Below are 47,693 nucleotides of genomic sequence, written 5' to 3' on the forward strand. Positions count from 1 at the left end.
TTCGCGTCGGTCTATTAGCGTTGCCCCTGTGCGGGGCGGCAGTCACTTTCTTTGCTGCTGCAAAGAAAGTAACCAAAGAAAGCAGCTTCTCACCGCCCGCGGTCACACGCACGTTGGCCATGCTTGCCAGCCCCCGGTGGCACTCGCCTAAGTGTCGCCCTCAAAGGCCCAATCGGACTTGGCTCGCGCACGGTCTGCCACATCGCACCACATAGCGAACGGGTTCAGCACGAAATAGCTCCAGCCCGCTTCGCGGCCGATGGGCCAATCGGGGGCTGCGTGCGCTTCTTGCTCGTCGGTTTCCCTCGCAGACCCAACGGCAGCGCGCAGCGCTGTGCCGAAGCTCTTTCGTGCTGAACCAGCACGCGATGATTACTAGCTAGTCAGACCGTGCGCGAGCCAAACCCGGTGATTGTTGTGAGGGCACTCTTTAGGCGAGTGCCATATTGGAGGAGAAAATTGGCCAAGTTGCGTGTGACAGCGGGCCTGAAAAAGCTGCTTTCTTTGGTTACTTTCTTTGCAGCAGCAAAGAAAGTGACTGCCGCCCCGCACAGGGGCAACACTAATAAACCAAAACCAAAACGGGATCCGGCGAAAAAGCCCGATGTACCTTCCTTCAGCAGCAGCAAAAAAACCTGCCGCCCCGCACAAGGGGCAACGCCAATAGACCAATAACAAACCGCGATCCGGCGAAGTCCAAAAGCCTTCACCCTCTCCGCTTCCCCTCGATCATCACCGCGTCCAGCTCGAACGAGCAATCCTCCTTAACCCCAAAGTACTGGCGCACTTCATCGGGTGCGCTCGTCCACATCGATCGGATCGCCGTCACGCGCTCGGCCGGCGTGCGCATGCGCGTCACCCACGACTCGAATTCCAGCGGAATGCGCCAGCGCTCCGTCACCTGCGCGTCGAAGCCGGCGGCGTCGAGCATCGCGATCCATTCATCGGCGCGATAGTCGCGGATATGCGACGCATCGCGCAAAAGTTCGATCGCCTGAATATGCGTGTCGTAAAGCGGATCGTCGATGCCCGCGATATCGATGAACTTGAGCCTGCCGCCCGGTTTCAGCACGCGATGCGCTTCCGCGAGCGCGGCCGGCACGTCGCGCCAATGATGCGCGCTCATGCGGCTCACGGCCCAGTCGAACGAAGCATCGGCGAACGGCAGCGTTTCAGCCGCGCCCTGCCGCGTGCGGATGGTCGAGAGACCACGCTCCTTCGCGGCGGCCTCGACGGTCGCGAGCATCTGCGGGGCGATGTCGTACGCCATCACCTCTTTCACATGCGGCGCAACCGCAAAGCTCGCGTGCCCGGCGCCGCAGCCCATGTCGAGCACCGTCGCGTTGCCGCACGTGGCGGCGAACGTCTCGGAAAGATTGCGCAAGTCGGCGCCGCTCGCGTGGACGGCGCTCGTGAGATAGGCGGCGGCAGTGCTGCCGAATGCGTCTGCGACCTGGTCGTGGTGTTTCATCGCGGTCTCCGGTTCGATGTGGGGAAGGTCTGCCCGTTACAATAGAGCCCGTCTTGTACCAGTACAAGTTGTGCAGATATTCTGGTATCGAAACCACCAGCCGATGCCGCGCCTCCCGAAGTCCCGATGAATCACGCCGACAAAAACGAACCCCTCGCCGAAACGCCCGCGCACGCGCTCGGCGAGTTCATCCGCGCGCATCGCGAACGGCTGTCGCCGCAGGCCGTCGGTCTCGCGGCCGGCCCGCGCCGCCGCACGCCCGGCCTGCGACGCGAAGAAGTCGCGCAACTGTGCGGCGTGAGCCCGACCTGGTACACGTGGATCGAGCAAGGGCGTCCCGTGTCGGCTTCCGCCGATGCGCTCGCGCGCATCGCCGTCGCGTTGCAGTTGTCGCGCGCCGAACGCGCGTATCTGTTCGAGCTCGCCGCCCAGCGCGATCCCGCCGAGCCCGATCCGGCGTCGCTCGACGCGCCCGCCGCGCTCTTGCAAACAGTCGGTTTGATCGAAGCGCCCGCCTACGTGCTCGACCGCCAGTGGAACGCGTTGCGCTGGAACCCGCATGCGTCGGCGTTGTTCGTCGGCTGGCTGGACGGCGATCATGACCGCAATCTGCTGACCTACACGTTCACGTCGCCGGCGGCGCGCGCGTTGATCGTCGATTGGGAAACGCGCGCGCGACGCCTCGCCGCCGAGTTCCGCGCCGATTCGATCCGCCATCTGAACGATGCGCCGACCCGCGCGCTCATCGACGATCTGAGCGCCGCGAGCGCCGCCTTCGCGCGCTTCTGGGCGTCGCAGGACGTGTTCGAGCGCGAGGGCGGCGAGCGCGCGTTCGATCATCCGTCGCGCGGGCGCGTCGTGTTCAATCAGATCACGTTCAAGCCGGCGCATCGGGAGGATTTGAAGCTCGTGATCCTCGTCGGGTCCGAATAGTGCCGAATGTTAAAATTTTCGTCTTTCCGAAGCCGAATTGAAGCCCAACCCTCCGCTGAGACAATCACCATGACGTCCCAACTCCACAAAAAAGGCGAAGCCTGGTCGGCTCGCTTCTCCGAGCCGATGTCGGAGCTCGTCAAGCGCTATACGTCGTCGGTGTTCTTCGACAATCGGCTCGCGCTCGTCGACATTCAGGGCTCGCTCGCGCACGCGTCGATGCTCGCGGCGCAGAAGATCATCGGCGCCGACGACCTCGCGGCCATCGAGCGCGGCATGGCGCAGATCAAGGGCGAAATCGAGCGCGGCGAGTTCGAGTGGAAGCTGGATCTGGAAGACGTGCACCTGAACATCGAAGCGCGGCTGACGGCTTTGATCGGCGATGCGGGCAAGCGCCTGCACACCGGCCGCTCGCGCAACGATCAGGTCGCCACCGACATCCGCCTGTGGCTGCGCGGCGAGATCGACCGCATCGGCGGCTTGCTGAAGGATCTGCGTCTCGCGCTCATCGACATGGCCGAGAAAAACGCCGACACCATCATGCCGGGCTTCACGCATCTGCAGGTGGCGCAGCCGGTGACGTTCGGCCATCACCTTCTGGCCTACGTCGAAATGTTCACGCGCGACGCCGAGCGCATGCGCGATCTGCGCCGCCGCGTCAACCGTCTGCCGCTGGGCGCGGCGGCGCTGGCCGGCACGAGCTATCCGATCGATCGTCACGCGGTCGCGAAGACGCTCGGCTTCGACGGCATCTGCGCGAATTCGCTCGATGCCGTGTCCGACCGCGATTTCGCGATCGAATTCACGGCGGCGGCCGCGCTCGTCATGACGCACGTGTCGCGCTTCTCCGAAGAACTCGTCTTGTGGATGAGCCCGCGCGTCGGCTTCATCGATCTGGCGGACCGTTTCTGCACCGGTTCGTCGATCATGCCGCAGAAGAAGAACCCCGACGTGCCCGAGCTCGCGCGCGGCAAGACGGGCCGCGTGAACGGTCATCTCATGGCGCTGCTCACGCTGATGAAGGGCCAGCCGCTCGCGTACAACAAGGACAATCAGGAAGACAAGGAGCCGTTGTTCGATACCGTCGATACGGTCGCGGACACGCTGCGCATCTTCGCGGAAATGGCGGCGGGCATCACGGTCAAGCCGCAAGCGATGCGCGCGGCGGCGCTGCAAGGCTTCTCGACCGCCACCGATCTCGCGGATTACCTCGTGAAGCGCGGCCTGCCCTTCCGCGACGCGCACGAAGCCGTGGCCCATGCGGTGCGCGTTTGCGTGGATCGGGAATGCGATATCGCGGACTTGTCGCTCGAAGAGATGCGCCGCGAATTGCCGAATGTCGCGCATCTGCTTGGCGAGGACGTGTTCGAATATCTGACGCTCGAAGGCTCGGTTGCGAGCCGCAATCATCCGGGCGGCACCGCGCCGGATCAGGTGCGCGCGGCGGCGAAGGCGGCGCGCGAATCGCTCGCCTGAGCGTTATCTTCGATGCATCGGAACGACCCGCGCAATGCGGGTCTTTTTTTTGCGCGATATGCACGCATTGTCGAACGATGTCGCTTCGATAGCCGGTGTTCTCGCGTTTCACGATTGCGTTTCTCAGGTTCGATGCGCGTTGCGCCCGCGTTTCACGTAGACATCGAACCGGATGCTTCGAAGTTGGAAACGAAGCGTTCGACTTTCGCCAAAGCGCCTCTCTTTCCGAAGATTGAATCAAAAACGGATGCGTAATTCGCGGCGCATCAAATCGACGATTCACATTCTCAGGATACCTGTTCTTATTTTGGAACTTGTTTGGCGTGGGTCGTTGAACTATCACTAATCCGCATAAGCTCGCGCTGGCGATCCGCCTGTCACGTCAAAGGTCGTCACGGCTAGTTCAAACAACGAAATGGCGGAGGCCGTTCTCATGAATCGCCTTGATAAGCAATCCAAATTTTTATCGCTGGCTCTGGCTGCGCTCGTTGTCTATTCGACATCGGCATCGGCTGCCGACTGGCAGGAAGGCGCGACCTATCCGGCAGGCGCGACCGTCACCTACAACGGCCACACCTATCAGGCGCTGCAGACACACACGGCTTATCCCGGCGCGGGATGGACGCCCTCTTCCACGCCGACGTTGTGGAAGGATCTCGGAGCATCGGGCGGAACGCCAACGCCTGCGCCTGCGCCTTCGCCAACGCCGTCGCCTACACCAACGCCAACGCCATCGCCTTCACCGACTGCATGTTTCTCGGCATGGGCTGCGTCGCAGGTTTATGCCAACGCGGGCAGCCGCGTGACCTACAACGGGCGCAACTATCAAAACAAGTGGTGGACGCAAGGCGAGAATCCGACGCAATCAGGGCAATACGGCGTGTGGCAAGACATCGGCGCATGCTCGGGCGGTCCGACGCCAGCGCCTGCGCCGACACCGACACCGACGCCGGCACCGACACCCACGCCAGCGCCCACGCCCACGCCAGTTCCAACTCCGCCACCAGCACCGGTTCCAACGCCGACGCCGGTTCCCACGCCAACACCAACGCCAGCCCCAACGCCAACACCGGCCCCAACACCAAGCCCCGCCCCCGTCGGCGGCCGAGAAATCGGCGGCTATTTCGCGCAATGGGGCATCTACGATCGCAATTACAAGATCAAGGACGTCGACACGACCGGCTCGGCCAAGCTGCTCACCTTCATCAATTACGCGTTCGGCAACCTTTATCCGAAGAACGGCGGCTACGAGTGCGGGGTCATCAACAAGGCGGAGCCGGGCGCGTCGAATCCGAGCGCGCCGGATGCCGGCACCGGCGGCGACGGATACGCCGACTATCAAAAAGGCTTCGAGGCGAACGAATCCGTCACCGGCAAGGCCGATGCCTGGGACTTCCCGCAAAACGATCCGCGCTACGGCGGCGGCAAGGCGGGCCCGCTCAAGGGCAACTTCAACCAGTTGAAACAGTTGAAGGCCAAGTACCCGAACGTGAAGATCATGATCTCGCTCGGCGGATGGACATGGTCGAAATGGTTCGGCAAGGCCGCCACGACGGATGCGATGCGCAAGCAACTCGTCGCGTCGTGCATCGACTTGTACATCAAGGGCAATCTGCCGTTCGACTCGGGCTCGAACGCGGGCGGCGAAGGCATCGGAGCCAACGTGTTCGACGGCATCGACATCGACTGGGAATTTCCCGGCGGAGGCGGTCAGCCGTACAACATCGTCGATCCGAACGACAAGAAAAACTACACGCTGCTGCTCGCCGAATTCCGCAAGCAACTCGATGCAATCGGCTCGCAGAACGGCAAGCACTATTACCTCACCGTGGCCATCGGCGCGGGCGGCGACAAGATTGCGATGACCGAGCCGGCCGAGTACAGCAAGTCGCTCGACTGGATCAACGTCATGTCCTACGACTTCCACGGCGGCTGGGAAGCCACCGGCCCGACGGACTTCCAGGCGCCGCTCTACGGCAATCCCGACAGTCCGAACTACAAGGCCGGGCAGTACGGACCGGCCTACAACGTCGACGGCGCGGTGAAGGCGCTGCTCAACGCGGGCGTGCCGGCGACCAAGATCGTCGTGGGCATTCCGTTCTACGGACGCGGCTGGTCGGGCGTGAGCGCGGGACCGGGCGGCAACGGTCTCTATCAGAAGGCGACGAAGCCCGCGCCCGGCAAATACGAGGAAGGCATTCAGGACTACCGCATCCTGAAGAACGCGGCGGGAACGCTGTACGAGCACCCGGTCGCGAAGACGTCCTACAAGTTCGACGGCAACAACTGGTGGTCCTACGACTCGCCGACCGCCGTGCGGCTGAAGATGGACTACATCAAGGCGCAAAGCCTGCGCGGCGCGTTCGCCTGGGAACTCGACGGCGACGCACCGAACGCGGAGCTTCTGAAAATCATGAGCGACGGACTCAAGTGATTCGCAAACGAAAGGCGCGCGATCGCATGACGTGACGCGGCGACCGCGCGCATGGCGACGTATCGACATTTGCCGGGAGCAGCCATGCACGGAATCTCACTGAACGCCGCATGCCCGACGGCGGCGGCGTTGCGCGCGCGGCTCGCGCATCGCGAGATGGGCCGGCGGCGGCGCGGCTTCACCTTGCTGGAGCTGCTCGTCGTGCTGCTCATCATCGCGCTGCTGGCGGGTTATGTCGGGCCGAAGCTGTTCGGCGAAGTGGGCAAGGCGCGCAGCAAGACGGCCGCCTCGCAGATGAAGGGCATCGAAAGCGCGCTCGACCGCTATCGGCTCGACACCGGACACTTTCCGAGCACGGACGCCGGCCTCGCCGCGCTGATGACCAACGTCGGCAATACGACCGGCTGGGAAGGCCCGTACATGAGCAGCGCGATTCCGAACGATCCGTGGGGCAAGCCGTATATCTATCGCTCGCCGGGCGAAGGCGGCAAGGACTTCGACCTGATGACCTACGGCGCCGACGGCAAGCCCGGCGGCTCGGGCGAGGACGCGGACATCGTCGGCAAATGACGGGCGCGCCGATCATCATGCGATATCGCGCCCGGGTGGATTCCGAAAACGGCCCGCAGGATCTCGAATTCGACGCCGACGACGAAGCGCAGTTGCGCATGCGGCTCGCGGAGATGGGCCTGTCGCTCGTCGATGCGACGCCGCTCGGCGCAAAGAAGCGCGGCTTCTCGTTGCGCAAGCCGGTGTTCGAACGCGCGCTCTTCACGCAGGAACTGATCGCGTTGCTCGAAGCCGGCCTGAGTCTCGTCGAAACGGTCGAAACGCTGCGCGACAAGAGCAAGGAAGGCTTGAACAGGACCGTGCTGCAAGGCATCGTCGCGGCGCTGTATGAAGGCGAGCCGCTCTCGCGCGCGCTCGAACGTCAGCCGGAACATTTTCCGCCGCTGTACGTGGCGACGGTCGCATCGGCGGAACAGACCGGGCATCTGGCCGAAGCGCTCAAGCGCTATCACCACTACGACGCGCGGCTCTCGACGGTGCGCAAGAAAGTCGTGTCGTCGATGGTGTATCCGTCGATCGTCATCGGCACGGGCGCGATGATCATTCTCTTCATGGCGTTTTACGTGATCCCGAAATTCAGCCAGGTCTTCGCGACGATGAAGGACATGCCCGTCACCGTGCGCATGATGCTCGCGTGGGGCAATCTCGTCGAAGCGCACGGCGGCGTGCTGCTGGCGGCGCTCTTCGCGGCGGTCGCCGGCGCGGGCCTGTCGCTGCGCAGCGCCAAGGTCCGCAACCGGCTGATGTCGGCGTTCTTCAGCTTGCCGAAACTCGCGGACTATCAGCGTCTTTTCGGGCTCACGCGCTTCTATCGCACGCTCGGGCTGCTGCTCGCGGGCGGCATGTCGATGGTGACATCGCTCGAACTGGCCGCGCAGGTCTTGCCCGCGCATCTGCAAGGCGCGCTATTGCAGGCGCTCGACGAGATTCGCGCGGGCAAGCCGCTATCCGGCGCGCTGCCCGCCGCGAACCTGACGACGCCCGTCGCCGAGCGGCTGATCCGCGTCGGCGAACAAAGCGGCGAACTCGCCGGCATGGTGACGCGCTCCGCCGAATTCTGCGACGAGGAACTCGACCGCGCCATCGACACGCTGATGCGGGTCGTCGAACCGGTGCTGATGCTCGCGGTCGGCGGCATCGTCGGGACGATCATCTTTCTGCTGTACATGCCGATCTTCCAACTGGCCGGCGCCGTGGGGTGACATCATGAACGAGGCCGTCGGCGCACCGGCACGCCCGCGTCAGCAACAAGTCTGGGACGACGCCGGGCACGATTCCCCCGACTATCTGGCGATGGTCGCGCGCATGCTTCATCTGCGAGGCTTCGACGCCGCCGCGCTCGAAACGCTCGCACCGCGCTTCGACCTGCTCTCTTTCGGCGACGCCATGTCGCGCAAATGCCTGCTCGCCGCCGACTCCGAACGCGCCGACGCGAAGCTCTGGCTGCTGCTCGCCGATCCCTTCGATCCGCTGCTGCGCGCCTGGGCGATGAACCGCGTCAGGAAGCCGTTCGCGTTCGGCTTTTGCGTGCCGTCCGAACTGATGGCGTTTCTCGCGCTGCACGAGTCGGCGCATCAGGCGCTCACGCAGATCAGCGTCGAAGGCAGTTCGGCCGCCGTCGCGGATGCGGGTGTCGAAATCACGCTGGCGACGCTCGCCGCCGACGTGCATCCGGTGATCCGGCTCGTCAATTCGTCGCTGTACGACGCGCTCAAGGCGCGCGCATCGGACATTCACATCGAGAGCACGGCGACGGGACTCGTCATCAAGTACCGCATCGACGGCGTGTTGCAGGAAACCGCGGCCGCGCACGGCATCGACACGGCGGAACAGGTGCTCTCGCGCCTGAAGGTGATGGCGGACCTCGACATCGGCGAGCGGCGCATTCCGCAGGACGGGCGCTTCAAGGCGATCATCAGTCAGCGCGAAATCGACTTCCGCGTGTCGATCATGCCGTCGATCCACGGCGAGGACGCGGTGCTGCGCGTGCTCGACAAGCAGCGCGGCGAGGCGAGCAGCAGCGCGCTGCGGCTGGATTCGATCGGCCACGAGCCGGAAATCGTCGCTGCGATCCGCTCCATCGCGCACGAACCCTACGGTCTGCTGCTCGTGACGGGGCCGACCGGCTCCGGCAAATCGACCACGCTCTACGCCACGCTCACCGAAATCAACACGGGCGACGAGAAGATCATCACCATCGAGGATCCGGTCGAATACGAACTGGCGGGCGTGCTGCAAATTCCGATCAACGACAAGAAAGGGCTGACCTTCGCGCGCGGGCTGCGCTCGATCCTGCGTCACGATCCGGACAAGATTCTCGTCGGCGAAATCCGCGATGGCGAGACGGCGAACATCGCCGTGCAGGCGGCGCTCACCGGCCACCTCGTGCTGACATCGGTGCACGCGAACAACGTGTTCTCGGTGCTCGACCGTTTTCTGCACATGGGCGTCGACATGCACAGTTTCGTCGACGCCCTGCTCGGCGCGGTCGCGCAACGGCTGATGCGCAAGAACTGCCCGCACTGCGTCCGCGACGACGCCCCCCCCGACGACGCCACGCTGCGCGCCTCGGCGCTCACGCGCGAACACGTCGCGAACTGGCGCTTCCGGCGCGGCGCGGGCTGCGAGCTGTGCCGGCGCACGGGTTATCTCGGGCGTCAGCCGATCGCGGAGGTGCTGCGTCTGAACGACGCGATCAAGCAGTGCTTCGTCGAGCGGCGTCCGATCGTGGAACTGAAGCAGCTCGCGTACGACAGCGGCTTCGTGCCGATCCGGCAGATTGCGTTGCGCGCGGTGGCCGACGGACGCACGACGCTCGCCGAAGTCAATCGCGTCACGATCGTCGAAAACTAGGCGGAGGCGCACGATGTCGCGTTTCTCCGGTCACATCGAGTCCTTGCGGGCGAAGGCGGCGGCGGCAACGGGCGCGGCTTCCGGGATGATGAGCCGCACGACGATCCTGCTCGAAGGCGGCCGCGCGGGCACGCCCGGCACGGCTCGCACCGCCGATGCCTTCGCGCCCGGCGACGTCGCGGCGGCGCTGAAAGCCATCGAAACGCTCGCGCCGAAGCCGTCCGGTCCCGGCTTGCATACGCTCCGCGTAGTGGCGGGCGCGCCGTTCGCCCGCTATCACGTGCTGCCGTGGCAGCCGCTCGCCAGGCCGCAGGACTGGCTTGCGGCCGCGCGCGTCCAGGCGATGCAGACCGGCGCGGGCGGCGAGCCATCGCGCTTCGCCGTGACCGACGGCGGCTGGCGATGCGCACGCCTCGCCGCCGCGATGCCCGAGGCGCTGTGCGCGGGCATCGAAAAGCTGTGCAAGACGCGCAGGCTGATGCTGAGCGGCATCGAGCCGGGTTACACGTTCGCGCTGCAACGGCACGCCGCGCGGATTCGCGACGGTTCCATCGCCATCGTCACGCTTGATGCGACGGACGACGGCGCGGCGATCGCACAGATCGGACTGCGGCGCGGCGGCGGGTGGACGGGCTTCATCGCGCTGCCGGTCGCGGGCACGCTCGACGACGTGCTGCGCGACGCCTTCACGCTCTGCGCCGACGTGCTGCCCGAGCGCCGCTACGTGATCGGGCCGGGCGACGGCGCGCGCTGGTCCGCGCAGGCCGCCGGCATCGAATGGCTGCCCTCGCGGTGGGACGACGCGTCATGAAAGCGCCGCGCATCGATCTGCATCGCGCGAATCGTCCGGGCGCGGCGGCCGGACTCATCGCGTTGATCGTGGGCGTCGCCGCCGTGATCGCGGCGATGCAGTACCGCGACGCGCTCCACGCTCAGGGCGAAGCGCTCGACGAACGCGAATCCGCGATCGCGAAAAAAGAAGCCCAGTTCGCGCGTATCGGCAATGCGCACCGCAGCGGCAACGACGCGCGCAGCGCCGCGCTCATGGCGCAGCAGCGCTACGCGGCCGAGCCGGCGCGCGATCTGATCGAAGCGGGATGGCATCCGAATATCGCGTTCCTCACGATCGACATCGTGACGGCTTCGCGCCAGATCAACATGCAGTTCGAGACGCGTTCGGTGCAGGAAGCGATCTCTTACGCCGACTGGTTTCAGGCGCAGCCGCAGACCGAAAGCGTGGCGCTCAAGCGGCAGACGGAGAAGCCGGGGCCGCCGGCGCCGTCGGTGGAGACGTCGTTGCAGGTGACGTGGAAGACGTTCGGCGGTTCTTTCGCGCGGGCTTCCGCGGCTTCTTCCGCGGCCGCTGTCGCGCCCTCTTCCGCGCCTTCTTCGGCGCCTTCTTCCGCGGCGCCCGCTTCCGCGCCTTCTTCGACGCCTTCTGCCGCGCCTTCCGCCGCGCCTTCCGCCGCGTCTTCTGTCGCACCGCCGCCGTCCATGGGCCACGCATCCGGAGGCCGCCGATGAACCGCTGGCTGTGGGAACTGCGCCGCCTGCAATGGCGTCTCGGGACGTTCGGACTCGTCGCCCTGCTGCTTCTCGGCGGCGCGGCGATGATCGCGCTGGCCGAAATCGTGCCGCTGCGCCGTGACATCGCCGCGCGCAAAGCCGATCTCGACGCACGCGCCGCGAAGCTCACGCAGCCGCCGCCGTCGTCGCCCGACGAAGCCATCGCGCCCGTCAGCGCCGAACAACGATACTTCGTGTTCCTGCACAGCCTGCACGCCATCGCCGCGAAGAACGGGCTGACGATTCCGCAGGTCACGTATCAGCTCGCCGCGCAGGACAAGGATTCGCCGCTGCGCCGATATATCGTGGAGGCGACTTTTACGAGCCGCTATCTTCCGCTGCGCAGTTTCGTCTTCGAAATGCGGACCTTGCCCGGCATCCGCTGGGAGCGCGTCACGATCTCGCGGCCGAACATCGGCGCGACGGATCTCGAAGTGCGGCTGCAATGCGCGTTTGTCGTGGAAGCATCGAAATGAAAGCGCCCGACGCCCGCGCGCTAAAGGTCTCGAAGCCGCTTCTGCTGCTTCTCGCGCTGACGCTCGGGCTGATCGTGTTCGTGTACTTTCGGGGCGAGCGGGACGAAGCCGCGCCGCCCGCGCCACCATCGACACCCGATGCGGCGACGCCCGCGTCCTCCGCCAGCGCGCCGGATACCCACGCGCCCGAGAACGTCGCCGTGGCGGCGAACGCGCCCGTCGATCTGTTTCCGAGCCAGAACTGGCAACCGCCTCCGCCGCCACCGCCGCCGCCCGGTTCGGTCAAGCCGCCTCCGCCGCCCGAACCGCCGCCGCTGCCATTCACCGTGCGCTCGCTGTGGCTGGATTCGCGCGGCGTGCTCTACATCGTGCTGGCCGGCACCGGACGCGAATTCCCGCTCTGCGCGGACTGCCAGAAAAAGGGCTTTCTGCGCCGTGGCGACACGATCCTCAACGCCTACCGGATCGACGCAATCGATCGCAAGCAAGTTCGCTTCACGTATCTGCCGCTCAAACGCCAGCAAACGCTGTCACTCGGAGAAATCAAATGATCCGGCTGAAAGACGTGGCCGTGTGGCTGCTGCTGCCGCTTCTGACCTCGTGCGCGGGCGAGTTGCATCGCCAGGATCTACAGAACCGGCTCGCCGGCATGCCGCCCGACGCACAACTCGATCTGCTCGCGCAGCAGAGCGCGGCGTATCCCGACGATCTCGAAATCAAGAACTGGTACCTGAGTTTGCGACGCCGCCTGTCGGTCGAGTATCTGCAACGCGCGACGGTCGCGTATCGCGCGGGCGATTCGGCGCAGGCGCTGGCGTGGGCGCGTCGCGCGCAGGCCGCCGCGCCGGGCGACGACCAGCCGCGCGAGCTGATCGAGTGGATCGACCGGCAGGCGGCCATCGACGGGTCGCTGCGCTACGCCGAGTCGATCCGGACGGAGCAGCCGCAGGCGGCGCTCGCCATCGCCAGCGACACGCTCGCGAAGCAGCCGGAAAACGCCCGCGCCGCGCGTCTGCGCGACGAACTGCTCACGCCGAAAGCCGCCGATCTCGCGCCGAAGCTCAACAAGGACATGGATCAGCCGATCACCGTGCAGTTTCGCGACCAGCCGCTCATCAGCATTTTCGAACTGATGTCGAACATCACGGGGCTGAACTTCACCTTCGACCACGACGTGCAGTCGAGCGCGCCGACCACCATCTACGCCAGCAACACGCCCGTCAAACAAGTGCTGACGATGGTGCTTCAGGCGAATCAGCTTGCGAGCAAGGTCGTCGGCGACAACGCCATCCTCATTTATCCGAAGCGGCCGGACAAGGAAACGGAGTATCGCGATCTCGTCGTGCGCACGTTCTATCTCACGAACTCGTCGGCGGCGCAGGTGCTCGGCGTGCTCAAGCAGATGGTCAAGACGCGCGATGCCGTGCTCGACGAGCGCACCAACGCCATCATCATGCGCGACGCGCCGGAAACGCTCAGGGTCGCGGAGCGCATCATCCGCGCGCTGGACGTGACGCCCGCCGAAGTCGTCATCGACGCGCAGATTCTCGAAGTATCGTCGTCCGATCTGCTGCATCTGGGCATTCAGTATCCGGACAGCATCTTCTTCGGACTGCAGTCCGGCACGGCGGCGGACCAGACCAGACTGCCGCCGAACACCGTCACGCTCGAACAATTGCACAACCTCAACAGCAGCGACGTGCTCGTGCGGATCGGGCCGGTGGGCATCGACTTCCTGCAGTCGCAGGGCAAGACGCGCACGCTGGCGAACCCGAGCATCCGCGTGAGGAATCGCGAGAAGGCGAAGGTGCTGATAGGCGACCGGCTGCCGGTGGTCACGACCACGCTGTCGAGCAACTTCAGTTCGGAGAGCGTCAACTATCAGGACGTCGGGCTGTCGCTGGAAGTCGCGCCGGTGATCGTCAACAACGACGAAGTGCAGGTGAAGCTGCACATGGAAGTGTCGAACGTCACCGATACGATCACGACTTCCACGGGACTCGTCGCGTATCAGATCGGCACGCGCACGGCGGACACCGTGATGAGCGTGCGCAACAACGAAACGCAGATGCTCGCCGGGCTTCTGCAGCGCAACGAGCGCGCCGCTTCGAGTGGACTGCCGGGACTGAGCCGCATCCCGCTGCTCGATCGCGTGTTCGGCGACCGCACCAACGACGCCCGCGAAACCGAACTCGTGCTCCTGCTGACGCCGCGCATCGTGCGCAATCAGGCGATGCCCGCAGGCAACGTCGTGCAATTCGATTCGGGCACGGAAAGCCGCATCACGACCGAGCGCGATGTCGTGACGGGCAACGCGAACGCGCGCCTGCTGCCGACGTCCGCGCCGGTGCAATCCTCCGAGCCGCCGCCCCAGCCGCCCGCGCCGCCGCAGCCCGTCGGCGCGTTGCCGCCGCCGTTGCCGCGTTCGCCGCCGGGCGCCGCGTCCGGCACGCCGCCGCGCACGCAGCCCTGAACCCCGACATGAGCCGATGACGATGCAACGAGGCTTCACGATCATCGAATTGCTGGTGACGCTCGCGATTCTCGCCGCGCTCGCGATGGTCGCCGCGCCGCTCGTTCAGGTGGCGGCGCAGCGCCAGAGGGAGGACGAGTTGCGTCGCGCGCTGTGGAGCATTCGCGATGCGATCGACGCCTACAAGAAAGCCGGCGACGAAGGAAAGATGGATCGCGCGCCGGGCGATCCGGGCTATCCGCCGAAGCTGGAAACGCTCGTCGAAGGCGTGGTCGACAAGACCAATCCGGCGCACGCGCGCATCTACTTCCTGCGGCGCGTGCCGCGCGATCCGATGTGCGACTGCCCGAGCCGTTCCGACGAGGCCACGTGGGGCAAGCGCAGCTACGCGAGCGATGCGGAATCGCCCGCCGAAGGCGACGACGTCTACGACGTCTATTCGCTTTCGGAAGGCACGGGACTCAACGGCGTTCCCTACCGGAGATGGTGATGCTACGGAAGCTGCGGCGCGCGTTCACGCTGATCGAGCTGCTCGTCGTGCTGGCGATCATCGCGACGCTGCTTACGATCGTCGTGCCGCGCTACTTCGGCCAGGCGGACAAGGCGAAGGAAACCGTGCTGCACGAAAACCTCGCCGCCATGCGCGATTCGATCGACCACTTTCGCGCCGATCAGGGCCGCTATCCGCAATCGCTCGACGAACTCGTGCAGAAGCACTATCTGCGCGAAATCCCGCTGGACCCGGTTTCCATGAGCCGCTCGACATGGGCGGTCGAGCAGCCCGCCGACGGTACGCCGGGCGTCTACAACGTGCGCAGCGGCGCGAAAGGCAAGGGCAAAGATGGCACCGATTACAGCGCGTGGTAGGCAGCGCGGGTTCGGCATGCTGTGGGCGCTGATGTCCGTGGCGATCATCGGCATCTATTTGATGAAGATCGGCGAGGTCTGGAGCACGCAGGCGCAGCGCGCGAAGGAAGACGAGCTGCTGCGTCGTGGCGACGCGATCCGCGCGGCCATCGAAAGCTACGTCAAGGCGGACAAGGGCGGCGCGTTTCCGCGGGATTTCAAGGACTTGACGCGCGATCCGCGTGCGTCGTTCGTGCGGCGTCATCTGCGTCAGCCCTACGACGATCCGATGACCGGCGGCGAGTGGCGGACCATTCGCGGGCCGGGCGGCGAGTTGTACGGCGTCTCCAGCACATCGACGGAAGCGCCGCTGAAGAAGGACGGATTCTCCGACAGCGACGCGAACTTCGCGACGCAGACGAGCTATTCGGAATGGAAGTTCACGTATTTCCCGGACAGGGGCATGACCCGGCGTTGATGTGTGGAGAACTGAAATGTCATCGATTCGAAGAAAACTGGCGGTGCTGCCCGCCGCGTTGTTGCTCTACGGCGGCGCGGCGCTCGCGCAGGAAGCGTGGCGCGAGGGCGCGACGTATACGTCCGGCGCGACCGTAATCTACAACGGGCGCGTGTATCAGGCCTTGCAGACGCACACGGCGTATCCCGGCGCGGGATGGACGCCATCGTCGACGCCGACGCTGTGGCGCGATGTCGGCGCGGCGGGCGGCGCGCCTGCGCCTGCGCCTGCGCCAACGCCAACGCCAACGCCAACGCCAACGCCAACGCCAACGCCAACGCCAACGCCAACGCCAACGCCAACGCCAACGCCCGCAGGATGCTATGCGGCGTGGTCGGCGAGTCAAACCTATGCGCAGCCCAATACGCGCGTGACATACAACGGTCGAAACTATCGCAACAAGTGGTGGACCCAGGGCGATAACCCCGCTCAATCCGGCGCGTATGGCGTCTGGGAAGATCTCGGTGCGTGCGGCGGAGCGCCCGCGCCTGCACCTGCACCTGCACCTGCACCTGCACCTGCGCCCGCGCCTACGCCTACGCCGAAACCGCCGTCGCCGTCGCCGTCGCCGGCACCGACACCGACACCAACGCCAGCGCCCGCACCAACACCAACACCCGCACCAACCCCAACCGCCACCTACAAACCAAAGATCAACTACATCCCCGCACCGGCGGACTATCCAACGTCCGCGCAGTTCAGCGCCACCGAGAAGCAGCTCGTCGATCAGACCGGCGGCCTCATCGCGATCGTGCGTGACGCCCTGCGCGTCCTGCCCGACGACGACGTCAACGCCGTCGTGCCCGGCCGCGCGGCGAATCCGTCGAACGTGAGGCGCGTCGAGTCGATCGTCAACGAGCAGAAGTTCGACCAGCTCTTCCCGGTGCGCGACATCCACTACTCGTATGTGAATTTCCTGCGCGGCGTCGCGAAATTCCCGGCGTATTGCGGCGACTTCACCGACGGACGCGATGCGCTCGCCATCTGCCGCAAGCTGCTCGCGACATCGTTCGCGCATTTCACGCAGGAGACCGGCGCGAACTGGCCATCGCTCACGCCCGCGCAAGTGCGCTCGGGCTATCCGGATCACAACAACGCCGTGCTCGCGAAGATGCCGCAGGACACGCCGATTCCGTTCTGGCAGCAGGCGCTGTGGTTCCTGCGCGAATCGGGATACAAGGAAGGCTCGGCGGTAGGCGCGTATCAGCAGTGCGAGCCGGGTTCGCACGCGACCAACTGGATCTTCTACGCGTGCGCGAAGAATTCGGCGGGCCGATATCTCGACTACTTCGGACGCGGCGCGAAACAGTTGTCATGGAACTACAACTTCGGGCCGTTCTCGCAGGCGCTCTACAACGATCCCGCCATCCTGCTCGACGATCCGGGCCGCGTCGCCGATACGTGGCTGAACTTCGCGTCGGCGATCTGGTTCGCGGTGACGCCGCAAACGCCCAAACCGCCGATGACCTGGGCCATCGACGGCACGTGGAAGCCGAACGCCGTCGATCTCGGCAACAACATGAAGCCGGGCTTCGGCGCGACGGTGTTCATCATCAACGGCGGCATCGAATGCGGCAAAGGCGGCGCGGAGCTGCCGCAGGTCACCAACCGCATCAACGCGTACAAGGAGATTGCGCGCGAACTCGGCGTCGCGATTCCGCCCGACGAACCGCTCGGCTGCGCCAACATGCGCGGCTTCAACGAAGGCTCGGCGGCAGCGCTCAAGACCTATCTGGACAAGGATTATTCGTGGGCCAACGGCAAGCCCGTGACCGGATGCAAGCTCGTCGATTACGGCATGCCCTTCTCGCTCGTCAATCCGGGCGATTACAAGGCCTGCACGGACTACTTCTTCCGCGGCAAGGTCGAATACAACGGACAGATCGTGATCGACAACACGAAGTGAACGCGCCGCATCGCGCGATGAAGCGGCCGCTAACGCACGGCGCGATAGCGGTCCGCGAGCCTCTTCACGCGCGCCACGTACGCCTGCGTCTCGGCATAAGGCGGCACGCCGACGTAACGCGCGACCGCCGCCTCGCCGCTGTTGTACGCAGCAAGCGTCAGGTCGATGTCGCCGCCGAAACGCCGCAGCAGCCACGCGAGATAGCGCACGCCGCCGCGGATGTTCTGCGCCGCGTCGAACGGATCGCCGACGTCGAAGCGCGCCGCCGTCGCGGGCATCAGTTGCATGAGTCCTTGCGCGCCCTTGCGCGAAATGGCGTCGGCGCGATACCCCGATTCCGCGTGGATCACGGCTCGCACCAGCGCGCGATCCACGCCGAACGACGCCGCCGCCGCATCGATCTCGCGTCCGTACGAACGCGTGTCGAGCGAAAGCGCGGCGACGTTCACGTCTGCGGCGGGCTCGCACAGATTGCAGGTCTCGATGAAATGCAGCTCGATCACCGATACGCTCGCCGCGACGCCTTCCGGCTTGCGCGTGAGATAGTGCCGCACGCCATCCTCGATGTAGCTGTAGATGCGCGTCGTGGCTTCGCGCCGCCGCAACGCCACGGGACGCGGTATCGCAGCCGAAGACGCGCTGCCGGACGACGGCGCGGGCTCGCGCCAGTTCATCGTCAGGCGGCTGCATCGCGCGTGTTCGATGCGCTCGCTGACGTAGCTCACCGTGTTGTCGTCGGACTCGCAGCGGAGCATGGTCGCCGCGTGCGCGTGACAGGCGCACATCGCGCACGCGAGCAGACACGCTCGAATCGTGCCGCGCGCTGTTTCAAGCGGGCCGTTGTGACGCGCGCGCTTTTGTGCTTCCATGAATGCACGTTCCCTCGTCCTCGCCGGTCCGCCATGAGCACCATTCCTCGTTTCGATGCCGCATGGAAAACGTGGCTCGATGAAAACATTCTTCGCGGATGCACGCATCAATCGCTGATCGATGCCATGGTCGCCGCCGCGTTTCATCCGAACACCGCGCGGCTGATTCTCGCGCGCCATCTCGCGGGCGAAGCGTTCGACCTGCCCGACAGCGCCGCGCCGCACGATGACTCCGGCTACCTCTACGGCACGCCGATGCTGCCGCCCGAACGCGTGCTCACCGCCAGCGACTGCGAAGCGCCCAAACTCTTCAGCGCCGGGCAACCGGTCGTCGCGCTGTTCGCCGATGTCCTCACGCACGACGAATGCGACCGGCTCATCGAAATCGGCCGCGCGCGCGTGCAACGCTCGTCCGTCGTCGATCCGGATTCGGGCAACGAGATCACCATCGATGCGCGCAAGAGCGAAGGCGCGTTCGTCGATGCATCGACGGACGCGCTCGTGAGCACCATCGACCGGAGGCTCGCGGAACTGTTCCGGCAGCCCGTCGAAAACGGCGAGGATCTGCATATCCTTCGCTACGACGTCGGCGGGGAATATCGTCCGCATTTCGATTATTTCCCCGAGGAGCAGGCGGGCGGCCGGCATCACATGCAGCGCGGCGGGCAGCGCGTGGCGACCGTCATCCTGTATCTCAACGAAGTCGCGCGCGGCGGCGACACGACGTTTCCGGCCGTCGGACTCGCCATTCATCCGCGGCGCGGTTGCGCGCTCTATTTCGAGTATGTCAACGCGCTCGGCCAGAGCGATCCGAAAACGCTGCACGCCGGCACGCCCGTCGAACAAGGCGAAAAATGGATCGCGACGAAATGGATCCGGCGCGGACGGTTTCGCGCGGAGAACTGAACGCATCGCGCAGGACGTTTCGCCCCGCGCGATGCGCCTCTCAGGTTCCCGGGCTCACTTGCAGGGTCCGATCTTTTCCCACGCGCCGTCGGAGTTCGTCGCCGGATCGACATTCGCCGACCACCACTTGTTGCGATAGTTCATGCCGTTGTAGCTCACGCTCGTGCCGGCGTTCGCGTAGGTCTTGCTCGCGCTCCACGGCGCCGCGCACGCCAGCGACGCCTGCCCCGAGCACGTGCCCAGGTCCTGCCACGCCTTGCCGTTGCCCGAGTTCGTCGCCGGGTTGTCGCCGTTCTCCCAGCGCGCGCTGTAGTTGCGTCCGTTGGCGGAGACCTGTTCCTTCGGCTTGTAGATCGTGCCCGCCTGCCACGGTACCGCGCATGTGCCGCCCGCACTCGGCGATGGTGTGGGTGTTGGCGCGGGTGACGGAGGTTTCGGCGTGGGCGCGGGTGTTGGAGCGGGCGTGGGTGTCGGTGTCGGTGTCGGTGTCGGTGTCGGAGATGGCGTCGGTGTCGGCGCGGGAGCGGGCGTCGGCCCTGCCGAGCCGGTGTAGTCCATCACGAAGTTGTAGTCCGTCGGACCATTGACGTAAATGCGATTCGCCGACGGCTCCTTCTGCGGCACGATGTTGCCGTTGTTGTCGATCAAACCGACATGCACGCGCTTGGACTGATCGTTGATGGCCGAGGCCATCGCATACATCCAGTCGGCGGCGTTCGTGGTCTGCGCCGTCACGGTGTAGCTGATCGATTCCAGATCGTGGCCGTCCGGATCGAATACGCGCAAGGTGATCTTCATGCCGGCGGGCTGGCTCTGCGCGGTCGTCGGCACGGGACGCAACTCGCGCCACGTCGACTTGACCCCGTTGATGACCACGTCCGTGCACGCGTAGAACGCCTCCGCGCTGTCGTTGCGCTGCCAGATCACGTAGATGATGCGCTTGCCCGTCTTTCCCGCCGGCAGCTTGCACTGCATCTTGTAGCGCCCGTTTTCCAGCGTGACCGTGTTGATTTCGCAAAACGGCTTGCTGTCGATATCGGACCATTTCAGCGGCTGGTTGAAATCGTAGCCGTCGTTCGTCATGTAGAACTGAAAGTAGCGCGTGACGTGCGCGGCCGTTGCATTCCAGACGAACGTGAAGTTGCCGCTCAGGTCGGCGGAGATCGAGGTCGCCGGCCAGTCGTTGCGAGCGAGATCCAGTCCGTAGTAATTCGTCTTGCCGCCGCTGCACAGATGCCCGTCCGGCACGAACGCCTTGTGATCGCCGTTGGGCAACTGGTTGACGCCCGCCCAGTCATACAGGAACGCCGGCCCCGCGACGGCCACCGCCGCCTGGCACGCGGCGGACTTCGGATTTTCCGGCCCTTCGAGATAGCACGAATACACGCGGCTCAACGGAGTCTCGAGCGTTCCGTGCGCCGATACGGCACATGGAATGGCAAGGGGAACCAGCACCAGAAACACGTTGCGCCTGACTGCGAGCATGAATGCCTCCTTCTTGTTGTTCGTCGATGCGCATTTCGAAAAAAGTGTCGAGACTGCGGCATATTTATTTCGAATTACTAACTTGTTCTCACGGAGCCCGGTTCGGTTGCCTTCCATTCTAGTAGCTGCATGAAGGAGGAGTTAGCACGAAGATGGAGAGACGGACCGTCATCGACTCGCGCGGCGCATCAGTCGCGCGACGTTTGTCCGCTGCCTGTTCGTCGCAAACAATGCGCGTCCGGCCGATCGTTGAAGATTCCGATACGTGCGCGCGATGACCGGCGAGGCGCTGACTTAGAATGCATATCGGACAACGCCTTGTCCCGCCGCATCGCCATTCATTCCGAGAGCAGACCGTCGACATGATCATCCGCCCCAAGCTCCACTGGTTCCGGCTGCTGTTCGCGTGGCGCGGCTCCGTGCTGCCGCAACTGCTGCCGCGCCTTGCGCTGATCTTCGCGCTCTCGGTGACCGCGATCTTCATGCACGATCACATGCGCCACTATCCGATCGGCCTCGGCACGCCGCCGTTCGCGCTCGTGGGTATCGCGCTCGCCGTGTTTCTCGGGTTTCGCAATGGCGCGAGTTACGAGCGCTGGTGGGAAGGCCGCAAGCTGTGGGGCGCGTTGCTCAATACGTCGCGCGCGCTCGCGCAACAGGTGCTGTCGCTGCCGGAGCCGCGCGACCGCGCTCAGTCTCGTCGTTTCCTCGCGGCACTCGGCGGATTGGCGCATGCGCTTCGACATCAGTTGCGCTGCACCGACGCGCTGTCCGATCTCGCTTCGCGACTGCCATCGGACTTGCACGCGCGCGTCGCGGCGGCGAAGTATCGGCCCGCGCTGATCCTGCTCTGGCTTGGCGAATGGGCCGCTGAACGCAGGCGCGAAGGCGCGCTCGACGGCTATGCGCTGCTCGCGATCCAGCACAATCTGAACGCGCTTTCCGATGTGATCGGCGGATGCGAGCGCATCGCGGCCACGCCGCTGCCGTTTTCCTACTCGGTGATGATCCATCGCACGATCTATCTCTTCTGCGTGATGCTGCCGTTCGGTCTCGTCGATGGCGCCGGCTTGCTCACGCCGCTCTTCGCGCTGCTCGTCGCGTATGCGTTCATGGCGCTGGAAGCGATCGCCGCGCAGATCGAAGATCCGTTCGGCCTCGAAGAAAACGACCTCGCGCTGAACGCGATGTGCGAGAGCATCGAAATCGCGCTGCATGACATGGCGGCCGATCCGGACTTCCCTCTCGCGCCGAAACCGTTCGCGCCGCATCGCGATTTCATCCTCGACTGAAATCGATCGAACGCCTGCCTTCGGGCATTCCAAGTTCGTCGAATGCAGCCTTTCACAAAACGGCACAGTTAGTTTCGTCGTAGCGGATGCTGTGCGCGCACGACTTCCTTCATAATCGTTCCCGACTCATCCTGGAGAAATCGTTTTGAAACTGTTCTACAAAGCAGGCGCCTGTTCCCTCGCATCGCACATCGCTCTCGAAGAATCGGGGCTGCCTTACGAAATCGAAGCGGTCGATCTCAAGACCAAGGTCACCGCGAGCGGCGCGGACTTCAGCAAGATCACCGCAAAGGGCTACGTGCCCGCCCTGCTGCTCGACACCGGCGAAGTGCTGACCGAAGGCCCCGCAATCCTGCAGTACATCGCCGACCAGGTTCCGGCGAAGCATCTCGCGCCGCTCAACGACGGCATGGCGCGTTATCGCCTGCAAAGCTGGCTGACGTTCATCGGCACGGAACTGCACGCTAATTTCACGCCGTTCTTCTATCCGACGTCGGGCAGCGACTGGAAAGCCACCGCGATGGCCAAGCTCCAGCACCGTCTCACCTACGTCGCGCAACATATCGACGACAAGCAGTTCCTGCTCGGCAACGAATTCAGCATCGGCGATGCTTATCTCTTCACCGTGCTCGGCTGGGCGAAGCACATCGATCTCGACCTCGGCAAGTGGCCGGCGCTCGTCGCGTATCAGGAGCGCGTCGGCGCGCGTCCGGGCGTGCAGGCGGCGATGAAATCGGAAGGCCTGATCTGAGCGATCGGCATTCCTGAAATGGCAAACGGCCCTTCGATGAAGGGCCGTTTCTTTTTGCAGCAGCGAATCAGGCGAGCATCAATCGCGCACGCAATCGACGAAATACTCGATACGCCCGTTGATCATCTCGCCGACGAGCCCGTGAATATCCGTGTGGAAGCCCGGGAAGCGCTCGTTGAACTCGCGCGCGAAACGCAGATAATCGACGATCGTGCGGTTAAAACGCTCGCCCGGAATCAGCAACGGAATGCCCGGCGGATACGGCGTAAGCAGAATCGACGTGACGCGGCCTTCGAGTTCGTCGATGGGCACGCGGTCGATCTCGCGGTGCGCGAGCTTTGCGAATGCATCGGACGGTTTCATCGCCGGCTCCATGCTCGACAGATACATCTCCGTCGTCAGACGCGCGATGTTGTTCGCGCGATAGACGCTGTGAATCTGCTCGCACAGATCGCGCAAGCCGATGCGCTCATACGAAGGATGCTGCGCGACGAACTCCGGCAGCACGCGCCACAGCGGCTGGTTGTTGTCGTAGTCGTCCTTGAACTGCTGAAGCTCGGTGACCATCGAGTTCCAGCGGCCCTTCGTGATGCCGATCGTGAACATGATGAAGAACGAGTAAAGCCCCGTCTTCTCCACGATGATGCCGTGCTCCGCCAGATACTTCGTGACGATCGCGGCCGGAATGCCGGCCTCGCCGAATTCGCCGTCCACGTCGAGTCCCGGCGTGATGATCGTCGCCTTGATCGGATCGAGCATGTTGAAGTTTTCGGCGAGCGCGCCGAAGCCGTGCCAGCGGTCGTTCGGCTTCAGCATCCAGTCCTCGCGGTCGCCGATACCCTCTTCCGCCAGCGCGTCCGGGCCCCAGACCTTGAAGAACCAGTCGTCGCCGTATTCGGCATCGACCTTGCGCATCGCGCGGCGGAAGTCGAGCGCTTCGGCGATCGATTCCTCCACGAGCGCCTCGCCGCCCGGCGCTTCCATCATCGCCGCGGCGACGTCGCACGACGCGATGATCGCGTATTGCGGCGACGTCGACGTATGCATCAGATACGCCTCGTTGAAACGATGGCGGTCGAACGTGCTGTTCTCGCTGTCCTGCACGAGAATCTGCGATGCCTGCGAAATGCCGGCGAGCAGCTTGTGCGTGGAATGTGTCGCGAACACGAGCGCGCCCGTGCGCGGACGGCCGGCGCCGATCGCGTGCATGTCCTGATAGAACGCGTGGAACTCGGCGTGCGGCAGCCAGGCTTCGTCGAAGTGCAGCGTGTCGAGCATGTCGCCGAGCAGATCCTTGATCATCTCGACGTTGTAGATCACGCCGTCATACGTGCTCTGCGTGATCGTCAGAATGCGCGGCTTGACCTTCGGGTTCTTCGCGAGCGCCTCGCGCGCGAACGGATTCGCCTCGATCTTCTTGCGGATGTTCTCCGGCTTGAACTCGTCGCGCGGAATCGGCCCGATGATGCCGAAGTTGTTGCGCGTCGGCGTGAGGAACACGGGGATCGCGCCGGTCATCGTGATCGCGTGCAGGATCGACTTGTGGCAGTTGCGGTCCACGAGCACGATATCGCCCGGCGCCACGGTGGCGTGCCACACGATCTTGTTCGACGTGGACGTGCCGTTGGTCACGAAAAAGAGATGATCCGCGCCGAAGATGCGCGCCGCGTTGCGCTCCGACGCCGCGACCGGCCCGGTGTGATCGAGCAACTGGCCGAGTTCCTCGACCGCGTTGCAGACGTCCGCGCGCAGCATGTTTTCGCCGAAGAACTGGTGGAACATCTGTCCCAGCGGATTCTTCAGGAACGCGACGCCGCCCGAGTGGCCCGGGCAGTGCCACGAATACGAACCTTCGTCCGCGTACTGGACGAGTTCCTTGAAGAACGGCGGCGCGAGCGCATCGAGATACACCTTCGCTTCACGAATCACGTGACGCGCGACGAACTCCGGCGTGTCCTCGAACATGTGGATGAAGCCGTGCAGCTCGCGCAGGATGTCGTTCGGCAAGTGGCGCGAGGTGCGCGTTTCGCCGTACAGGAAGATGGGAATGTCGGCGTTGCGGCGGCGCACGGCGTTGATGAACGCACGCAGCGCGACGATCGCCGATGCCAGCTCCAGCGTGTCGCCTTCCACGACGACATTGTCCGCGTAGGGCAGCAGCTCGTCGTCATCGATCGACAGGATGAAGCACGACGCGCGGCTCGACTGCTGCGCGAACGCAGCGAGGTCGCCGTAGCTCGTCAGGCCGAGCACTTCGGCGCCTTCTTTCTCGATCGCCTCGGCGAGCGCCCGGATGCCGGAACCCGAGATGTTCTCGGAACGAAAGTCTTCGTCGATGATGACGACGGGGAAGCGGAACTTCATGAGGCGATTCTCCAAATGGAACGACCGCCGCCCGAGAAGCAATCCCGGAGCCAGCGGTCCTTCGACAAGCGTGTGCCGTGTGCGTTTCGGTCAGCGGCGATAATCAGGTTTTCGGCAGCGTCACGCCGTGCTGCCCTTGATACTTCCCGCCGCGATCCGCGTACGACGTTTCGCACATTTCATCGCTTTCGAAGAACAAGACTTGGGCGACGCCCTCGTTTGCGTAGATTTTGGCAGGCAAAGGTGTCGTATTCGAGAATTCGAGCGTCACGTACCCTTCCCACTCCGGCTCGAACGGCGTGACGTTCACGATGATCCCGCAGCGCGCATACGTCGATTTGCCGAGACACACGGTCAGGCACGAGCGCGGAATGCGGAAATACTCGACCGTGCGCGCGAGCGCGAAAGAATTCGGCGGAATGATGCAGACGTCGCCCTTGAAGTCGACGAACGATTTCTCGTCGAAGGCTTTCGGATCGACGATCGTGGAATTGATGTTCGTGAAGATCTTGAATTCGTCGGCGACGCGGATGTCGTAGCCGTAGCTCGACGTGCCGTAGCTCACGATCTTGCGGCCGTCCTCGGTCACGCGCACCTGATCGCGCACGAACGGCTCGATCATTCGGTGCTCTTCGGCCATGCGGCGAATCCACTTGTCGGACTTGATGCTCATAGGGACGCTACTCAACGGTGAACGGCTCGGGTCTCGCGACCGCCGCCTGCGGTGAAACGGGGCAAGGTCTCCGGCGGCGATGCGCGCCGCGCGGGCCCAACGAAAGCGCGTATTTTACGCGATCGGGCGGGCGCGGCGCCTAGCGGCGAATCACGCCGCAGGCGAGCGCCGGACCCACGTTGTGCGGCGCGCTCGCGTACGGGTCCACAGCTTCGCGATGCAGCATGATCGCGCGCGAGATGACCGAGCGCACGCCGTCGAGCGAGACATCGGTCGCGACGATGAAGCCCGTCGCCGCGCCGGTCGCGTCCGCGTGGATATTGCCGAGTTCGCCTTCGACGCGCGAGGTCGCCTTTCTGCGCTCGGAAGGCAGCGCGAACACCGGGCTCGCATCCTCTCCGTTGACGGCGATGCAGTCGCCGCGCTCGTGAACGGTCAGCGCATGGTCGCTGTTCGGGGGCATGTCGGTCAGGCTGTAGGAAACCTGCACGCCGTCGGCGCGTTCGATCAGCGTGACGGTGCCGCGCGTGGTGTTGCCGGGCGTCGGTTGCAATACCGCGTCCGCGCGCTTTTCGTGATTCTGAAAGATGAGGCCGCAACCGCTCAGCATGACGCTGCAAGCGGCCGTCGCGATCAATGCGTGGAGCGCCCTCCCGTCGAATCTGTGTTCCATGCGATCCTCTCGGCGGCCCGCCGACGCACCGTGCGTCAGCGCTGCCGCGCATCGAAGGCGACATGATACCGCGAGCCGCATTGCACAAGGCTCGCGGAGATTCGATCGTATGCTCGAAATCAGGTGTTCTGCACGACGATGCTCGGAAACCTGGAGGTCATGTCGCGCTGACGCTCGGCGATCGAGATCGCGACGCGGCGCGCGATCGCGCGATACGTCTCCGCGATCCGGCTCTCCGGCTGCGACACGACGCTCGGCTGGCCCGCATCGGTGCGCTCGCGAATGGAGATATCGAGCGGCAACTGGCCGAGAATCTCGACGCCGTATTCCTTCGCCATGCGCTCGCCGCCGCCCGCGCCGAAGATGTGCTCTTCGTGGCCGCAATTCGAGCAGATATGCGTGCTCATGTTCTCGACGATACCGAGAATCGGAATGCCGACCTTCTCGAACATCTTCAAGCCCTTCTTCGCGTCGAGCAGCGCGATGTCCTGCGGCGTCGTGACGATCACCGCGCCCGTCACCGGCACCTTCTGCGACAGCGTGAGCTGAATGTCGCCCGTGCCCGGCGGCATGTCGACGACGAGATAGTCGAGGTCCTTCCAGTTGGTCTGCCGCAGCAACTGCTCGAGCGCCGACGTCACCATCGGGCCGCGCCACACCATCGGATTGTCCTGCTCGATCAGAAAGCCGATGGAATTCGCCTGGATGCCGTGGCCTTCGAGCGGGTTCATCGTCTGATTGTCGGGCGATTCGGGCCGGCCGGTGATGCCGAGCATCATCGGCAGCGAGGGGCCGTAGATGTCCGCGTCGAGCATGCCGACCGACGCGCCCTCCGCCGCGAGCGCGAGCGCGAGATTCGCGGCCGTCGTGCTCTTGCCGACGCCGCCCTTGCCCGATGCCACCGCGATGATGTTCTTGACGTTCGGCAGCAGCTTCACGCCGCGCTGCACCGCGTGAGCGACGACCTGCGACGACACGTCCACCGTCACGTTCGCGACGCCAGGCACCTGACGCAGCGCGTCCTGCACCTGCTCGCGGATCGCGCCGAACTGCGTTTTTGCCGGATAGCCGAGCACGACGCTCACCGCGACGTTCGCGCCATCGACGGACACGTTGCGAATGCTCTTCGTATCGACGAACTTGCGGTTGGTGTTGGGATCGGTCAGTGTGGCGAGTGCGGTGTCGATCTTCGCGCGGTCAATGCTCATCGAAACTCCATGGAACAGTTGTTGCTTACGCCCTGCGGCGCGCAACAACAAACTGAAGAAATTGAAAGTGTTTGTTAGCGCCGTTGCGCGTGACGCGCGGACACTGCACTATCCCGCTGCAAATCTTTCCGGGGACGCATCGCATCGGGCAGCCGGACGCCTTTCTCATTATTGTAGAGGCTCGCCCGGAGGCTCGTCCGAAGACCCTTTCGCACTGTCGGCGCTGCTCGCGCCGAAACGCTTGTCGATTCAAGGAGATTAAGATGAACACCAAATTCTTCACCCGTCTTTCCGTGTTCGCCGTAGCCGGCGCACTCGTTGCAGGCTGCGCCTCGCAGCAAGGCACCGACACGGCGGTCGGCACGGGCGTCGGCGCCGCGACCGGCGCAGGCATCGGCGCGATTTTCGGCGGCGGCAAGGGCGCGGCGATCGGCGCGGCCACGGGCGCGGCCGTGGGCGGCATCACCGGCTACAACTGGCAGTCGATCAAGAACAAGATTTCGGGCGATTCGAAGGGCACGGGCACGCAAGTGACCGAGCAGCAGGACGGCTCGCTCAAGGTGAACATTCCCAACTCGATTTCGTTCGACACGAACAGCTACGCGATCAAGCCGTCGTTCGATCCGGTGCTGAATTCCGTCACGCAGACGATGCAGCAGCATCCGGAGCTGGTGGCGAGCGTCGTCGGCCATACGGACAACACGGGCCAGCCGGCTTACAACCAGACGCTGTCGCAGAATCGCGCGCAGAGCGTGGCCTCGTACGTCGCGACGCATGGCGTTCCGGCGCAGCGTCTGACGGCATCGGGCATGGGCCAGAACCAGCCGATCGCGGACAATTCGACTGAAGCCGGCCGCGCGCAGAATCGTCGCGTGGAAATCTATCTGCGCGCGACCGCGCAGCCGGGTCAGGTTCAGTAAAGCGATTGATTTAAAAGGAGAATGCGCCGTCGCGAAAGCGGCGGCGGGACGGTGGATGTTGTGGCGTCCGGGCGTCTGAAAAAAATTTGAAACTTGGACACGGCGCCGCTGTCTGTCTCTACGGTAGGTGGATGGCGAGGCCATCACCTGCCATTCTCCTCTTGTCGTTGTTGCTCCGGGGCCCGATTGGACCCCGGTTTTTTTTGGGCGCTCGATTTTTCAGGCGATGGAAATCTTCAGCCGCTTGCCGAGCGTCCGGAACGCCGCTTCGATCGCTTCGATTTTCGACGAATGACGCGGATCGAGCAGGCGATCCACCTGCGGCATGTGAACGTTCAGCCGTCGCGCGAGTTCGGATTTGCGCACGCCCTGGCGGATCATTTCGTTCTGAAGCAGCACTTTCGACACGACGAGCGCCGGCAAGGTAACGACCGGTTGGCCCTGCTTCGCCTTCGAGGGCATCGGGACTTCGCGCTTTTCGTCGAAATATGCCTCGATGGCGGTCTCGAGCGCATCGAGCGCGTTCAAGAGCGCCTCGTCCTCGTCGTCGCCCACTGAGAGTGCTTCCGGAATATCCGGGAACGTGACGAGATAGGTGTTGTTCGTGTCTGGTTCCAGATTGACTGGATAGGACAGCATGGTGGTGGATTCTCCAAGGAACATAGCGACCCCGCTCATTTCAATCCAAGTTGCTTCTTGATTTGCGCCATCAGTCCCGTGCCGATTTCCTTGCTGCCGTGATCGGGAAAGATGCTGATCTTGCCATTGAGCGTCAGGCGAAAATGGCTGCCTTTTCCGGCCTTGATTTCCACGCCTTGATCGCGCAGCCATTTTCTGAACTCGCTGTACTTCGTACACATCGCCCTCCAACGCTGACTCGGAGAGCAAAAAATACAACACCAATGTTATATTCTGCTAAGCAGAAAATGCAACTTATTTGATGTATTTTGTATTTGCGCACAAGCAGGTATCCGGGCGCTGAGTCCGATCTTCCAATGGCGCTCCACCCGGCCTCCTCCCCCGCCCTGCTAAAATCAAAATCCGCTTTTTCCCCAACCGCCAGCACTCCCACACGGGCCGCGCCTTTATGTCAGCACCGATTTCAGCCACTGCCACCGCCGCGCCTGTCGCTTCCCTCGACGAAAGCGGCCGCCGCCAGATCCTCGTCACGTCCGCGTTGCCGTATGCGAACGGTCAGATTCATATCGGCCACATGGTCGAGTACATTCAGACGGATATCTGGGTTCGGACGCTGCGAATGCATGGCCACGAGGTCTACTACGTCGGCGCCGACGACACCCACGGCACGCCCATCATGCTGCGCGCCGAAAAGGAAGGCATCACGCCGAAACAACTGATCGAGCGTGTGTGGAAAGAGCACAAGCGTGATTTCGACAGCTTCGGCATCTCGTTCGACAACTACTATTCGACCGATGCCGAGGAAAATCGCGAACTCTCCGAATCGGTTTATCTCGCGCTGAAGGAAGCCGGGCTGATCGAGGCGCGCGACATCGAGCAAGCCTACGATCCGGTCAGGGAAATGTTCCTGCCGGACCGCTTCATCAAGGGCCAGTGCCCGAAATGCGGCGCGAAAGATCAATACGGCGACAATTGCGAAGTCTGCGGCTCGACCTATCTGCCGACCGAGCTCATCAACCCGTATTCGGTCGTGTCGGGCGCGACGCCCATCCGCAAGACGTCGACGCACTATTTCTTCAAGCTCTCCGATCCGCGCTGCGAAACGTTCCTGCGCGGCTGGGTGAGCGGCCTCGCGCAGCCCGAAGCCATCAACAAGATGCGCGAATGGCTCGGCGACAAGGGCGAAGCCAAACTCGCCGACTGGGACATCTCGCGCGACTCGCCCTACTTCGGCTTCGAGATTCCGGGCGCGCCGGGCAAGTACTTCTACGTCTGGGTCGATGCGCCGGTCGGCTATTACGCGAGCTTCAAGAATCTCGCGAATCGCATCGGCGTGAATTTCGACGAATGGGTGAAGCCGGGCGCGACGGCCGAGCAGTATCACTTCATCGGCAAGGACATTCTGTATTTCCACACGCTGTTCTGGCCGGCGATGCTCGAATTCTCCGGCCATCGCACGCCGACCAACGTCTTCGCGCACGGCTTTCTGACCGTCGACGGCGCGAAGATGTCGAAGTCGCGCGGCACCTTCATCACCGCGCAAAGTGTGATCGACACGGGCCTCAATCCCGAGTGGCTGCGCTACTACTTCGCGGCGAAGCTCAATAGCACGATGGAAGACATCGACCTGAATCTCGAAGACTTCCAGGCGCGCGTGAACAGCGATCTCGTCGGCAAATACGTGAACATCGCGAGCCGCGCGGCGGGTTTCCTCATCAAGCGTTTCGACGGCCGGGTGCAGGACAGCGCGATGCATCATCCGCTCGTCGCGCAATTGCGCGCGGCGATTCCGCAGATCGCCGGCTTCTACGAATCGCGCGAGTACGGCCGCGCGTTGCGCACGACCATGGAACTCGCCGACGCCGTCAACGCCTACGTCGATTCCGCGAAGCCGTGGGATCAGGCGAAGGACCCGGCGAACGCCGTCGCGCTGCACGAAACGTGCAGTGTGAGCCTCGAAGTGTTCCGTTTGTTGTCGCTCGCGCTGAAGCCGGTGCTGCCGAAGCTCGCGGAATCGGTCGAAGCGTTCCTCGGCATCGCGCCGCTCGTCTGGGCCGATGCCGCGAAGCCGCTGTCGTCGGCCAGTGCGATCAACGCGTACAAGCATCTGACGACGCGCGTCGATCCGAAGCAGATCGAGGCTCTGCTGGCCGCGAATCGCGAATCGCTCGCGCCGGCTGCGGAAACGGCTGCCGCCGCTCCGGCCAAGGTTGCCGCGAAGAAAGAGGAAGAAACCGGCGTCATTTCCATCGACGATTTCGCGAAGGTCGATCTGCGCATCGCGAAGATCGTCGATTGCAAGGCGGTCGAAGGCTCCGACAAGCTCTTGCAACTGACGCTCGACGTCGGCGAGGACAAGACGCGCAACGTGTTCTCGGGCATCAAGTCGGCGTATCAGCCGCAGGATCTGATCGGCAAGCTCACCGTGATGGTCGTGAACCTCGCGCCGCGCAAGATGAAGTTCGGGCTGTCGGAAGGGATGGTGCTGGCGGCGTCGGCGACGGACGAGAAGGCTGAACCGGGGCTCTACATTCTCGAGCCGCACAGCGGCGCGAAGCCGGGCATGCGGGTGAAGTAAGCGGCTTCGAGCAACAGGAAGGGCACGCGATTCGCGTGCCCTTTTTTCAATCCGGCTCCGGCGCGGACGTATCGGCCGCCGACGCGCCCTTCGGCGCCGACGCCGAATCCGCCGCCGAAGCCCGCGCCGCCGACGAAGACGACGCCCACAGCCGCGCCCACGAATTGAACCGCCGCGTGTAGGACAGATCGACGCCCTGATACGTGCCGCCATACGCCGTCACGGCCCAGTAGCGCGAGAGGTTCAGCGTCGCCTTGACCGCGTTGCTCGCCGATTGCAAACCTTGCTCATAGCCGATCACGAGCCGCTCGTTGATCGCCTTCGACAGCAGCACGACCTGCGGATCGGTCAGGCCCACTTCGCTCGAACCGACGGTGAACTCGTCCAGCCCGACCGTCTGCGCGATCTTCGCCCCGCCCTTGCTGCCGAGCAGCGCGAGCGCGCTCGTCATCGCGCTCTGCTGGCCGACGTTGTTGCCCTGATCCGTGCCGTGGCCGAACAGCAGCCACGAGAGCTTTTCGTTGTCGGGCACGCTCGGCTCGGAGATCAGCTTGGCGACCGGCGCCTGCACCGTGCCCGTCACCTGAACGCCCGCTTCGACTTCCTGATTGCGCCGCATCGCCAGAATGTTGAGGCCCGGATTCGCCACCGGCCCGTTGAACGTGAAAAAGCCGTTCTCGATATTCAGCTTGCGCCCGAAGGCGGTGTACGACGAACCCGGCGTCGTCACGCGCACGTTGCCGACCGCGCGCAGCGGCATGTTCGGCGCGCTCATCGCGGTGATCGTGCCCGCGAGCCCGAGATCGGCACCCGCGCCCTTGAAGCGGAAATGATCGCCGAGATTGATCGCGATATTCGCGCGCGGCGTGAACGGCCCGACCGGCTTCTCCGTCGCCGCCGTGATCGGCTGGTTGCCGCCCTTGATCGTGCCGTCCGGGCGCTCGATCACGACATCGTCGCCGAGCGAAGGCGCGGAAGATTCCGGCAGATCGATGAGCGCGTGATCGACGGTGAACTTGCCGTCGATCGCCATGCCGCCCTGCAAACCCGCGTTGGCGATGGTCGCGCTGCCCGAAAGCATCAGTTCGCGGTCCGGCGACGCGAACAGCTCCAGCTTGTCGGCGATGATGCTCGCGGTCAGATCGGGCTGCTGCTGGTCGAGCCGCACCTTGCCGGTCGCGCGCAGCGTGCCGCTCGCGCCGTGAAACTCCACGCGCTGAAAGTCGACCAGATTCTCCGAGAGCGCGATGCGAATGATGCCGTCCTTCAGTTGCACGCCCTGATCGACGACCGTCGCGGAGAGGTTGTCGCCGGTGAGCGTGCCCGACACGTTCGGCTTCGCGACGATCCCCGCGATCACGAGCTTGAGCGCGATCTTGCCGCCGAGCAGATAGTTCGCGCCGAGCAGCCCGCCTGTCGTGCGCAGTTCGGGAATGTTCGCGTCGATCCCGCCGGTGAGCGGCGCGTTGTCGTCGAGCGTGAGCATGCCGTCGCGATTCACGAGCGGCGTGTGCACGTTCGCGTCGATCACGCCGATGCGGTTCGCCTGCGCATGCAGCGACGCGTTCAGCCGATTGCCGCCGGTGAAGTCCGCGCGGGCCGCGATATCGGTGATGCCGAGCGCGGAGAGGCCGCGCGTGCCGTCGATCGTCACGTCGCCGCCACGGCGCTTGATCTGCGCGTAGCCCGTCGCGGTCGCGCCGAGCGAGAAGTTCCAGTCGCCGTCGAAGACGAGATCGGTGCGGATCGGCGGCTCCGCGCCCGTCATTTCCTGGCGCACGTCGAGCAGATGCGGCACGGAGAGGTTCGTGAGCGTGCCCGCCGATTGCAGACGGCCGTTTTCCATCGCGAACGACTTCAGGTTCAGCACCGCGCCTTCCGCGACGAGCCGCGTCGCGCCGAGCACGAGGCGCTTCGGGCCGTAACTCACCGTCAGCGGCGATTCGAGATTCAGCGACGGCGTGCCCTTGTTCGAGAGCTTCGTGATCGCGCCGTCCCAGTGCGGGCCGTCGGGTGCATCGGTGAATTTGCCGTTGGCGCCGAGCGCGAGATTCACCGGCTGCCCGCGCACCTTGCCGGTCGCGGCGACGTCGAGCGTGTGATGCGCGCGCGTGCCGTTCAGGTTCGCGTCGAGGTTCGCGACTTCGATGCCTTCCGTGCTCGCGTCGCGCGCCTTCAACGTGAAGACGAGCGCGCCGTTCGCGCCATCGCGGATATCCGCGCGGCCTTCCGCATGGCCGACGCGGTTCGCGCCGAACACGACGCCGTCGGCCTGATAGTTCGCCGCGATATTCGGATGCGCGATCGAGCCGGTCAGATCGCCGTCCGCCTTCGCCGTGCCCGCGATGCCGAAGCCGAGCCGTTCGAGCGCGGGCGCGTCGATCTTGAAGCGCAGGCGGTCGCCGGGCGCGCCGAAGCTGCCGTTCAAATCGACGTCGTTGCCCGCCACCGACAGCGACGCCTTGCTCGGCAGAAGCCGCGTGCCCGCGACCTGCACCGTGCCCTCGCCGGTCATCGGCAAGTTGTCGTACATGCTGTCGCCGAGCTTGAACGTCGCTTTCGTCGTCAGCGTGGGCGCGAGTTGCCCCGATGCGGCCAGCGTGCCGTTCACGCGCGCTTCGATCACGCGAGGCGGCGCGGCGGGCTTTTTCGGCGCGCCTTTCTTGGCCGGCTCGGGCTTCGGCGCGATCAACTGTTGCTGCAACAGCAGCGGATTGAAGTCGACGATCTTCGCCTTCAGGTCGTAGCTCGAATTGGCGTCGTTCTTGAGGGCGCCGTTGAGTTCGACGCGGCCCTTGCCGACCGTGAGCTTCACGTCGTCGAGCAAGGTTTGCTTCGGATCGAGCTTCACTTTGGCCTGCGCGCGGATAGCCGCTTTCGGATCGTTGAGATCGGCGGTGATCGTCTGCGTGTCGCCCGCCAGGACGACGCCGATCGGCCCCGCGAAATCCGTCGGGCGCAGCGTCGGCTCGATCGCGTTCAGGTCGAGCTTCGCGACTTTCAGGTCGAACTTGCCCTTCCCGCCCGCGAGCGCGCCGCCGCCCGTCACGGTCGCGTTCTTCAACAGCCGCACGTTGAGATCGGTGATGCTTTGCTCGGACGCGTCGAGCCGCACGTTCGCGTGCGCGTCGATGAGCGGCAGCAGCTTTTTGTCGATGGAACCGGGCTTCGCGTTGACGATCGAGACCGGCCCGCTCACGACGAACGCCTTCGGGTCCGCGCCTTCTACCGGCTTCACTTCGGCGCGCACGGCCAGATCGGCCTCGGGCGCGCTCGGGCTGAAGGCCTGCGGATTCACGTGATCGAAGGTGACGAGCGCGGATTTGAGCGGCACGTCGGCGAACGGCAACGCTTCGACATGCGCCCGGCCGTTGAGCTTCATGCCGCTCGCGTCGACGTCGGCGATCAGGTCTTCCAGCGAGCCGGAAAGCCGCGCGCTCACGTTCACGGCTTCGTTGTTGACCTTTCCGGCGTAGCCCGCGTCGCCGGAAAGCGGGAACGGACGCGCGCCGCCATCGAGTTTCAGCGACGCCGTCACCGCGCCGAACGGCGTGTCGAGGCGCTGAACCGTCGCCTGGTGATGCTGCCCGTCGCTGCGGCCGTTGAACAGCAGCCGCGAGAATTCGGTCGTCGTCGCGCCTTGATGCAGGCGCAGTTTTTCGACGGCGAGATCGTTGATCGCGAGTTGAATCGGAATGCGCAAATCTTTCGGCAATTCCGTCTTCTTGCTCGGTTCGTTCGACGGCGCGATGCGGGCATCGACCGTCCCGACGTGCAAATAGTCGATCGTGAAGCGCAGCGGCTCGCGCGTGAGCGCCCAGCGGCCCGACACGCTGTCCACCGCGATATCCGTGCCCTTGCCGTCCTTCCAGTGCACGTCGCGCAGTTGCAGGCCGGTCGCGATCGCGCCGCCGTCCAGCTTGCCCGTCAACTGGCCCTTGAGCAGCGAGGTCGCCGCTTCCCACGCGTAGCGCGTGCCGCGCTCGGTCGTCAGGACATAGAACACGCCGCCGACCGTGAGCGCGGCGATCAGCACGACGACGAGCACGAGCGCGCCGACCCAGCGCGCGAGACGGCGCCAGCCGCTTTTGCGCGGCGGCGTCTTCTTCGCGCCGCCGTCGTCGCCGCCGTCGCCGCCGCCTTCGTTGCCGGGCGGCGGCGCTTCGGCGTCCGCTTGCTTCGTCGGTTCCGTCATGCCGGTTCGATTCCCTTCATCGTTCGCACGCGCATCAGAACGCGATGCCGAGCGTCAGATACGGCTTGATGCTCTTGTTCTTGAGTCCATACGCCACGTCGACGTTCACCGGGCCGACCGGGCTGCGCCAGCGCGCGCCGACGCCCACGCCGGGCTGAAACACGCGCTCGCCCCAGGTGTCGGTCGCGGTGCCGATGTCGAAGAACACCGCGCCGCCCCAGTCGTGCGTGAACCAGTGCTGATATTCGCTGCTGCCCGTCACCATGTATTTGGTCGGCAAAATCGAGCCCGACACATTGTTGCCGATACTCAGATAGCTGTAACCGCGCACCGAATTCGCGCCGCCCGCGCGGAACAGCAGCGACGCGGGCACGCCGCTCGACGGCCCGCTCGTGAACACGCCGCCGAATTCCGCGCGAAACACGAGCAGATCGTTCTTGCCGAGCGGCACGTATTGCAGCGCGTTGGTGTACAGGCGCGCGAACGTCTGATCGGACAGCGCGCCCTTGACGGCAAATCCCGCCTCCGCGCGGATGATGTTGCCGCGCCGCGGAAACAGCGGATCGTCGACGTCGCGGCGCACCCAGCTCCACGCGGGCACGAGCGCGCGCGCCGTCGACGGATTCGGCTCGTTCTGCGTCAGGCGGTCGTCGTAGAAAGTCAGCGAATACGTCGTGTCGATGTTCTGACGCGAGCGCGAACGCTGCACGCCGATGCGCCCGCTATAGATTTTCGTGCTGGAGACGTCGGTGATCGTGTAGGAGCCGAACACGGCGTTCACCCAGCCGTGCGAATCGGGCGGCATCGCCAGTTGCACGCGGCCGTACTGCTGCGTCTGGTCGAGCCGGCCGGAAATCGTGAACGGATACGCCTTTCCGAACGTGTCGAGATAGCTGTATGCGCCCTGGATGTGAAAACCCGTGTCCGTCGCGTAACCCACGCCGTAGCGGATGCTGTTGTACGGATACTCGCTCACCTTCACGTGCAGCGGCGTTTCGACCGGCTTGCTGACGTCGTTGTCCACGTCGATCGCCACGCTCGCGTAGTACGGCGTGTTCTGAATCTGACGCTGCAATTCGTTCACGCGCGCGACGTCGTACACCTCGCCGTCCTGGATCGGGTTCACGTGGTCGATGATCCACGCGGGATAGCGCTTCGGCCCGCTCACGTCGAGCTTGCCGAGCGTGAAGGTCGGACCGCTGTCGAAGGTCACGGAGAGATCGGCGAGATGCGCGCGCGGATTGATGCGCGCCTGCGAGCGCACGATCTTCGCGCCGAGATAACGCTTCGACTGCAGCGCCCTGAGCGCGGCGTTCTTCGCGTCGTCCCAGCCGCTTTGCGTGAAAGGATCGCCTTCGCTGACCGAAAAGGCGAAACGCGCGGCGTTCTCCTGCGCGACGTCCTCGGTGCTCACCGCGCCGGTGAACTGCAGTTGCACCGAGGCGACCTTGGTCCGCGGGCCGAGATCGACGCTCACCTTGACGCTGCGCTTGTCGTCTTCGGTGGTCACGTCGGTGCGCACGACCGGCGTGAAATAGCCTTCGGTCGCGACGAGATCGCGCACGTCCTTCGGCGTCGCGGTGACGAGGAACTGGAACTGGTCGTCGCTCACGTTGTCGCGCTTGGCGAAGCGGGCGATGTCGAGATTGTCCTTGAGCAGCTTCTTCACGCTGCGCGGCGCGTCGACGTCGACGTCGTACTTGGCGAATGCAGGCGCGGCGAAGCCGAACGCGACGAACGCGATGCACGCGACAATCAGGGCCGGCAAGCGCCGCGCGCCTGGCGATTTCACGCGCGACGCGCGCAGCGGATCAAACGAACGCCCCGCCAAACGTGACCTCCGGCATCGGGATGAGTGGGATTGAACGTAAAACGTGCAGCCGACGCGAAGCGGGCGCAGGCGCTATTTCACCACATCGGCATGCGCCGGCGCCGTAAAGCGGCCGCCCTCGCGCCGAGACGTGCGCCGTTGGACGGCGTAACGCCGGCCGGGTTCCGCGAAACCGGCACGCGCGTACGCCTTTCGCGACGCGAAACACCCGCGCGCCGATATGCGTTGCCGCCGCACGCTTGCGGTAAAATTGCGGCGCACGGGCGAAATGCGGGCTGCCGCGTTCGCCGACATCGTCAAAAGAGGCCTCGCGCCTCGTCCCCAACGGAAGCCGGATCATGTATCAGTCGGATATCACCCAGTTCATCAATCAGTTGAAAGAGCAAAAGCCGTCGCTGGAAGAAGAACAGCGCCGCGGCCGCGCGCTCCTGTGGGACAAGCAGCCGATCGACCTCGACGAACGCAGCACGCAGCAGCAGTCGCGCGTGAACCAGACGCCGTACGTCTACTACCAGAACTTCTGAACGTGAGCGCAGCCGGCCACGAGCCGCAATCGTCCGCGCATTCGCCGCACGAGCAAAAGCGCGACGACGCACGGGAAGACCGGACGGTGGCGCTCGCCGCGCCCGCGACCGACTCGACGCCCGACACCATCGACGGCGTCGCGATCGCGCATCTGTACGGCGAGCCGCTCTGGAAGCTGCCTACCGACCTGTACATTCCGCCCGACGCGCTCGAAATTTTTCTCGAAGCGTTCGAAGGCCCGCTCGACCTGCTGCTCTACCTCATCCGCAAGCAGAACTTCAACGTGCTCGACATCCCGATGGCGGATGTCACCGCGCAATATCTCGGCTACGTCGACCAGATCCGCGAATCGAATCTGGAACTCGCGTCGGAATATCTGCTGATGGCGGCCATGCTGATCGAGATCAAGTCGCGCATGCTGCTGCCGGTCAAGAAAGCCGACACCGGCGAGGAAGCCGAAGATCCGCGCGCCGAACTCGTGCGCCGCCTGCTCGAATACGAGCAGATGAAACTCGCCGCGCAGAAGCTCGACCAGTTGCCGCAGCTCGGCCGCGACTTCCTGCGCGCGGACATCTATATCGAGCAGTCCGCCGAGCAGCGTTTTCCCGATGTCGACATGAACGATCTGCGCGCCGCGTGGGCCGACGTCATCAAGCGCGCGAAGCTCGTGCAGCATCACAAGATTTCGCGGGAAGAACTTTCGGTGCGCGAGCACATGAGCGTGATCCTGCGGCGGCTGCAAAGCGCGCGTTTCATGGAGTTCACGGAGTTGTTCGACACCACGCGCGGCGTGCCGGTGGTCGTCGTGAATTTCATCGCGATGCTGGAGCTATCGCGCGAATCGCTGATCGAAATCACGCAGCCCGAGCCTTACGCGCCGATCTACGTGAGACTCGCCTACTCGCCCGCCTAAAATTCGCTTTTCTTTTCCCCAGCCTCGGTGCGACGCTGATTGAAGCCGCCCGCCAGGAGACACCCGCTCGATGAAAGTCATCAGCTCCATCCACGAACTGCGCGACCAGTTGCGCGGCCAGAACCGAACCGCCTTCGTCCCGACGATGGGCAACCTCCACGAAGGCCATCTCTCGCTGATGCGCCTCGCGCGCCAGCACGGCGACCCGGTCGTCGCGAGCATCTTCGTGAACCGACTGCAATTCGGCCCGAACGAAGACTTCGACAAATATCCGCGCACGCTGCAGGACGACATCGAAAAGCTGCAAAAAGAGAACGTCTACGTGCTGTTCGCGCCGACCGAGCGCGACATGTATCCGGAGCCGCAGGAGTATCGCGTGCACCCGCCGCACAATCTCGGCGACATCCTCGAAGGCGAATTCCGCCCCGGCTTCTTCACGGGCGTGTGCACCGTCGTGATGAAGCTGATGTCGTGCGTGCAGCCGCGCGTCGCGGTGTTCGGCAAGAAGGACTATCAGCAGCTCATGATCGTGCGCGCCATGTGCAATCAGTTCGCGCTGCCCACCGAAATCGTCGCGGCGGAAACCGTGCGTGACGCGGACGGCCTCGCGCTGTCGTCGCGCAACCGGTTCTTGTCGGCGGATGAGCGCGCCGAAGCGCCGAAGCTCGCGCAGCAGCTACAGCGCGTGCGCGAAGCGGTGCTGTCGGGCAAGCGCGACATCGCCGCACTCGAACGCGACGCGATGAACGCGCTCGCCGAGCGCGGCTGGAAGCCCGATTACATCAGCGTGCGCAAGCGTTCGAACCTGCTGCCGCCGGGCGAGGCGGACGCGGATGCGCCGCTCGTCGTGCTCGCCGCCGCGAAGCTCGGCACGACGCGCCTCATCGACAATCTGGAAATCTGAAGGAAGCATCATGCAACGCACCATGCTCAAATCGAAAATTCACCGCGCGACGGTCACGCACTGCGAGTTGCACTACGAAGGCTCGTGCGCGATCGACGAGAACCTGCTCGAAGCCGCGAACCTGATGGAAAACGAGCAGATCGACATCTGGAACGTGAACAACGGCGAGCGCCTGACCACGTACGCGATCAAGGGCGAGCGCGGCAGCGGCATGATCTCGCTGAACGGCTCGGCCGCGCGCCGCGCGCAACTGGGCGACCTCGTGATCATCGCGGCGTTCGCGCAGGTCGATGAAGAAGAGATCAAGGCCGGCTGGAAGCCGAATCTCGTGTTCGTCGACGACGACAACCGCATCAAGGGCAGCCGCGATCACGTGCCGACGCAGAACTGGACGTAATCGCCGCTTCCCTGGCACAAGCCGGCGTATTCCTGCGGGACGCCGGCTTTTCTACTTTCTGGACGCCCATTCGACGATCGGCTGCCACTGCTCCAGATCCTTTTCGACGCGGCTCTGCGCCACGTCCCAGATCGTGAGCCCGTGCGCGGCGAGCTGCACGTAGTTCTGCGTATCGCGCAAAAAGCCGAGCACCGGCAGGTCGAGCCCTTCGACGAAGCGATGCAACTGATCCGCCGAGCGCGTGCGCGCATCCACGCGCATGCCGACCACGCCGACTTCGATCGACCCTTTGCGCACGCCCTTTTCCTTCGCGAGCCTGGCGAGAAAGTCCTGCGTCGCGAGGATGTCGAACATCGACGGCTGCAGCGGCACGATCACCTTGTCCGCCAGTTCCAGCGCCAGCGAGAGGCGATTGCCGTGCACGCCGGCGGGCGTATCGACGACGGCTTTCTCCAGACCTTTGGGCGGTTTCGCCGGAGAATCGGTGTCGATGTTCCATTCCTCGATCTTCGGCAGCGTGCCGACGCGCAGCGAGAGCCACGCGTGCGCCGAGCGCTGCTTGTCGAGATCGGCGAGCGCGACCCACTCGCCTTCTGCCGCGAAATGCCCGGCCAGATTGGTTGCGAGCGTGCTTTTGCCCACGCCGCCCTTCGGATTTGCCACTACGATCACGGTCATGAAGTGTCCCGGATTTTGTTGAGTGCGCGCGCATTGCCGCGCGACGCGCACGATTTCGTCTATACAAGACAGGTGCATGATTCGAGCGTTGATATTATCGGCAAAATTGATGCAGGCGGCACGCCATCCGAACGGCCGTGCCGCATTTCCGCCGATATCGGCGTTCATCACCCTCCGACTTCCAACGCCCATGACTCAACTCCGTTCCGATGTCACGCTCGATTTCCTGCGCAACCGTCAAAAAGGCCGCCTGCCCGACCTGCTCGGCGTGCAACTGATTTCGCTCGATCAGGGCGAATTGAGCGGCGAGCTCGCGATCCGTCCGGAACTGCTCGCGCCCAATGGCTTTCTGCACGCGGCGACCGTCGTCGGCCTCGCGGATACGTGCTGCGGTTATGCGTGCATCGCGCATCTGCCGGAGAAGGCGCAGAACTTCACGACGCTCGAACTGAAGAGCAACCACGTGTCGACGGCGCGCGAAGGGAAGATCGTCGCGAAAGCGACGGCCGTGCATCTCGGACGCAGCACGCAGGTGTGGGACGCGACGGTGACGAACGGCGACGGCAAGCTGATCGCGATGTTCCGTTGCACGCAGATGATTCTTTATTGAGCGAAAGCGGCTCGCAGCGCGTCCAGATCGAGCGATTCCGCAAACGAATCCGCGAGACGATCGAGCGATGCCTCGCGCAGCGCCGGGTAATCGAGCGGCTCGGCGTCCTTCACGCCCGCCCACGCGAGCAGCGCGGCGCAGGCGTCGGGCGTATCGAACACGCCGTGCAGATAGGTCGCGGCGATCTGATCGTCGTCGGAAACGGCGCCGTCGAAACGCCCCGTATCCAGCGCGACGAGCGGCCGCGCGAGCGCCGGTCCGTGCGTGACGCCCATGTGGATTTCGTAGCCGCGCACGGGCGCTGGCGTATCGCCGATCGTCAACCGTCCGGCGACGTTCTCAAGCTGCTTGCGCTGCGTGAGCACGGTGGAAAGATCGAGCAATCCGAGCCCGTTTGCGCAACCCGCCGCGCCTTCGACGCCGTCCGGATCGTCGATCGTGCGCCCGAGCATCTGCATGCCGCCGCAGATGCCCAGCACCTTGCCGCCGTAGCGCAGATGCCGATCGATCGCGCGATCCCAGCCGTTCTCGCGCAGCCACGCGAGATCGCGCTGCACGCTCTTCGATCCGGGCAGCACGATGAGATCGGCAGGCGGCGGCGCGATGCCCGCGCGCACATAGCTGAAATCGACCTGACGATGCGCACGCAGCGCGTCGAAATCCGTGTGATTGCTGATGCGCGGCAGCGCGGGAACGATCACCTTCAACGCAGGTGCCGAATCGGACGCAGCGCGCACGTGCGGCTGGCTCGGCAGGATATCTTCGGCGTCGAGCGTGAGGCCATGCAGATACGGCAGCACGCCGAACACCGGCTTGCCCGTTTGCGCGACGAGCCAGTCGAGCCCCGGTTGCAGCAACCCGATATCCCCGCGAAACCGGTTGATGACGAAGCCGCGCACGCGCGCCCGCTCGCTCTCCGACAAACACGCCAGCGTGCCGACGAGATGCGCGAACACGCCGCCGCGATCGATATCGGCGACGAGCACGACCGGGCAATCGACGCGCTCCGCAAAACCCATGTTGGCGATATCGCCGTCGCGCAGATTGATTTCGGCGGGACTGCCCGCGCCTTCGATGATCACCGCATCGAATTCGTCTTGCAGGCGCGCATAGGACGCGAGCACGGCGTCGAACGCGATGCGCTTGTAATCGTGATACGCGCGCGCATCGAGGTTCGCGTGCGCGTGGCCGTGGATGATGACCTGCGCGCCGCGATCGCTCGTCGGCTTGAGCAGCACCGGATTGAAGTCGATGCGCGCCGGCACGCCCGCCGCGACCGCCTGCAGCGCCTGCGCGCGGCCGATCTCGCCGCCGTCGACGGTCACCGCGCTGTTGAGCGCCATGTTCTGCGGCTTGAACGGCGCGACCCGCACGCCGCCGCGCCGCGCGAGGCGGCACAGGCCCGCGACGAGCGTGCTCTTGCCCGCATCGGACGTCGTGCCCTGGATCATCAGCGTGCCGCGTGGCTTGAATGGCATCGGGCGATTCCCATGAAGAACAACGCGCTATCTTAGCCCGTCAGTACAATATCGCGATGACCTCCGATCTCACTTTCATCCTCGGCGGCGCGCGTTCCGGCAAGAGCGCGCACGCCGAACGGCTCGCCGTCGAAAGCGCGATGCCCGTCACGTATATCGCGACCGCGCGCATCGGCGATACCGAGTTCGCCGAACGCGTGCGGCTGCATCGCGAGCGCCGGCCCGCGCACTGGTCGCTGGTCGAAGCGCCGCTCGATCTAGCCGGCGCATTGCGCGAAGCGGATCGCGCCGGGCATTGCGTGCTGATCGACTGCCTCACGCTGTGGCTCGCGAATCTGCTGTTCTCGTCGGCGAGCGCGAGCGAGGAAATCGCCGTCCTGCCCGAGAGCGCGCGCGATGCCTTCGCGCAATTCGACGCGGCGCTCGCCGAAGTGCACGGCAAGGTCATCGTCGTGAGCAATGAAATCGGTCTGGGCGTCGTGCCGCTCGGCTCGGTCACGCGTCTTTATGTCGATGAACTCGGGCGTCTGAATCAGCGCGTCGCCGCCGCGAGCGCGCGCGCGACGCTGATGGTCGCGGGCCTGCCGCTCGCGCTCAAGGGATAAGCGCGATGCTCCTACTCTCCGCCTACGCGATGGCCCTGCTCGCGGTGCTCGGCGTGATCGTCGATCGCATCTTCGGCGAGCCGCGCGCGCGGCATCCGCTCGTCGGCTTCGGCAAGCTCGCGACGCAACTCGAAGCGCGCATGAACACCGGCTTTCGCGCGCGGCCTGCGGGCATCGTCGCGTGGTTCGTGCTGATCGCGCCGCCGGTGGGCATCGCGTGCTTCATCGTCAGCGTGCTGCCGTTCGCGTATGCGTGCTTCGTGCACGTGTTGCTGCTGTGGTTCGCGCTCGGCGCCAAAAGTCTGCGCGAGCACATCGCGCCGATCGCGCGCGCGTTGAGTTTCGGCGATATCGACCATGCACGCGCACTGACTTCGCGCATCGTGTCGCGCGACACGTCGCATGCCGACGAAAACGCGCTCTCGCGCGCCGCCGTGGAATCCGCGCTGGAAAACGGCAACGACGCGATCTTCGGCGCGATCTTCTGGTTCGCGGTCGCGGGCGGTCCGGGCGCGCTGATGTTCCGCCTCGCCAACACGCTCGACGCGATGTGGGGCTATCGCACGCCGCGCTATCTGCGCTTCGGCTGGGCGGCCGCGCGCTTCGACGACGTGCTCAACTTCGTTCCCGCGCGCCTCACGGCGGCGACCTACGCGCTCGCGGGCGACACGCACATGGCGTGGCACTGCTGGCGCACGCAGGCGCGCTCGTGGGACAGTCCGAACGCCGGTCCCGTGATGGCCTCGGGCGCGGGCAGCCTGAACGTGCTGATCGGCGGCGCGGCGGTGTATCACGGCGTCGTCGAAACGCGGCCGACCCTCGGCGCGGGTCACACGGCGAACCCGAAGCATGTGGTCGCGGCGTTGCGGCTCGTCGAGCGCGCGATCCTCATGTGGCTCGTGGCGCTGCTGGTCTTCGCCGCGATCAGCGTCACGACGAGTGGCTGACATGGCGCATCCGATCCTGCACGGCGGCAATCTGCGCGAAGCCGCGCGCCGCTACGCGATTCCTTTCGACGACTGGCTCGATCTATCGACGGGCATCAATCCGCGCGGCTATCCGGTTCCGCCCGTGCCGCCCGACGCATGGCGGCGTCTGCCCGAAGACGACGACGGCCTCGCCGATTGCGCCGCGCGCCATTACGGCGCGCAGTTTGCGTTGCCGGTTGCGGGATCGCAGGCGGCGATCCGCGCACTGCCCGCGCTCTTGCGGCGCGCGACGGCGGGCGTCGCGCCGCTCACCTACGGCGAATACGCGCCGGCGTTCACGCGCGCCGGACACGCCATCGCGCCGCTCGACGTCACCGCGCGCGACTTGCCCGATACGCTCGCTCACGTGATCGTCGCGAATCCGAACAATCCGACGGCGGAGCGCATTCCACGCGAGACGCTGCTGCGCTGGCACGCGCAGCTTGCATCGCGCGGCGGCACGCTGATCGTCGATGAAGCGTTCGCCGATGTCGATCCGGCGTCGTCGCTGGCGAGCGAAACCGCGCGCGAAGGGTTGATCGTGTTGCGCTCCGTCGGCAAGTTCTACGGGCTCGCGGGCATCCGCGCGGGCTTCGTGCTGGCTGCGCCTTCTATCGTCGATGCACTGCGCGATGCGCTCGGCGCATGGACCGTGAGCGGTCCGGCGCGTCATGCGGTCATGGCCGCTTTCGCCGATGTCGGCTGGCAGCGCGAAACGCGCGCACGCCTGCAACGCGACGGCGCCCGCCTCGCCGCGTTGATCGCGAGCCACGGCTTCGACGTGCGCGCCACGCCGCTCTTCGCGTGGACACCGACGCCCAAAGCCGGTGAACTTCAGCACGCGCTCGCGTTGCGCGGCATCTGGACACGCCTCTTCGATATGCCCGGCATGACGCCGAGCCTGCGCATCGGATTGGCGGGCGCGGAAGGCGACTGGGCGCGCCTGTCGCTCGCGCTGCGGGAGATTTGCGCGTGAGGTTGCGCGTCCTGCTCGCGGTGCTCATCGGATGCGTCATGACGCAAGCGCACGCGATCACCGTCACCGACGACAGCGGCGCACCGGTCACGCTCGCAAAACCCGCGGAACGCGTCGTCAGTCTCGCGCCGCACGTGACCGAGTTGCTGTTCGCGGCGGGCGGCGGCGCGCGCATCGTCGGCGCGGTGACGTATAGCGATTATCCGAAGGAAGCGCGGTCGATCGCGCGTGTCGGCGACAACAAGGCGCTCGATCTCGAACGCATCGTTGCGTTGCATCCCGATCTGATCGTCGTGTGGCGGCATGGCAGCGCGGCGCGTCAGATGGATCGGCTGACGGCGCTCGGCGTGCCGATCTTCTTCAGCGAGCCCAAGCATCTCGACGATATCGCCGCGAACATCGACAAGCTGGGCGCGCTGCTCGGCACGCAAGCGGAGGCGCGGGCGCGCTCGGATGCATTCACGCGCGACATTGCGCGACTGCGTGCGCGTTATTCGGCGCGGCCGCCCGTGAGCGTCTTCTATCAGGTCTGGGACGATCCGCTGATGACGCTCAATCGCGACAACGTGTTCGACGAAGTGATCGGGCTTTGCGGCGGCGTGAACGTGTTCGCGGCGGAAAAGCCGCGCGTGCCGACGATATCGACCGAAGCCGTGCTCGCGGCGAATCCCGAGGCGATCGTCACCGCGACGCCCGGCGCGACGCAGCCGGATCGCCCGTTGCCGGCGCTCGATCGATGGAAGCGCTGGACATCGCTGAAGGCGGTGGCTCGGGGCAATCTCTTTGGCATCGACGGCGATCTCATCAATCGGCCGACGCCGCGTCTTGCGCTCGGCGCGGCGGAACTGTGCCGCGATCTGGAAATCGCGCGCGGGCGGCGTGGGGGATAGGTTTGTTTCTTATCGGTCTGTTTGTTCTTGCCCCTTGGGCGGGGCGGCAGGTTTTTTTTCTGCTGAAGAAAGGTTCATCGGGCTTTTTTCGCTAGATCCCGGTTTGTTATTGGTTTATTAGCGTTGCCCCTTGTGCGGGGCGGCAGTTATGTTTTGCTGCTGACGAAAGGTTCATCGGGCTTTTTTCGCCGGATCCCAGTTTGTTATTGGTCTATTAGCGTTGCCCCTGTGCGGGGCGGCAGTCACTTTCTTTGCTGCTGCAAAGAAAGTAACCAAAGAAAGCAGCTTTCCCCATCCAAAGTACCTCACGCCGGCCGCGGCACAGGCGATTGGCTGAATGGCCCGGCTATAGCGAGTGCCCTCACAAAACTCGCGTGGCTTGGATCGCGCACGGTCAGAAACATCGCACCGCTTGCCGGGTTGGTTCAGCATCAAATCGCTCCGGCCCGCTGCGCGGCCGATGGGTCAATCGGGTTTGCGTGCGCTACTTTGCTGATACCGCCATCGAGACGCACCGCCCATGCACACCATCGGTTTCCCTTGCAGACCCGACGGCAGCGCGAAGCGCTGTGCCGAAGCTCTTTCGTGCTGAACCAGCACCCTAAAAACCTCCTAGCTAGTCAGACCGTGCGCGATCCAAGCCCGGTGATTGTGATGAGGACACTCTTTAGGCGAGTGCCACCTTGGAGGAGAAAATTGGCCAAGTTGCGTGTGACAGCGGGCCTGAAAAGCGGCGGATTCAACCGGTCGATGCAACACCTCTGGTTTAATTATCGGGAAAGGGTGTGGGAGCATCGATGAGTCGACAGAGAAAGCCTTGGATGGGCAAAGCGGAGCGGCAGCG

Annotated in this window: 43 protein-coding genes; 29 read left to right on the forward strand and 14 right to left on the reverse strand. The window is 64.7% G+C overall.

Features of this window, described 5'->3' with window-relative positions:
* Positions 1–383: 383 nt before the first annotated feature.
* Both NOV72_RS29935 and NOV72_RS29940 read right to left on the reverse strand, forming a co-directional pair.
* A complete protein-coding gene (locus NOV72_RS29935; protein WP_106858138.1) occupies positions 384–710 on the reverse strand; it encodes a hypothetical protein in 327 nt (108 codons plus the stop codon).
* Entirely contained in the window at positions 707–1,471 is a 765-nt protein-coding gene (locus tag NOV72_RS29940; protein ID WP_106858139.1) for a class I SAM-dependent methyltransferase, read from the reverse strand. The genes NOV72_RS29935 and NOV72_RS29940 overlap by 4 nt, the downstream gene beginning before the upstream one ends.
* A 126-nt stretch (positions 1,472–1,597) precedes the next feature.
* Between NOV72_RS29940 and NOV72_RS29945 the strand changes: the two genes are divergently transcribed.
* From NOV72_RS29945 to NOV72_RS30020, 15 genes are all read left to right on the forward strand, one after another.
* Positions 1,598–2,404, forward strand: a complete 807-nt coding sequence (locus NOV72_RS29945; RefSeq protein ID WP_106858140.1) for a helix-turn-helix transcriptional regulator — start codon at positions 1,598–1,600, stop codon at positions 2,402–2,404.
* Positions 2,405–2,473: 69 nt separating this feature from the next.
* A complete protein-coding gene (argH, locus tag NOV72_RS29950; protein ID WP_106858141.1) occupies positions 2,474–3,880 on the forward strand; it encodes an argininosuccinate lyase in 1,407 nt (468 codons plus the stop codon).
* 433 nt (positions 3,881–4,313) lie between these two features.
* A complete protein-coding gene (locus NOV72_RS29955; protein ID WP_181291193.1) occupies positions 4,314–6,314 on the forward strand; it encodes a glycosyl hydrolase family 18 protein in 2,001 nt (666 codons plus the stop codon).
* Positions 6,315–6,470: 156 nt separating this feature from the next.
* On the forward strand, positions 6,471–6,884 hold the full coding sequence (gene gspG, locus NOV72_RS29960; protein WP_106858172.1) for a type II secretion system major pseudopilin GspG: 414 nt from the start codon (positions 6,471–6,473) through the stop codon (positions 6,882–6,884).
* 35 nt (positions 6,885–6,919) lie between these two features.
* Positions 6,920–8,086 carry a type II secretion system F family protein gene (locus NOV72_RS29965; RefSeq protein ID WP_245933214.1) on the forward strand — a complete coding sequence of 389 codons (1,167 nt, stop codon included), beginning with the start codon at positions 6,920–6,922 and terminating at the stop codon, positions 8,084–8,086.
* 4 nt (positions 8,087–8,090) lie between these two features.
* Entirely contained in the window at positions 8,091–9,737 is a 1,647-nt protein-coding gene (locus NOV72_RS29970; RefSeq protein ID WP_106858143.1) for a GspE/PulE family protein, read from the forward strand.
* A 13-nt stretch (positions 9,738–9,750) separates the two neighbouring features.
* A complete protein-coding gene (locus tag NOV72_RS29975; protein ID WP_106858144.1) occupies positions 9,751–10,548 on the forward strand; it encodes a hypothetical protein in 798 nt (265 codons plus the stop codon).
* Positions 10,545–11,261, forward strand: a complete 717-nt coding sequence (locus NOV72_RS32490) for a hypothetical protein (protein ID WP_106858145.1) — start codon at positions 10,545–10,547, stop codon at positions 11,259–11,261. The genes NOV72_RS29975 and NOV72_RS32490 overlap by 4 nt, the downstream gene beginning before the upstream one ends.
* Complete coding sequence (locus tag NOV72_RS29985) at positions 11,258–11,779, forward strand: hypothetical protein (protein WP_106858146.1); 522 nt, start codon at positions 11,258–11,260, stop codon at positions 11,777–11,779. The genes NOV72_RS32490 and NOV72_RS29985 overlap by 4 nt, the downstream gene beginning before the upstream one ends.
* Positions 11,776–12,330, forward strand: a complete 555-nt coding sequence (locus NOV72_RS32110) for a hypothetical protein (RefSeq protein WP_146150065.1) — start codon at positions 11,776–11,778, stop codon at positions 12,328–12,330. Before NOV72_RS29985 ends, NOV72_RS32110 begins: the two co-directional genes overlap by 4 nt.
* On the forward strand, positions 12,327–14,252 hold the full coding sequence (locus NOV72_RS30000) for a secretin N-terminal domain-containing protein (RefSeq protein ID WP_106858149.1): 1,926 nt from the start codon (positions 12,327–12,329) through the stop codon (positions 14,250–14,252). Before NOV72_RS32110 ends, NOV72_RS30000 begins: the two co-directional genes overlap by 4 nt.
* A gap of 22 nt (positions 14,253–14,274) precedes the next feature.
* Positions 14,275–14,742, forward strand: a complete 468-nt coding sequence (locus NOV72_RS30005; protein WP_106858175.1) for a type II secretion system protein — start codon at positions 14,275–14,277, stop codon at positions 14,740–14,742.
* Positions 14,742–15,119 carry a type II secretion system protein gene (locus tag NOV72_RS30010; protein ID WP_106858174.1) on the forward strand — a complete coding sequence of 126 codons (378 nt, stop codon included), beginning with the start codon at positions 14,742–14,744 and terminating at the stop codon, positions 15,117–15,119. Before NOV72_RS30005 ends, NOV72_RS30010 begins: the two co-directional genes overlap by 1 nt.
* Positions 15,094–15,576, forward strand: coding sequence for a type II secretion system protein (locus tag NOV72_RS30015; RefSeq protein ID WP_106858150.1), 483 nt, complete (start codon positions 15,094–15,096; stop codon positions 15,574–15,576). The genes NOV72_RS30010 and NOV72_RS30015 overlap by 26 nt, the downstream gene beginning before the upstream one ends.
* A 16-nt stretch (positions 15,577–15,592) precedes the next feature.
* Positions 15,593–17,521 carry a glycoside hydrolase family 19 protein gene (locus tag NOV72_RS30020; protein ID WP_106858151.1) on the forward strand — a complete coding sequence of 643 codons (1,929 nt, stop codon included), beginning with the start codon at positions 15,593–15,595 and terminating at the stop codon, positions 17,519–17,521.
* A 29-nt stretch (positions 17,522–17,550) separates the two neighbouring features.
* Here NOV72_RS30020 and NOV72_RS30025 read toward each other — a convergent pair whose 3' ends face one another.
* The gene (locus NOV72_RS30025; protein WP_245933215.1) at positions 17,551–18,390 is read right to left on the reverse strand and encodes a lytic transglycosylase domain-containing protein; all 840 of its coding nucleotides are present in this window, start codon (positions 18,388–18,390) and stop codon (positions 17,551–17,553) included.
* 33 nt (positions 18,391–18,423) lie between these two features.
* On the opposite strand from NOV72_RS30025, the gene NOV72_RS30030 reads away from it, so the two are divergent.
* Complete coding sequence (locus NOV72_RS30030; protein WP_106858152.1) at positions 18,424–19,296, forward strand: 2OG-Fe(II) oxygenase; 873 nt, start codon at positions 18,424–18,426, stop codon at positions 19,294–19,296.
* Positions 19,297–19,350: 54 nt separating this feature from the next.
* Here NOV72_RS30030 and NOV72_RS30035 read toward each other — a convergent pair whose 3' ends face one another.
* Positions 19,351–20,781: a lytic polysaccharide monooxygenase gene (locus NOV72_RS30035; RefSeq protein WP_181291194.1), complete on the reverse strand. Its 1,431-nt coding sequence runs from the start codon at positions 20,779–20,781 to the stop codon at positions 19,351–19,353.
* A gap of 362 nt (positions 20,782–21,143) precedes the next feature.
* On the opposite strand from NOV72_RS30035, the gene NOV72_RS30040 reads away from it, so the two are divergent.
* Both NOV72_RS30040 and gstA read left to right on the forward strand, forming a co-directional pair.
* Complete coding sequence (locus NOV72_RS30040; protein ID WP_106858154.1) at positions 21,144–22,073, forward strand: bestrophin family protein; 930 nt, start codon at positions 21,144–21,146, stop codon at positions 22,071–22,073.
* Between the two features lie 145 nt (positions 22,074–22,218).
* Positions 22,219–22,824, forward strand: coding sequence for a glutathione transferase GstA (gene gstA / locus NOV72_RS30045; RefSeq protein ID WP_106858155.1), 606 nt, complete (start codon positions 22,219–22,221; stop codon positions 22,822–22,824).
* Positions 22,825–22,902: 78 nt separating this feature from the next.
* On the opposite strand, the gene NOV72_RS30050 is transcribed toward gstA, so the two are convergent.
* From NOV72_RS30050 to apbC, 4 genes are all read right to left on the reverse strand, one after another.
* Positions 22,903–25,188: an arginine/lysine/ornithine decarboxylase gene (locus tag NOV72_RS30050; protein ID WP_106858156.1), complete on the reverse strand. Its 2,286-nt coding sequence runs from the start codon at positions 25,186–25,188 to the stop codon at positions 22,903–22,905.
* Positions 25,189–25,291: 103 nt separating this feature from the next.
* Positions 25,292–25,861: a dCTP deaminase gene (gene dcd / locus NOV72_RS30055; protein WP_062610084.1), complete on the reverse strand. Its 570-nt coding sequence runs from the start codon at positions 25,859–25,861 to the stop codon at positions 25,292–25,294.
* A gap of 139 nt (positions 25,862–26,000) precedes the next feature.
* Positions 26,001–26,534: a superoxide dismutase family protein gene (locus NOV72_RS30060; RefSeq protein WP_106858157.1), complete on the reverse strand. Its 534-nt coding sequence runs from the start codon at positions 26,532–26,534 to the stop codon at positions 26,001–26,003.
* A gap of 119 nt (positions 26,535–26,653) precedes the next feature.
* Positions 26,654–27,742, reverse strand: coding sequence for an iron-sulfur cluster carrier protein ApbC (apbC, locus tag NOV72_RS30065; RefSeq protein WP_106858158.1), 1,089 nt, complete (start codon positions 27,740–27,742; stop codon positions 26,654–26,656).
* A gap of 263 nt (positions 27,743–28,005) precedes the next feature.
* Between apbC and NOV72_RS30070 the strand changes: the two genes are divergently transcribed.
* Positions 28,006–28,662: a YiaD family glycine zipper/OmpA-like lipoprotein gene (locus NOV72_RS30070; protein ID WP_106858159.1), complete on the forward strand. Its 657-nt coding sequence runs from the start codon at positions 28,006–28,008 to the stop codon at positions 28,660–28,662.
* A 219-nt stretch (positions 28,663–28,881) separates the two neighbouring features.
* Here NOV72_RS30070 and NOV72_RS30075 read toward each other — a convergent pair whose 3' ends face one another.
* Together NOV72_RS30075 and NOV72_RS30080 are read right to left on the reverse strand one after the other, a co-directional pair.
* On the reverse strand, positions 28,882–29,301 hold the full coding sequence (locus NOV72_RS30075) for a type II toxin-antitoxin system HicB family antitoxin (protein ID WP_106858160.1): 420 nt from the start codon (positions 29,299–29,301) through the stop codon (positions 28,882–28,884).
* A gap of 35 nt (positions 29,302–29,336) precedes the next feature.
* Positions 29,337–29,522, reverse strand: coding sequence for a type II toxin-antitoxin system HicA family toxin (locus tag NOV72_RS30080; protein WP_106858161.1), 186 nt, complete (start codon positions 29,520–29,522; stop codon positions 29,337–29,339).
* Between the two features lie 227 nt (positions 29,523–29,749).
* Between NOV72_RS30080 and metG the strand changes: the two genes are divergently transcribed.
* Entirely contained in the window at positions 29,750–31,879 is a 2,130-nt protein-coding gene (gene metG / locus NOV72_RS30085; protein WP_181291195.1) for a methionine--tRNA ligase, read from the forward strand.
* Between the two features lie 46 nt (positions 31,880–31,925).
* On the opposite strand, the gene NOV72_RS30090 is transcribed toward metG, so the two are convergent.
* Together NOV72_RS30090 and NOV72_RS30095 are read right to left on the reverse strand one after the other, a co-directional pair.
* Positions 31,926–36,074, reverse strand: coding sequence for a translocation/assembly module TamB domain-containing protein (locus NOV72_RS30090; protein ID WP_106858162.1), 4,149 nt, complete (start codon positions 36,072–36,074; stop codon positions 31,926–31,928).
* A 34-nt stretch (positions 36,075–36,108) separates the two neighbouring features.
* Positions 36,109–37,905 (reverse strand): autotransporter assembly complex protein TamA, encoded by a 1,797-nt coding sequence (locus NOV72_RS30095; protein ID WP_106858163.1) that lies wholly within the window; start codon positions 37,903–37,905, stop codon positions 36,109–36,111.
* A gap of 335 nt (positions 37,906–38,240) precedes the next feature.
* Here NOV72_RS30095 and NOV72_RS30105 point away from each other — a divergent pair, with 335 nt between their 5' ends.
* The 4 genes from NOV72_RS30105 to panD all read left to right on the forward strand — a co-directional run bounded on the left by NOV72_RS30105 (position 38,241) and on the right by panD (position 40,644).
* The gene (locus NOV72_RS30105) at positions 38,241–38,429 is read left to right on the forward strand and encodes a DUF3460 family protein (RefSeq protein ID WP_181291198.1); all 189 of its coding nucleotides are present in this window, start codon (positions 38,241–38,243) and stop codon (positions 38,427–38,429) included.
* Between the two features lie 86 nt (positions 38,430–38,515).
* Positions 38,516–39,343 (forward strand): segregation and condensation protein A, encoded by an 828-nt coding sequence (locus tag NOV72_RS30110; protein WP_106858178.1) that lies wholly within the window; start codon positions 38,516–38,518, stop codon positions 39,341–39,343.
* 70 nt (positions 39,344–39,413) lie between these two features.
* Positions 39,414–40,247, forward strand: coding sequence for a pantoate--beta-alanine ligase (gene panC, locus NOV72_RS30115; protein ID WP_106858166.1), 834 nt, complete (start codon positions 39,414–39,416; stop codon positions 40,245–40,247).
* 10 nt (positions 40,248–40,257) lie between these two features.
* Entirely contained in the window at positions 40,258–40,644 is a 387-nt protein-coding gene (gene panD, locus NOV72_RS30120; protein ID WP_035508291.1) for an aspartate 1-decarboxylase, read from the forward strand.
* 51 nt (positions 40,645–40,695) lie between these two features.
* On the opposite strand, the gene NOV72_RS30125 is transcribed toward panD, so the two are convergent.
* A complete protein-coding gene (locus tag NOV72_RS30125) occupies positions 40,696–41,322 on the reverse strand; it encodes a ParA family protein (RefSeq protein ID WP_106858179.1) in 627 nt (208 codons plus the stop codon).
* A 190-nt stretch (positions 41,323–41,512) separates the two neighbouring features.
* Between NOV72_RS30125 and NOV72_RS30130 the strand changes: the two genes are divergently transcribed.
* Positions 41,513–41,932 carry a PaaI family thioesterase gene (locus NOV72_RS30130; protein WP_106858180.1) on the forward strand — a complete coding sequence of 140 codons (420 nt, stop codon included), beginning with the start codon at positions 41,513–41,515 and terminating at the stop codon, positions 41,930–41,932.
* Here the strand turns inward: NOV72_RS30130 and NOV72_RS30135 are convergent.
* Positions 41,926–43,410, reverse strand: coding sequence for a cobyric acid synthase (locus NOV72_RS30135; protein WP_106858167.1), 1,485 nt, complete (start codon positions 43,408–43,410; stop codon positions 41,926–41,928). The two genes, NOV72_RS30130 and NOV72_RS30135, sit on opposite strands and share 7 nt — an antisense overlap.
* 56 nt (positions 43,411–43,466) lie before the next feature.
* Here NOV72_RS30135 and cobU point away from each other — a divergent pair, with 56 nt between their 5' ends.
* From cobU to NOV72_RS30155, 4 genes are read left to right on the forward strand one after another with little or no spacing between them, the layout of a single operon-like run.
* Positions 43,467–44,015 (forward strand): bifunctional adenosylcobinamide kinase/adenosylcobinamide-phosphate guanylyltransferase, encoded by a 549-nt coding sequence (cobU, locus tag NOV72_RS30140; protein WP_106858168.1) that lies wholly within the window; start codon positions 43,467–43,469, stop codon positions 44,013–44,015.
* A gap of 5 nt (positions 44,016–44,020) precedes the next feature.
* Entirely contained in the window at positions 44,021–44,962 is a 942-nt protein-coding gene (cbiB, locus tag NOV72_RS30145) for an adenosylcobinamide-phosphate synthase CbiB (protein ID WP_106858169.1), read from the forward strand.
* Position 44,963: 1 nt separating this feature from the next.
* Positions 44,964–45,959 carry a threonine-phosphate decarboxylase CobD gene (gene cobD / locus NOV72_RS30150; RefSeq protein WP_181291196.1) on the forward strand — a complete coding sequence of 332 codons (996 nt, stop codon included), beginning with the start codon at positions 44,964–44,966 and terminating at the stop codon, positions 45,957–45,959.
* Between the two features lie 38 nt (positions 45,960–45,997).
* Complete coding sequence (locus tag NOV72_RS30155; protein WP_106858181.1) at positions 45,998–46,849, forward strand: cobalamin-binding protein; 852 nt, start codon at positions 45,998–46,000, stop codon at positions 46,847–46,849.
* The last annotated feature ends 844 nt before the right edge of the window (positions 46,850–47,693 follow it).

This window comes from Caballeronia novacaledonica (assembly GCF_900258035.1).
GTDB classification, from domain to species: domain Bacteria; phylum Pseudomonadota; class Gammaproteobacteria; order Burkholderiales; family Burkholderiaceae; genus Caballeronia; species Caballeronia novacaledonica.

Coding starts and splice junctions, on each gene's coding strand:
- NOV72_RS29940 (WP_106858139.1), bottom strand. CDS start 1,471: ATGAAACACCACGACCAGGTCGCAGACGCATTCGGCAGCACTGCCGCC.
- NOV72_RS29945 (WP_106858140.1), top strand. CDS start 1,598: ATGAATCACGCCGACAAAAACGAACCCCTCGCCGAAACGCCCGCGCAC.
- argH (WP_106858141.1), top strand. CDS start 2,474: ATGACGTCCCAACTCCACAAAAAAGGCGAAGCCTGGTCGGCTCGCTTC.
- NOV72_RS29955 (WP_181291193.1), top strand. CDS start 4,314: ATGAATCGCCTTGATAAGCAATCCAAATTTTTATCGCTGGCTCTGGCT.
- gspG (WP_106858172.1), top strand. CDS start 6,471: ATGGGCCGGCGGCGGCGCGGCTTCACCTTGCTGGAGCTGCTCGTCGTG.
- NOV72_RS29970 (WP_106858143.1), top strand. CDS start 8,091: ATGAACGAGGCCGTCGGCGCACCGGCACGCCCGCGTCAGCAACAAGTC.
- NOV72_RS29975 (WP_106858144.1), top strand. CDS start 9,751: ATGTCGCGTTTCTCCGGTCACATCGAGTCCTTGCGGGCGAAGGCGGCG.
- NOV72_RS32490 (WP_106858145.1), top strand. CDS start 10,545: ATGAAAGCGCCGCGCATCGATCTGCATCGCGCGAATCGTCCGGGCGCG.
- NOV72_RS29985 (WP_106858146.1), top strand. CDS start 11,258: ATGAACCGCTGGCTGTGGGAACTGCGCCGCCTGCAATGGCGTCTCGGG.
- NOV72_RS32110 (WP_146150065.1), top strand. CDS start 11,776: ATGAAAGCGCCCGACGCCCGCGCGCTAAAGGTCTCGAAGCCGCTTCTG.
- NOV72_RS30000 (WP_106858149.1), top strand. CDS start 12,327: ATGATCCGGCTGAAAGACGTGGCCGTGTGGCTGCTGCTGCCGCTTCTG.
- NOV72_RS30005 (WP_106858175.1), top strand. CDS start 14,275: ATGCAACGAGGCTTCACGATCATCGAATTGCTGGTGACGCTCGCGATT.
- NOV72_RS30010 (WP_106858174.1), top strand. CDS start 14,742: ATGCTACGGAAGCTGCGGCGCGCGTTCACGCTGATCGAGCTGCTCGTC.
- NOV72_RS30015 (WP_106858150.1), top strand. CDS start 15,094: ATGGCACCGATTACAGCGCGTGGTAGGCAGCGCGGGTTCGGCATGCTG.
- NOV72_RS30020 (WP_106858151.1), top strand. CDS start 15,593: ATGTCATCGATTCGAAGAAAACTGGCGGTGCTGCCCGCCGCGTTGTTG.
- NOV72_RS30025 (WP_245933215.1), bottom strand. CDS start 18,390: ATGGAAGCACAAAAGCGCGCGCGTCACAACGGCCCGCTTGAAACAGCG.
- NOV72_RS30030 (WP_106858152.1), top strand. CDS start 18,424: ATGAGCACCATTCCTCGTTTCGATGCCGCATGGAAAACGTGGCTCGAT.
- NOV72_RS30035 (WP_181291194.1), bottom strand. CDS start 20,781: ATGCTCGCAGTCAGGCGCAACGTGTTTCTGGTGCTGGTTCCCCTTGCC.
- NOV72_RS30040 (WP_106858154.1), top strand. CDS start 21,144: ATGATCATCCGCCCCAAGCTCCACTGGTTCCGGCTGCTGTTCGCGTGG.
- NOV72_RS30050 (WP_106858156.1), bottom strand. CDS start 25,188: ATGAAGTTCCGCTTCCCCGTCGTCATCATCGACGAAGACTTTCGTTCC.
- dcd (WP_062610084.1), bottom strand. CDS start 25,861: ATGAGCATCAAGTCCGACAAGTGGATTCGCCGCATGGCCGAAGAGCAC.
- NOV72_RS30060 (WP_106858157.1), bottom strand. CDS start 26,534: ATGGAACACAGATTCGACGGGAGGGCGCTCCACGCATTGATCGCGACG.
- apbC (WP_106858158.1), bottom strand. CDS start 27,742: ATGAGCATTGACCGCGCGAAGATCGACACCGCACTCGCCACACTGACC.
- NOV72_RS30070 (WP_106858159.1), top strand. CDS start 28,006: ATGAACACCAAATTCTTCACCCGTCTTTCCGTGTTCGCCGTAGCCGGC.
- NOV72_RS30075 (WP_106858160.1), bottom strand. CDS start 29,301: ATGCTGTCCTATCCAGTCAATCTGGAACCAGACACGAACAACACCTAT.
- NOV72_RS30080 (WP_106858161.1), bottom strand. CDS start 29,522: ATGTGTACGAAGTACAGCGAGTTCAGAAAATGGCTGCGCGATCAAGGC.
- metG (WP_181291195.1), top strand. CDS start 29,750: ATGTCAGCACCGATTTCAGCCACTGCCACCGCCGCGCCTGTCGCTTCC.
- NOV72_RS30090 (WP_106858162.1), bottom strand. CDS start 36,074: ATGACGGAACCGACGAAGCAAGCGGACGCCGAAGCGCCGCCGCCCGGC.
- panC (WP_106858166.1), top strand. CDS start 39,414: ATGAAAGTCATCAGCTCCATCCACGAACTGCGCGACCAGTTGCGCGGC.
- panD (WP_035508291.1), top strand. CDS start 40,258: ATGCAACGCACCATGCTCAAATCGAAAATTCACCGCGCGACGGTCACG.
- NOV72_RS30125 (WP_106858179.1), bottom strand. CDS start 41,322: ATGACCGTGATCGTAGTGGCAAATCCGAAGGGCGGCGTGGGCAAAAGC.
- NOV72_RS30130 (WP_106858180.1), top strand. CDS start 41,513: ATGACTCAACTCCGTTCCGATGTCACGCTCGATTTCCTGCGCAACCGT.
- NOV72_RS30135 (WP_106858167.1), bottom strand. CDS start 43,410: ATGCCATTCAAGCCACGCGGCACGCTGATGATCCAGGGCACGACGTCC.
- cobU (WP_106858168.1), top strand. CDS start 43,467: ATGACCTCCGATCTCACTTTCATCCTCGGCGGCGCGCGTTCCGGCAAG.
- cbiB (WP_106858169.1), top strand. CDS start 44,021: ATGCTCCTACTCTCCGCCTACGCGATGGCCCTGCTCGCGGTGCTCGGC.
- cobD (WP_181291196.1), top strand. CDS start 44,964: ATGGCGCATCCGATCCTGCACGGCGGCAATCTGCGCGAAGCCGCGCGC.
- NOV72_RS30155 (WP_106858181.1), top strand. CDS start 45,998: ATGACGCAAGCGCACGCGATCACCGTCACCGACGACAGCGGCGCACCG.